The organism is Ferrovibrio terrae (assembly GCF_943371255.1).
In the GTDB taxonomy this organism is placed as follows: Bacteria; Pseudomonadota; Alphaproteobacteria; order Ferrovibrionales; family Ferrovibrionaceae; genus Ferrovibrio; species Ferrovibrio terrae_B.
Genome location: NZ_CALRUC010000002.1, coordinates 53,085 through 102,221, shown reverse-complemented (window position 1 = coordinate 102,221; position 49,137 = coordinate 53,085). Strand labels below are relative to the sequence as shown.

Here is a 49,137-nt window from a genome sequence, read left to right as displayed (position 1 = left end):
GGCGGCATCGTCGACAAGTTCATCGGCGATGCGGTGATGGCGGTCTGGGGTGCGATCAAGCGCGACGAGAATCATGCAGCCAATGCCTGCCGCGCCGTCGACGATATCTGCCGGGCCCTGGCCGCCGACAATGCCCGTCGCGCCATGCTCGGCAAGGTGATCTTGCGCATGCGGCTGGGCCTGCATTCGGGCCCGGTGGTGGTCGGCAATATCGGGGCGCCCGGCCGCATCAATTACACCGTCGTGGGTGATACCGTGAATACCGCCCAGCGCCTCGAACAGCTTGGCCACGACCATCAGCTGGCTGCCGAGCAGTTCATCGCGCTCGCCAGCGCCGAAACCGTGGCCGCAGCCGGCCTCGACCCGAAACCGCCGCGGATCGGCGATATTCCCGTGAAGGGCCGGGCCGGAACGGTAGAGGTGTATCGCCTCGACCGGCCGCAAAAGTCCGTTACTTTGTTGCCGGGTTAACCCGGCGTTTACTGAATCCCTGCTTGAGTCCGCTCCGGTCAGACGGGGCGATATGGTCAATATTCTGGGCATCGGCACGGCAACAACGCCTGTGGGCGGCCAGCCCGATTCCGTCTCCGAAACCGCCCAGCGCAAGCGTCAGACCACCCCCACCAACCGGTTCCGCACCGACGAAGGCGCCGACCAGGCCCCCACAAAGGGCGGCTTGCTGCAAAAAACCCGGCAGACCGGCCAGGCTGCCGGTGCGGCCATCAGCGAGCTGGTGCGCCGCCGGACCGACCGGGGCGAGCCGGCCGAAGCCGGCATCGAGATTCCCCCCCATCTGGAACGCCGCCGCGCCTGGCGCGAGGCTTTCGGCCTGAACACCTGGCATACTCAGCAGATCGCCCAGTCGGACGAGGTTCCGCTGAGCGACGAAGCCAGGGCGGGCGCCATCCAGGCCTACCGCAGCGGCGGCCGGCGCGGCCGCATCGACCTCGACCTTGCGCAGCAAGTCAGCGTGACCGTATAAAGGCCGCTTTCCTGCCTTCCAGCGGTTTTCTGCCGGGTTTTTCACATGTCTTCTGAACCTGCCGATCTGTTGATCATCGGCGGCGGCGTAAACGGGACCGGCATCGCCCGCGATGCCGCCGGCCGTGGCCTCAGCATCATTCTGGCCGAACGCGGCGACCTCGCCGGTGCCACCTCGTCTGCCGCCACCAAGCTCATCCATGGCGGCCTGCGCTATCTTGAGCATTACGAATTCCGTCTGGTGCGCGAAGCCCTGGGCGAGCGCGAAGTGCTGATGAAGATGGCGCCGCATATCATCTGGCCGCTGCGCTTCGTGCTGCCGCATCATCCGGGCCTGCGCCCGGCCTGGATGATCCGCATCGGCCTGTTTCTTTACGATCATCTCGCCGGCCGCCAGACCCTGCCCGGTTCGATCGGTGTGGATTTCACGCAGGGTGATCCGCGCGGCCGCCCACTGAAAGACGACTTCAAACGCGGCTTTGAATATTCCGATTGCTGGGTGGATGACTCGCGCTTTGTGGTGCTGAACGCCATGGATGCCCGGCGCATGGGCAGCCGGATCTACACCCGCACGGCCCTCACTGCCGCCCGCCGCGAGGGCAACCTGTGGCATGCCACGCTGACCGACCAGTTGAGCGGCGCATCCCGCGAGGTCACGGCACGCGGTATCATCAATGCCGGCGGCCCCTGGGTGCGCGACACGCTCACCGGCGCTTTCGGCCAGAACCCGAAAAACAGCGTGCGCCTGATCAAGGGCAGCCACATCGTTACCAGAAAGCTGTTCGACGGCGATCACTGCTACATCTTCCAGAATGCCGACAACCGCATCATCTTCGCGATCCCCTACGAGCGCGACTTCACGCTTGTTGGCACAACAGACATACAGCTGGACAAGCTGGATGGCCCGCCCCGCATCAGCGAGGAAGAAACCACCTACCTGCTGGAAGCCGCCAGCGAGTATTTCAGACAGCCGGTGACGCGCGATCAGATCGTCTGGTCCTATGCCGGCGTGCGACCGCTGTATGACGATGGCGACAGCGATCCGTCCGCCATCACGCGTGACTATGTGCTCGACCTGGAAGGCAAGCCCGGTGAGCCGCCGTTGCTGTCGGTCTATGGCGGCAAGCTGACCACCTCGCGCCGTCTGGCCGAGCAGGTGCTGGAAAAGCTGGCGCCGTTCTATCCGCAGATGGGCAAGCCCTGGTCGGGCAGCAAGCCGCTGCCGGGTGGCGATCTCGGCGCACCCGGCTTCGAGACCTTTCTGGCCGAGCTGAAGCACAAGTATCCCGGCCTTGATCCAGCCTGGCTGACGCGCCTGGCACGCCGGCATGGCAGTGCCGTGCATGAGATTCTGGGCGACGCGCAATGGGCCACCGATCTGGGTGAAAGCTTCGGCGGCGGGCTTTATGCGCGCGAGGTCGACTATCTGATGCGCCATGAATGGGCACGCGAGGCCGATGACGTGCTGTGGCGCCGCACCAAATGCGGCCTCTGGGTCAGCGCCACCGACCGCGAGCGGCTCGCCAACTGGATGGCGCAGCATCGCCCCAACATGGAACAGACATGAAAATCGCTATTGTCGGCGCCGGTGCCATCGGCGGCTATTTCGGCGGCCTGCTGGCCCGCGCCGGCCATGACGTGACGCTGATCGCCCGTGGCGCCCATCGCGATGCCATCCGCGCCAACGGCCTGACGGTGGAAAGCAAGGACGAACGTTTCACCACGCATCCGGCCTGCACCGAAAACCCCGCCGAGGCCGGTGCACAGGATCTGGTGATCCTCAGTCTGAAAGCGCCGGCGGTGCCCGATATGGCTGAAAAAATGCTGCCGCTGTTCGGGCCCGATACGGCGATGATCACGGCGATGAACGGCGTGCCCTACTGGTATTTCTACAAGCATGGCGGTCCGCTGGATGGCTATCGCATCGCCTCGGTCGATCCCGGCGACAAGCAGTGGACTCTGATCGGCCCGCAGCGCGCCATCGGCAGCGTGGTCTGGGTCGCCGGCGCGATCGCCGCGCCCGGCGTGATCCATCACAGCGGCGGCAATCGCCTGCCGCTCGGCGAACCCGATGGCAGCCGTTCGGAGCGTGTGCAGCGCTTCAGCGCGGCGCTGAGCGCAGCCGGCATCGATGCGCCGGTGCATGACAATATTCGCCAGGAAATCTGGACCAAGCTGTGGGGCAACCTCTCCTACAACCCGGTCAGCGTGCTGACCCATGGCACCCTGGAGGGCCTGTCGCGCGACCCCGATGCCCGCCGCGTGCTGGGTGCCATGATGGAAGAGTCGAAGCTGGTCGGTGAAAGACTGGGGATCGATTTCCCTGTCACATCGGAACAGCGCATGGCTATGGCTGAAAAGGTCGGGCCGCATAAGTCCTCGATGCTGCAGGATCTCGAAGGTGGTCGGCCGATGGAAATCGGCGGTCTGATCGGCGTGATCGCGGAATTGGCCCGCAAGCTGGACATCCCGACGCCAACCATCGATACCGTGCTGGCATTGCTGAAAACCCGCGCCCGTGTGGCCGGCACCTATAAGGATTGAAACACCGATGAGCTTCGACTGGCGCCGCCTTTCCCCGGACGATCTCGAAGCCCAGTTCAATCCGCGCATGGCGGTACCGGACTTCCAGCAGCATTTCGATGCCTATGTCGAGCGATCGGCCGCGGCCCGCATCGCCATCGGCGGTGATTACGATCTGCGTTACGGCCCTGGCCCGCTGCAGACCTACGACCTGCACAAGCCGAAGACTCCGCAGGCAGACGCGCCACTGGTGGTGCTGATCCATGGCGGCTACTGGCGCGGGCTCGACAAGAACACCATGACCTTCGCCATCCCGCCCTATATCGAGCGTGGCGCCGTGGTGGTGAACCTGAATTACGATCTCTGCCCGCAGGTATCGCTGGATGCCATCGTGCGCGAGATGCAGGAAGCCCTGGTGCATGTTGCCTCCAGGGCTGCTGACTGGGGCGCCGATCCAGCCAAAATTCATGTGATCGGTCATTCGGCCGGCGCGCATCTGGCCGCCATGATGGTGGCCGCGCCCTGGCCAGCCGATCTGGGCCTGCAGCCGGTGGTCGCATCGCTGGGCCTGATCAGCGGCGTGTATTCCCTGGAACCGGTGCTGCATATCAGCGTGAACGACAGCATCCGGCTCGATGGCGCCATGGCGGCGCGCAACAGCGTCACGAACTTTCCGCCGAAGCTGAAGGGCCCGGTGCTGGTGTCCTGCGGCGATGCCGAACCGGATGCCTGGCAGGCGCAGAGCGTGGAGTTCCATCAGGCCTGCCGCAATGCCGGAACCCGCACGGATTTCATCCGCATGGCCGGCGGCAATCATTTCACCATCAAGTTCGCCGCTGCCGATCCGACCCATCCGCTCGGCGCCGCCCTGCTGCGGCAATGCGGCTTGCGCTGAACGATCAGCGCGTCAGCTGCTCGTAGACCGCGCGCGCGACCGGCAACAGCGCCTCGCGGCCGCTTTCTCCGGTGAGCGCATAGCCGAAACCGCCATCGACCCAGTAAAAGGCCGCCGCATGGCCCTCGCCGGCAAAGCGGAAGGACGTATCGCTGCCGCCCTCGCCAGATCGCACATACAGTGTCAGCCGCTGGCCCTGGCGATTTTCGTACATGAATTGCGCGGCAGCATTGTTGCCGCTCGACGCCGGCAGCAGGCGACCGCCGACCAGGCCATAGCCCTGCGTCGCCAGGCTCGGCACCTTCAGCGCGGTACCGACGCGCTTGGACAGCCAGGCGACCAGATGCGGCTCTTCCTTGGCGGTCACCTCGACGGGATGCAGCACTTCCTTGCTGTAAACCAGATGCGCCCGCGTAGCTTCCTGCGGCAGCGCCGCCACCACGGGCGCCGGCATCATCGCGCCACGACCGAACCAGCCGGCCCCGGCGCTCACCACGACAATCGCCAGGACGGCGGCGATACGCAAGGCCGGCATCCAGACCGATGGGCGCTGTGCGGCAAACAGCGCCATCATCGCCGCCGGCACCGGTTCATCCAGGCCTGGTGCGAAATGGCTGCGCAGCGCCTCCGTCTGGGCCTGCCAGGCCGCCACCTTGGCCGCATCCTCGGGATGCAGGGCCAGATGCGCCTCGATATCGGCGCGCCGTTCGGGCGGCAGCCGATCATCGACATAAGCCAGAAGCTCGGCCTCGGTGACCATGGTCGCCGGACTGCCGCTCATTTTACCCTCCTCAAATGCGACCGCCCGCCTTCATTCACGGACGGTGGTTCGCCATCGGTCAACTGCCGCAGGCGCTCGCGTGCCCGTGCCAGCCGCGACATCACGGTGCCCAGCGGAATGGCCTGCACGCGCGCGGCCTCTTCGTAACTCAGCCCCTCGACCGCGACCAGCAGCAGCAGGGCGCGCTGCTCGTCGGGCAGCAGGGCAAGGGCCGCATCAAGGTCGCGCAGTTCCAGTTTTTCCCACTGTCCGCCGCTTTCGGACGGTCCCTCGCCCGCATCGTCCAGCGGGCGGTTATCCGGCCGCGCCCAGTCGCGCTGTTGCCGGCTGCGCCAGCGGTTATGCAGGATGGCAAACAGCCAGGGCCGCAGGGCGTCGGCATCGCCGCGCCGCGTTGCCCAGGCGCCAAGCGCGCGGGCGATGCAGTCCTGCACCAGATCATCGGCCGCATCGCGCTCGCGGGTCAGCGTCAGGGCAAAGCGCCGCAGCCGCGGAATCTCGGCTTCGATCGGATGCGGTTGGCGGCGGAACTGCATGGCGGCAATACAGGGCTGGCAGGCGGCAGCGACAGCCGCCGCCCGACCATACCCGCCCAATTACGGCTTGGCGACGTGCCAGGCCCCGTTCAGGAAGCCGTCACCGGTGGTATCGCCCGGCTTGGTGTCCTTGGCCCAGCCATAGAGCGGCTTGCCCTTGTAGGCCCACTGCTTCGAGCCATCGTCGCGGGTGATCACGCTCCAGTCGCCCTTCGCCATGTCGCCGGCGGTCGCCACCAGCGGCGGCCAGTTGGTGGCGCAGGGACCGTTACAGACCGATTTGCCCGGCATCGTATCGCGGTCGAAGGTATAGAGCGTCATACGCTTGGCATCGACCAGCACGGACCCCAGGGCGGTATTGCCGGGCACGGCCGGTGCGGTGGTCTGGGTGGCGCAGGCAGCGAGGCCTAGCGTCAGAACACCTGCAAGAAACAGGTTGCGCATCATCATGGAATTCCCTTTCCGGTCTGCGGGCGGCCCCGGCCGCACCTGACAGTGAGACCCATGGCAGGCGGTTTTATTCCCCCGTTCAGGAAATCGTGAACAAGAAATCCACGCTTGCCGGGGCTGCCGGCCGGACCTACCATCCAGCATATGCGGCTGTTGGCGACACTTGCGCTGCTCCCCCTGCTCCTGGCCCTCCCGGCCCAGGCGCAGACGGTGGTGGATACCCTGTTCGAGAAACTGCAGGAAACCCAGAATCCGATCGAAGCCAAGCAGCTCGAGCGCAAGATCTGGGAAGCCTGGGGCAAGTCCGAATCCGATACGCTGGATGCGCTGATGCAGGGCGGCATCGCCGTCATGGAAAAAGGCGACTATCCCCGCGCTGCACAGATTTTCACCAGCATGATCGAGCTGAAGCCCGATTTCGCCGAAGCCTACAACAAGCGCGCCACCGTGCGCTTCATGGCCGGCGACTATCCCGGCTCGGTGGCCGATATCGAGCGCACACTGAAACTGGAGCCGCGTCATTTCGGCGCGCTCTCGGGCCTGGGCCTCATCATGGAGCGGCTCGACAATCTCGACGAAGCGCTGCGCGCCTATCGCCGCGCGCTGGCCGCCAATCCGCATCTGGCCGATGCGCCGGACAAGCTGAAAGAGTTGCGGCGCCGCATCGACGCCAAGGAACTCTGAGCCTCTACTTCTGGAAGATGAAGAAGACGGCGCCGATCAGGCAGGCAAAGGCGGCGAAGTAGTTCCAGCGCAGCCCCTCACCTAGATAGAACACGGCAAACAGCGCGAAGACACCCAGCGTGATCACCTCCTGCACGACTTTCAGCTGGGCGGCATTAAAGGTGCCGCTGGCATAGCCGATGCGGTTCGCCGGCACCGCCAGGCAGTATTCGAAGAAGGCGATGCCCCAGGAGATCAGCACCACCTTCCACAGCACCTGTTCCGGGTATCTCAGGTGCCAGTACCAGGCAAAGGTCATCAGCACGTTGGAGCCGATCAGCATCAGGATCGTGGTCATGCGGCCTCGGTCGGGGAATAGAGGGAAACCGATCCCTATATCGCCTCGACCCGTGCGATGCGCAACACATTGGTGTTGCCCGGCGTCCCAAACGGCACGCCGGCGGTGACCACCAGGCTGTCGCCCGGCCGGGCCAGCTCGATGGTACGGGCAATCGTCGCGGCCTTGGCGATCATGTCGGAAAAGTTGATCGCATCCGGCGCCACCACGGCATTGACGCCCCAGGCGATGCTCAGGCGTCGCGCCGTCTCGATCAGCGGGGTCAGGCACAGGATCGGCGAGCGCGGCCGTTCGCGGGCGGCGCGCAGGGCGGTCGAGCCCGACATCGTATAGGTGACGATGGCGGCTGCACCGATGGTTTCCGCCACCTGCCGTGCCGCCGCGGTAATCGCATCGGAGGGCGTGTTTTCCGGGTTGTTGTGTTCGGCATCCATGATGCCGCGATAGAGCGGGTCGCGTTCCACCTGTTCGGCGATGCTGTTCATGGTGCGCACCGCCTCGATCGGATAATCGCCCGAGGCCGATTCCGCCGACAGCATGATCGCATCGGCGCCGTCATAGACTGCGGTGGCAACATCGGAAACTTCCGCCCGGGTCGGCACCGGCGCCTTGATCATGCTTTCCAGCATCTGGGTGGCGACCACGACGGGCTTGCCGGCGCGGCGCGCGGCACGCACGATCTTCTTCTGCAATCCCGGCACCGCCTGCAGCGGCATTTCGACGCCCAGATCACCGCGCGCGACCATAATGGCATCACTGAGCGCCACGATCTCGTCCAGCGTATCCACGGCGGAGGGCTTTTCGATCTTGGCCAGCAGCGCCGCGCGCCCGTTGATCAGCGCACGCGCTTCGCGCAGGTCGTCCGGGCGCTGCACGAAGCTCAGTCCGACCCAGTCGACGCCATGGGCGAGCGCAAAGGACAGGTCGGCGCGGTCTTTCGGCGTCAGCGCCGACAGCGGCACCACCGTATTCGGCAGGTTGACGCCCTTGCGGTCCGACAGCCGCCCGCCGACCAGCACTTCGGTCATCGCCCAGGCCGCATGCACCTCGGTGACGCGCAGGCGGATCTTGCCGTCGTCCAGCAGCAGCTCGGTGCCGGGCGTCAGGCTGCCGAGCACTTCCGGATGCGGCAGCTGCACGCCCGACACATCGCCGGCGGTGGCATTGAGGTCGAGGCGGAACCGGTTGCCCGGAATCAGGTCGATGGCGCCGTCCCGGAAGCTGCCGATGCGCAGTTTCGGGCCCTGGAGATCGGCCAGCAGGCCGATCGGGTGGTTGAGCTGCTGCTCGAGCGCGCGTACGGTGCGGATGCGCTCGAGATGGTCGTCATGGCTGCCATGGCTGAAATTGAGGCGGAACACATCGGCGCCGGCCTCGAACAGGGCCCGGATCCGGTCCGGCCCGCTGGAGGCCGGCCCCAGCGTGGCGACGATCTTGACGTTGCGTTCCCTATGCATACTCCCCCCGGGTGGCTGGTCCCATCTTAGTCACCGCGGGGGGCCGACTGCGACGAAAATATTAGGGATCAAGCGGTTGCGTTTTTTGCTGCATTTGCGAAAAAGGCGCCGCCTTTTGCAAATCTACGAGTCCGAAGGACCGCACCATGGATATCGCCCGCATCGGGGTGGGTAAAAGCCCGCCCTACGACATCAACGCCGTGATCGAGATCCCGGCCGGTGGCGTGCCGGTCAAATACGAGCTGGACAAGGATTCCGGCGCGCTGTTTGTCGACCGTTTCCTGCACACCGCGATGTTCTACCCGGCCAACTATGGCTTCATCCCGCATACGCTGGGCGGCGACGGCGACCCCTGCGACATCCTGGTGGTGAGCCATGTGCCGGTGGTGGCCGGGGCGGTGATCCGCTCACGCCCGATCGGCGCGCTGAAGATGGAAGACGAGGCCGGCGGCGACGAGAAGATCATCGCCGTGCCGGTCGACAAGCTGCACCCCTTCTACACCAACGTGGCGAGCTACACCGACCTGCCCGCCAGCCTGATCGAGCAGATCGAGCATTTCTTCGTCCACTACAAGGACCTGGAAAAGGGCAAGTTCGTCAAATCGGCCGGCTGGGTCGGTCCCGACGAGGCGGCCAAGATGATCACCGAAGGCATCGTGCGGGCGGCCGGGATCAAGTAACCCGATCCAAAATTAATCCGTAATCGGAGCGGCGACCGGGCAACGGTCGCCGTTTTCGTTTGGGTCCGTTCGGGTTCGTTGCGGTTCGTTCAGGTCCGTTCGGGTTCGTTCAGGTTCGTCTGGGTCCGTTCAGGTCCGTTCAGGTTCGTTCGGGTTCGTTGCGGTCCGTTCGGGTTCGCCGCCGCCCGCACGTTGCGCCCGCCAGCGCCGCTGCAACCGCACCGGATGTAGGGCCGCGCCGGCCCGGTTCAAGGGCCGGACATAACCAACCTTTAATGTCGCCTTCACGCAAAAAAGACTCTCCCCGCTGCGCAACTCAGCGCAGAATATCCCCACCTTCCGCCCGCCTCGATCAGCGTCCGTCCTTCCCACTTCGGGAGATTTCCATGGACCAGCTTGTGCGTCTTGCCCCCATCGGCCTCTGCGCCGATCCCTTCGCCCCCACCGATGCCGATGGCGTGCCCAAGGCGCTGCGGCCGGAGGTCGACAGCCTGAGCGATCCGCTGCTGCGCGAGGGCCTGGAGTGGTGGCGCGGGTTGAGCGGACCGGCCGACGACGACGGCCATCACAGCCTGCCCGACCGCAGCCGCATCGAGGCACCGGCGATCAAGACGCTGCTGCCCAACACCATGCTGTGGGATGTGAGCGAGGACCGCCATGGCGGGCTGCAGTTCCGCTGCCGGCTGGCCGGCACATTGCTGGTGGAGATGCTGGGCCAGGAGGTGACCGGGCGCTGGCTGCATGAGCTGTTCGGCGAGGAGACCGCCTGCATGCATCGCGAGCTGGGCGCCGTGGTGCGCATGCGGCGGCCGTATTATTCCGTGCACCAGATGAGCTGGGCGGGCAAACCCTATTACCGCTATTGCCGCCTGATGCTGCCGTTTACCCATCATGCCCGCCACCTGCCGGGCGACGACCCGCAGCGCGTGGCCCTGCTGTGCAACCTGGTGAGCTTCATCGGCGCATGACCGCGGCAGGAGACGAACTACAGCGCAGCCCCTTGCCCCGCGCACCAGCATCGCCGGATACCCGACCCGGCCTCGACCTGTCGCGGCTGCAGGATGCACGGCTGTTGCGCGCGCGCGCCTGGTGGCAGGGCCTGGCCGACGAGGCCGGCACCGCCCTGCCCGACCGCAGCCAGCTGGAACCGGCGACGATCCGCGACCTGCTGCCCTATGCCATCCTGTGGGACGTGGTGCCCCAGCCCGACGACAGCCATCGCTTCCGCTGCCGCCTGGCCGGCACCATGCTGGACGAGATGCGCGGCCGCCCGCCGCGCGGCCAGTGGCTGCATGAACGCTTCACCGCCGACACGCTGCCCGAGGCCCAGGCCGACCATGAGGCGGTGGTGCAGCTGGCGCAGCCGCTGCTGTTCGAGCGCAGCATGCGCTGGGTCGACAAGCCCTATTACAAATTCCGCCGCCTGATGCTGCCGTTTACCCATCGCGCGGCGGCGGAGCGCTGCGACGACCCGCTGCTGGCCGACCCCGCGCGCGTGGCCATGCTGTTCAGCGTGGTGAGCTTCATCGACGCCTGAGGGTGTGGCGCGAGAGTGCGGTGGAATAAGGCCTGCATCCGGATAGAAAAGCCGTCATCACCGGGCTTGTCCCGGTGATCCATCTGCGCGGTCCGATGCGCGGATGGCCGGGATGGACCCTTGGGACAAGCCCAAGGGTGACGATGGGAACAGACCGCAGGGCGCAGTGCGCAGACCTGCATCCGGATAGAAAAGTCGTCATCACCGGGCTTGTCCCGGTGATCCATCTGCGCGGTCCGATGCGCGGAAGCCTGGGATGGACCCTCGGGACAAGCCCAAGGGTGACGATGGGAACAGACCGCAGGGCGCAGTGCGGCATCCTGATAAAAAGCCGTCATCACCGGGCTTGTCCCGGTGATCCATCTGCGCGGTCCGATGCGCGGATGGTGGGGATGGACCCTCGGAACAAGTCCGAGGGTGACGGTGGAAACAAACGGCGGAACGCGCGTCAGCGCGCATCCTGCAGCAGCATCTCGGCGCCTTTTTCGGCGATCATCAGCGTCGGCGAGGCGGTGTTCCCCGAGGTGATCAGCGGCATGGCCGACGCATCGATCACGCGCAGGCCTTCAATGCCGCGCACGCGGAGCCGCCCATCCAGCACCGCCATCGGGTCGCTGTCGATGCCCATCTTCGCCGTGCTGACCGGATGGAAAATGGTGGCGCCGATCTGGCCCGCCGCCACGCGCATGTCGGCTTCGGTGCGCACCTCGGCGCCCGGCAGGTATTCCTCCGGCCGGTAGCGCGCCAGGGCCGGTGCCTGCGCCAGCCGGCGGGTCAGCTTCAAGCTGTCAATCGCCACCTGCATGTCGGCTTCGGTGCTGAGATAGTTCGGCTGGATCGCCGGCGCATCCTTGGCATTGGCCGATTTGATCCGCACAGAGCCACGCGATGTGGGGCGCAGGTTGCAGATGCTGGCGGTAAAGGCCGGGAAGGGATGCAGCGGATCGCCGAACTTGTCCAGCGACAGCGGCTGGATATGGAATTCGACATTCGGCGTGGCATGCTCATCCGAGGATCGCGTGAACATCCCGAAGGTGGAGGGCGCCATGGTGAGCGCGCCGCGCCGGCGCAGCATGTAATCCGCGCCCATCAGCGCGCGGCCGAACCAGCCGGCATCGTTGATGGTGCGCACGCCGTTGACCTTGTAGATCAGGCGCAGCTGCAGGTGATCCTGCAGGTTCTCGCCCACGCCGGGCAGGTCATGCACCAGAGCGATGCCATGGTCGCGCAGCAGCGCGGCGGGACCGATGCCGCTGAGCTGCAGAATCTGCGGCGAGCCGATGGCGCCGGCGGCGAGGATCACCTCGCCGCGCGCTTCGGCCAGGAATGTCTCGCCGCCCTGGCTGTAGACCACGCCGGTGGCCTTGCGGCCTTCGAGCGAGACCCGTTCAACATGAACCTGCGTGCGCAGCTCAAGATTGGGGCGATGCAGCACGGGCTTGAGGAAGCCGGTGGCGGCCGACCAGCGTTTGCCGCGCTTCTGGTTGACCTGGAAATAGCCCGAGCCTTCGTTGGTGCCGAGATTGAAATCGGCGACACGCGGAATGCCGATCTCGGCACCGGCAGCGGCGACCGCATCGATCAGGTCCCAGCGCACGCGGGCATTTTCCACCCGCCATTCGCCGCCGGCATTATGCAGCTCGGATTTGCCCTGCTCATGATCCTCGTGGCGCAGGAAATACGGCAGCACATCATCCCAGCCCCAGCCGGTGAGGCCCATCTGCGCCCAGGTGTCGTAATCCTGCACCTGGCCGCGCATGTAGACCATGGCGTTGATCGCGGTGCAGCCGCCGATCACCTTGCCGCGCGCATAGCCGATGCTGCGCCCGTTCAGCCCCGGCACCGGCTCGGTTTTGTAGCACCAGTCAGCGCGCGGATTGCCGATGGCGAACAGATAGCCGATGGGAATGTGAAACCAGATCCAGTCATCCTTGCCGCCGGCCTCCAGCAGCAGGACGCGGGTGGCGGGATTGGCCGAGAGCCGGTTGGCGAGCAGCGACCCGGCAGTGCCGCCGCCGACGATGATGTAGTCGAACTGGCCGGCAGGTTTAATATTGTTTATTGACTCAGGCATGCGCTTCCCCCGTAATTTGGGAACTTACGCTGCAAGTTAAAAATGGCAATAGCTACCAGCAAGCTTTTATAGCCAGGTCATTTTCAATGAAAAGAAACAAACAAAACAAACTAGAACGGTGGGAAGTTTCGATCATCAAGGCGATGATTGATGAGAACAACCTAAACGACCAAGACATACTTGCTTACTTTACACGCCCAACACGTTCTATCAATCACGGGCGGATAAAGGAAATTAGATCAGGCGAGAAGCACAAGAATGTGGCTGCCGCCAGCTCGGAAGAGCTGGAAAATTTCCGCGCATCTTGGCCTCAAATAGACTTTTCCACGGGATTACATATCCGGGGAGATGAACTCCTCATTAAATCACGAGAAGCGATGCTTCACGCAGTCCAGAGCTATAACAGTCCAAAAACATACTTCAAATCTGAAATCTTTATTGTCACCGCCGTAATTGCATGGACCTACTTACTTCACTGGCATTACAAGCAAATTGGTATTGACTATAGGCACATGAAGAAGGGCACCAATGAGCCCCTCAAGACAAAACACGGAGCAGACAAACATTGGGAATTAGAAGCCTGCTTGAGCTCTGACAAGTGCCCTTTAGATGAAGCTACAAGTTCAAATTTAAAGTTTATTATTGAAGTTAGGCATGAAATCGAACATCAAATGACTCAAAGGATTGATTCTTCAATTAGTGCAAAACTGCAAGCGTGCTGCTTGAACTTCAACACTTACTACAAGAATCTTGTTGGCGACCGATATGGATTAGAATCAGATTTCGGCGTCGCCTTACAGTTTTCCGCCATCGAGACAGAACAACGCAATCTCCTCCTAAAGGAAACTAACCTTCCAAAAAATTTCTTGGCGGCCCAACAGGCGTTTGAAGACAGAATTCAAGATTCTATTCTTAGTGATAGCAGATACTCATACAGAGTTGCCTTAATCCAGAAAACCGCGAATACAAGAGGTAAAGCCGATCAATTGGTAGAGTTTGTTAAAGCTGACACCACAGAGGGGCAGGACATTCAGAGAATTCTTCTTAAAGAAACCGAGAAGAAAAAATACAAACCCAAAGAGATAATAAAAATTATTCGAAGTGATGGTTACAAGAAATTCTCAATGCAAGACCACACCGAGCTCTGGCAAGAATTGGGCGCTCGCAATGCAAAACACGCATATGGCGTATTTTTGCGAGACAAAGACTGGTGGTGGTATGAAAACTGGCTTGAAAGAGTTCGCTTGTTCTGCAGTGAAAATGCTGATCGCTTTAAATAAGCTATAATTAATTATTCAGCGCGACTGCATACTCAGAACTCAGCGTCCACTAGAAATCGTATCCGTCGAGATGGCCAATAACGTCTAGTACATCGCTGTTCTCATCACATCTGTGTCAGCTTGCTGACGATTCTACCCAGTCATGCTAGCACTCTCGGGCCTCACACTCCTGGAGTTCGCCATGCCCTTCATCGTCTACGCCAAGGACAAACCCGGCAGCAGCCTGCGTGCCCAATGGCGCGCGGCGCATCTGGAGTTTGTCACCACCTGTCGCGAGGTTTTCAAATACGGCGGGCCGCTGATCGACGCGAGTGGCGCGGTGGTGGGCAGCATCATGGTGCTGGACCTGCCGGATCGTGGCGCGCTGGACGCGCATATGGCGCGCGATCCGTATTTCCGCGAAGCGATCTTTGCCAGCGTGGAGATTTTCGAGAGCCGGCAGATCGTGCCCGAACTGGTGCCCGGCAGCCTGGATGCCGAACTGGCGAAGCAAAAGGCGGCGACGGCTTAAGACTAGTCGTCTTCCCCTGCCGGGCCGTGGCGGGCTTCCCACCAGCGCTTGAGCAGATAGCCGCCGATCCCGGCAAGGACGCCACCAAGGCCGCCGAGAAACCATTTCCATTCCGCCCGCCACAGTTCGAGCAGGTCCCACCAGTAATTCACCTCGACGGTGATTTCCCGGCGCAGCACCGGCTGCGAGATCAGCTCTTCGCGCCCGGCTGTCTGCACGCGCACAAACACCTGCAGCCACAGCATCTGCTTCTCGCCGGCCTGTAGCGGCAAAACGCGGAACAGCCATTCACCCATACCGCCCGGCGGAATCGCGCGGTCCTGCGGCTCATCGGGCGTAATGCGGAAGGCCTCGCCACCATCGAGCTGCACGCGCATGAAATCGCCGACCTGGATCGTTTCGGTGATCGGCTGACCGCGCCCGGCCATGCGGTCGGCCAGATGCTGCGCCACCTCGTCGCGACCGATCCGGATGGTGATGGCTTCCTCCACGCCCACGCGCATTTTCGCCGGCGGATTGTAGGCGATGCGCCCCTCTGTCATGCGGCCAGCCTCGGCACGCAATGCCTGATAGGCGATCTCGGCCGGCGTGGCCGGCGGCGGCGCAGGCGCCGCCGCGCCCACCGGTGCCGGAGAGGCGCGCTCGAGTTTCAGCGCCAGCTGCGGCGCCAGCCAGACTGCCAGCAGCGCCAGCAGTGTCAGCAACCCAACGATGATGAGTGTTGTCCTCGACATGCCCTGCCCCCACATGGCCGCCACGGCTGGCAAGACTACGCCCATCGGCCCGGGCGCCACCAGTGCAATCTGGTGCCCTGCCCACGCACTGCATGCTTGTGTAATCGGGCGCAGTCGAAGAGCGCTACAGCGCCTGCCCCGCCGCGAAGCCTGAACTCCACGCCCACTGGAAATTGAAGCCGCCGAGATGGCCGGTGACATCCACCGCCTCGCCGATCACATGGAGCCTGGGCACGGCCTTGGCCTCCATGGTCTGCGACGACAGGCCCGCCGTGTCGATGCCGCCGAGCGTGACTTCGGCCTTGGCATAGCCTTCGCTGCCCATGGGCGTCAGCGCCCAGCGCTGCGCCAGATCGGCCACGTTGCGCAGCCGCGCATCGGGCAGGTCGGCCAGCCGGCCTTCGGCAAAGCCGATTTCACTGAGCCGTTTTGCCAGCCGCGTCGGCAGGTGCAGCGAGAGCTGCGTGGCGATGTCCTGCTTCGGATGCGCCGCCTTTGCCGCCTTGAGCGCCAGGAACAGATCGTCGAGGCCCGGGCAGAGGTTGAGCATGATGGGCTTCTCCCGCGCGCCCTGCTCCCAGTAGCTGGAGATCTGCAGGATCGCCGGGCCGCTGAGGCCGCGATGGGTGAACAGCACCGCCTCGCGGAAGCGCTGCTTGCCATAGCTCACGATGGCATCGGGCACCGCCACGCCGGCGAGATCGGCATAGCGCGCCGCATCCGATCCGGAAAAGGTGAGCGGCACCAGCGCCGGCTTGGGCGCGATCACGCTGAGGCCGAACTGCTGCGCCAGATCATAGGCAAAGCCGGTGGCGCCCATTTTCGGGATGCTGGGCCCGCCGGTGGCGAGCACCAGGCGGGCGGAGTCATACGCGCCCCGGTCGGTGCTGACGCGGAAGCCGCTGGCGGTTTTCTCCACCGCGGTGATTTTGGTGTCGAGCTGGATGGTGGCGTCTTTTGCCTCGTCCAGCAGCAGCTGCACGATCTGGCGCGACGAGCCGTCGCAGAACAGCTGGCCCAGCGTTTTCTCATGCCAGGCGATGCCGTGTTTCTCCACCAGGGTGATGAAATCGTGGCAAGTGTAGCGTTTCAGCGCCGATTTGGCGAAATGCGGGTTGGCCGAGAGGAAGTCGGCCGAGGTGACATGCAGGTTGGTGAAGTTGCAGCGCCCGCCGCCGGAGATGCGGATCTTCTCGCCGGGGTTTGCTGCGTGATCCAGCACCAGCACGCGCTTGCCGCGCCCTGCTGCGATGCCGGCGCAGAACAGCCCGGCGCCGCCGGCGCCCAGGATGATCGCGTCATAAGGGGGAGAGGTCATGGGGTGGTTATAACGGAGGCACTGGTTCTATTCATACCGTCATCCCCGGGCTTGTCCCGGGGATCCATCTGCGCGTTCCGATACACGGAGGGTTGGGATGGACCCTCGGGACAAGCCCGAGGGTGACGGTTTTTGGAGTGGCTAGGATGACGGTTTCTGAAGTGACGATGGTGGGGCGGTGAAATGTGGGCAAGCGGGCGGCGCTTAAAACTTCCGCGCCGCCACGATCAGCGCGTCGATGCTGGTCTCGCCCAGGGACCGCATCGCCTCCAGCCGGTGCAGGCCGGCGATCAGCACATAGCGCTTTTCCTTCTCGTCCTTGCGCACCTGGATCGGGATTTTCAGCCCGCCATCGCCGACGATCTCATCGGCCAGCGCCGCCACCTTGGCCGCATCCAGCGTGCCCTTGAATTTCGCCGGCACGTAAATCTCGGCCAGCTTGACCGGTATGGGTTTCATCATGGCGCGGCATCCTCGTCGCTGTAGCTGATCTCCAGCACTTCGATCTGTTCCGGCCCGTGCGGCGTGCGCAGCTCGACGATATCGCCCACGCGCGCCTTCATCAGCGCGCGCGCCACCGGCGCGATCCAGCTCACCTCGCCCTGCTCCAGCCGCGCCTCGTCGATGCCGACGATGCGCACGGTGCGCTCCTGGCCGTTATGCTCATAGGTCACCGTGGCGCCGAAAAACACCTGCGCGCGGTTTTTCTGCAATTTGGGATCGACCGGTTCGGCGATCTCCAGCCTTTTCAGCAGGAAGCGGACGCGGCGGTCGATCTCGCGCAGGCGCTTCTTGCCATAGAGATAGTCGCCATTCTCCGAGCGGTCGCCGTTGCCGGCCGCCCAGGACACGATCTCGACCACCTTGGGCCGCTCGACGGATTTGAGCTGGCGCAGCTCGTCCTGCAGGCGGCGCAGGCCGGCCGGCGTGATGTAGTTTTTCGCCCCGGCCGGAATCGGCGGCGCGGCGTCTTCCAGGTCGTCCTCGACCTCGGGGGCATCCGACTCTTTGGTGAAGGCCTTGCTCATGGCGTCCTTTTAGCATGCATGGCATAAAGCGGCCATGACGAGCGTTTACGTGGATGCCGATGCCTGTCCGGTCAAGGACGAGGTCTATCGCGTGGCCGAGCGCCATGGCGTGGCCGTGGTGGTGGTGGCCAACAGCTATATCCGCATCCCGCGCAGCGACCTGGTGCGGCTGGAGGTGGTGGCCGAGGGGCTGGACAAGGCCGATGACTGGATCGCCGAGCATGCCACGCCGGCCGATGTGGTGGTCACCGCCGATGTGCCGCTGGCGGCGCGCTGCGTGAAGGCCGGCGCGCTGGTGCTGGGGCCCAATGGCCGGGCGTTTTCCGCCGCCTCGATCGGCATGGACCTGGCGACGCGCAACCTGATGACCGAGCTGCGCGATGCCAATCCGACCGGGCGTGTTGGTGGCGGGCCGAAGCCGTTTTCACCGAAGGACCGCTCGGCCTTCCTGCAGGCGCTGCATGACGCCGTGCTCAGGCTGAAACGGGCTTAGCCGACGCGCTCCAGCGACTTGATCGGCCCGCGCGGGCGGCCCGACTTCTCGGCGATGTCGCGGTCCTGCGCCTCGATGAAGGCGCGGGCGACATCCTGCTCGTCATCGAACTGGCCGAACTTGTCGACCGGCACCTTGCGGTTCGAGGTCTGGGCGCCATCCTGGTAGGTGACGTTGAACATCGCGAAGGCGGAATTGGGATTGAATTTTTTCTTGGCCATGGGGAGGCACTCCGGGGCTTTTACGCGAAACCGACTCTAGCTCTGGTCCGGCTCGTCAACGATGTCGCCATCTTCCGGCGGCAGGCCGGCGGCCTTGCGGCGTTCGGATTCCTCCTGCCGGCGCTGCAGCTTTTCCTGCTTCTTCTGTTCCTTGGCGCGGGTGCGTTCGGCGCGCTGCTGGTTGTAATTCGGCTTGAACGCCATGGCGCCCTCCTGACCCCGATCTGAGGGGGTCTAGATAAAAACGAAGGGGCGCCCGTTGCCGGACGCCCCCCGATACCTTGCGGCCTGTTGGCTCAGAGAGCCTTCAGGTTCACCGCCGAGGTCTTGCCGCGCTTCGGGTCGCGCTGTTCCTCGAAGGAGACCTTCTGGCCTTCATTCAGGGTGCTCAGACCAGCGCGCTCGACAGCGGAGATGTGGACGAAAACGTCCGCGCCGCCAGCTTCCGGCTGGATGAAACCGTAACCCTTGGTGCCGTTAAACCACTTCACAGTGCCGTTGGCCATGTGTGTATTCCTCGTCTCAGATGGTAGCAGCGACGCACTCATGTGCGACGCATCAGACTATGTCCAGGGGCTTGTGGTCTGGACACCCATCGAAGACGAAGGGGTAACAGGCCGGCAGTCCGTAGTAGAATGACGCCCCTAACATAGGGAGTTTTGCCATTCCTGCAAGGCCGGCGGGTCGGAAAGACGCCGCAGCCCTGGCATAAGTCGACCAAGTATAACGCAAAACTGCCCTCCCGGTTCCCCGGCTGCGACCCTGACACAGACGGATTTCATCCCGATTGCGATTGATTCACACCGGACCCGGGGGTAATCAGGCGGCTCCGGAGCGGAAGACCAAGCAAAAATGACCGCCGACCTGCCCCAACCCGAGAGCGCCGCCCTGCGGCAGCTGCATACGATCCTGTTCGACCTCTGGCGCTTCGGCAGCAACGCGCTGGTCGGCTGGCGGCCGTCGCGGCTCGGCATCGAGATCATCACCCTGCCCAAGGTGCGGCTGTTCACCGATCATGGCCGGCATCTGCCGGTATTTGCCGAGGGCAGCCTGATGGAGGGCGGCAAGCTGGACGAGGCCGCCCGCCTGCTGGAGGTGCAGCCGGTCGAGCTGCGGCTGGAGACGCCGATCGGGTCCGGGCCCGGCGAGATCGCTCCGGCGCTGGTCGAGCGCATGTTCCGGCTGTTCACCGTGACCAAGACGCTGCATCGCGCCGTGCTGCTGCTGGATATCGTCGGCTTCTCCAAGGCGGGCCCGGAGGAGCAGGCCGCCCAGCTCACCACGCTGGAATTCTCGCTCAACCTGGCCGAGGAGATGGCGCGCGGCCATGGCCTGGGCGTCAGCTTCGGCCGCACCACCACCGGCGACGGCTTCTATGTCTGGAACGAGCGCTCAGGCCTGCGCGCCGATATCGACTTCTTCTGCGCAGTGGCGATTTTCCAGATCCTGTTCGCCGCGCTGCGGCGCACCGCCACCACGGCCGCCACCGTGCCGGTGCTGCGGCTGGTCCTGAGTATCGGCAGCCATTTCCTCTACCACCAGCCGCGCAAGGACGGCAGCGATGGCGGCGCCTTCATCGTCGGCGATGTCACCATCAAGGTGGCGCGCCTGATCGGCACCGCGGCACCGGATCAGATGCTGATCGGCGATTTCGAGCGCCCGCTGGGCCTGGGCCACAAGAGCTGCAACACCGAGACCTTCCTGAGCGCGGTGAGCGAGCGGCTGGCGAACCTGAAAGACCTGCGCGTGCTGGGCTATCGCATCGACCGCATCAGCTTCTACCTCACCGGTCCGCGCGAGAGCGATGGCCGCCATCTGCCGATGCTGATCCGCATCACCGACAAGCATGGCTTCGAGCATGGCTGCTACAATGCCAAGCTCAACGCCTTTGCCGAACAGGGCGAGCCCTATTACTGCGGGCTGCAGCACGCCGATCTGGACACCCGCTAGCGCCGGCAGGCGGCGAGGTCGAAGCCATCCAGCCGGGCGCCATCGAGCGCAGCGCCGGTGAAATCGGTGGCGAGATGCCGGCCGCTGAAATCGCCGTTGCCATGATAGATCGGCAGGCGGCCAGGATTGGCGCCGCGCAGATCGGCCCAGCGCAGATTGGCCTCGATGAAACGCAGGCCGGCGATACGGGCCTCGGCGAAGCTGGCGCCGGCAAGATTGGCGCGCAGGAAACTGGCGAGCAGCAGGCTGGCGCGGTCGAAGCGGCAGCCGCGCAGGTCGCAGTCGCTGAAATCGGCGCCATCCAGCTCCAGGCCGGAGAAGTCATGATAGGGGAAGCCCTGACCGGCCAGGCTGAGCTGGCGGCCGGAGGCACCATCGGACTGCATCCAGGCGCGATGCTGCGCAATCGCCGCCGCCAGATCCGGCGCGAAATCCAGCGTCGTGACCAGCCGTTCGGTGGTCTGGAAGCCAGCCGCATCGGTGCCGCGAATCACCGTATCGGTGAAATCGGCGCCGGCAGCACTCACCTGCTCCACCGTGGCATTGACGATCTGCGCGCCGCTCAGATTCGCGCCGGTCAGCCGCGTGCCGACCAGCTTGGAATCGCTTAAATTCGCGCCGCTCAGATTGGCGTAGGACAGATCCGCATCGCGCAGGTTACTGCCGAAGAAATTCGCGCCCGACAGATCGGCGCCGACCAGCGAGGCACCGCTGAGATCGACGCCGGAAAACTGGGCGCGCGAGGCGGTGGCATATTCCAGCAGGCAGTTGCTGAGATCGGACACATCGATGCCGGCGCGAATCTGGGAGCCGGCCTCTGCGCCGTCCCGATGCTGGCTGGGCCGCATCATCACGCCACCGCGGAAATCGGCCTCGACCAGCACGGTGTTGTTGAGATTGGCGCCGCGCAGCGTGGTGCCGCGCAGGATCGCGCGTGTCAGGTTGGCGCTCCGCAGGTCGGCCTGGGCCAGGTCGGCGCCGAACAGGTCGGCCTCGGCCAGATCGGCGCGCGACAGCCGGGCCGAACGCAGGTTGCTGCCGGCCAGCCTGGCGCGCTGCATGGCGCGGCCCTCGAAATTGGCGTTTTCGAGGTCGCGATGCGCCAGATCGAGAATACCGGCCGCAAGGCTGCCCGGATCCCATGTCAGAGGATCATGGGAGGCGAGCGGGATGCGATTATGGGTAGCGGTGTTCATGGCATTGCGATTTTTGCGGGCGCCTGTTTACCACATCCCGTTCGCATACAAAGGATTCTCTTTTATAGCGGTTCAAAAATGAAACCGGCCCGAATCGTGAGATCCGGGCCGGTTGGGATTGTCTGAATACAATTTTCGCAGGGCGCTACAGCGCTTTGGGGTCAGAGCCCCTTGACGATGTCCTCGACCATCTTCTTGGCGTCGGCCAATAACATCATCGTGTTGTCCTTGTAGAACAGCCCGTTGTCGATACCCGCGTAACCCGACGCCATCGAGCGCTTCACGAACAGCACGGTCTTGGCCTTGTCGACATCGAGAATCGGCATGCCGTAGATCGGGCTCTTGGGGTCGTCGCGCGCGGCGGGGTTGGTGACGTCGTTGGCGCCGATGACGAAAGCGACATCGGCGGTCTGGAATTCGGAGTTGATCTCCTCCAGCTCGAACACCTCGTCATAGGAGACATTGGCTTCGGCCAGCAGCACGTTCATATGGCCGGGCATACGGCCAGCCACCGGATGGATGGCGTATTTGACCTCGACGCCCTCTTCCTTCAGCCGGTCGCCCATTTCACGCAGCGCATGCTGGGCCTGCGACACCGCCATGCCGTAGCCCGGCACGATGATGACCTTGCCGGCATTCTTCATGATGAAGGCCGCGTCGTCGGCCGAGCCCTTCTTGTAGGGACGATCCACCTTTTCGCCACCGGCGGCAGCCGAGGTGTCGCCACCGAAGCCGCCGAGGATGACGTTGAACAGCGAGCGGTTCATGCCCTTGCACATGATGTAGGACAGGATCGCGCCGGACGAACCGACCAGCGCGCCGGTGACGATCAGTGCCGGGTTCTGCAGGGTGAAGCCGATGCCGGCCGCGGCCCAGCCGGAATAGCTGTTCAGCATCGACACGACGACGGGCATGTCGGCGCCGCCAATCGGGATGATGATGGTGAAGCCGACGATCAGCGCCAGCACGGTGACAGCCCAGAACAGTTCGCGGCTGGGCGCCATGCAGAAGGCGACGACCAGAGCGAGGATGGCGAGACCGATCAGGGCATTGAGGAAATGCTGGCCCTTGAAGATCACCGGGCTGCCCGAAACCAGGCCCTGCAGCTTGGCAAAGGCCACCAGCGAACCGGAGAAGGTGATGATACCGATCACCACGCCAAGCGACATTTCGATGCGCGCCGCCACCGTGAGCTGGCCGGCGGCATTGAGGATGCCGTAGGGCGCGGGATTGTAGAAGGCGGCCGCCGCCACCAGCACGGCGGCGAGGCCGACCAGGCTGTGCATGGCGGCAACCAGCTGCGGCATCGCCGTCATCTGGATGCGCCGCGCCAGCACGGTGCCGACGCCGCCACCGATCACGAGCGCGACCAGCACCCAGACGATGGAGCCCGACAGGTCGCCGAGATTGGCAATCGTGGTGACCACGGCGATGGCCATGCCGGTCATGCCGTAGAAGTTGCCCTTGCGGCTGGTCTCGGGCGAGGAAAGCCCGCGCAGCGCCAGGATGAACAGGATGGAGCTGACGAGATAGAGCAGCGCAGTCAGTTGGATCGGCATGGCGCGGCCCTCACTTCTTTTCTTTTTTCTTGTACATCGCCAGCATGCGCTGCGTGACGAGGAAGCCGCCGAAGATATTCACGGCGGCCAGCGCGATGGCAAGCAGGCCGAAAATCTTGGACGCATCGAAGGTGGCCGAGGCACCGGCGGCGATCAGCGCACCGACAATGATGACCGACGAGATCGCGTTGGTGACGCTCATCAGCGGCGTATGCAGGGCCGGCGTCACGCTCCAGACCACGTAATAGCCGACGAAGCAGGCCAGCGCGAAGACCGTGAGCAGCGAGAAGAAGGAATATACCTCACCCATGGTCAGTTCCCCTCTTTCAGCTGCGGATGGACAATCTGGCCGTCGCGCACCACGCAGGTGCCCGTCACGGTTTCGTCCTCGAGATTGAACTTGATGGTCTTGCTGTCCTTGTCCCAATGCGGGCTGAGGAAGTTCCACAGGTTCTTGGCATAGAGGTTGGAGGCATCGACCGGCACGCGGCTGGGATAGTTGCTGTAGCCGACAACCTTGACGCCGTTCACATCCACCACCTGGTCGGTCTTCGACAGCGGGCAATTGCCGCCGGACTCAACCGCCAGATCGATGATAACCGAACCCGGACGCATGGAGCGCACCATCTCCTCGGTCACCAGAACCGGCGCGGGACGGCCGGGGATCAGCGCGGTGGTGATGATGATGTCCTGCTTCTTCACCGTTTCGGCGATCAGGGTCGCCTGCTTGGCCTTGTACTCGGCCGACATTTCCTTGGCATAGCCGCCGGCGGTCTGCGAGCTGCGGGCTTCCTCGTCATCGACCCAGACGAACTTGCCGCCGAGGCTTTCGACCTGTTCCTTGGTGGCCGGGCGCACATCGGTGGCCGAGACCACGGCGCCGAGGCGCTTGGCGGTGGCAATCGCCTGCAGGCCGGCAACGCCGACGCCCATGATGAAAACGCGCGCCGGCGCGATGGTGCCGGCGGAGGTCATCATCATCGGGAAGGCGCGGCCGAAATGCCCTGCGGCATCGAGCACCGACTTGTAGCCGGCGAGATTGGACTGCGAGGAGAGAATATCCATCGACTGCGCACGGGTGATGCGCGGCATCAGTTCCATGGCATAGGCCGAGATGCCGGCAGCGGCATAAGCCTTGACCTGGTCGCGCTGCTGCAGCGGCTGCAGGGCCGCGACCAGCACGGCGCCTTTTTTCAGCAACGCCAGTTCGTCATTGCCCTCGGCCGCCGTCATCGGGCGCTGCACCTTCAGCACCAGATCGGCATCGCCGAGCGTGGTCTTCGCATCAGCGCCGATCTGCGCGCCCATGGCGGTGTATTGATCGTCGGGGATATCGGCCGCCATGCCGGCACCGGTCTCGACAACGACCGTGCAGCCCAGGCCAACGAATTTCTTCACCGTTTCAGGCGAGGCCGCGACGCGCTTTTCGCCGGCGCGACGTTCCTTCGGTATTCCGATTTTCATGACAGCTCCCCCCGCCGTACTTACCAAGATGGCGCAAAAACGGCGGCACCTGCCAGGGCGCCGCCGGATGGATCAGACCACGAAGATCGCCAGCAGAACCAGAAGGATGATGACAGCGATGCTGCCCCATTTGGTCATCGCCATGAAGCCATCCCAGGATGCCTTGTGATGGCTGATGTCCATGCTGCCCATCTTGTGCTCTTCGGCCATAGTATCCTCTTGATCGGTCGGTTTAGGGATTGACGTCGCTAGACGCTTGAATCGGACGGGATATTACGCTGGCGTCCGAAGGCCGCACAACCCTTCACCCGCATGGGAGCGGGCCGGTCCGGGGCCGGTTTCACCCGTCATTTCAGGCAATCAGCCCGACCAGCTGGCCGATCCGGCGGTTGGCAGCCGTGATGCGCGCCTGTCCGGCGGGATCGGCCGGGGCCGCAGAGCCCGCCTGCCCGGCGGTTTCGGCTGCGGCTGCGTCCGCCTCGGCCTCCTGCTGCTCCTGTTCGGCCCGCTTTTCCTCGCGGATCTGGGCCAGCGCCTGCAGCCGCAGTTGCGCGGCGGCGGCAGCCACTGCGCGATCCTGGCCCGAAGGATCGGCCGGGGCCAGCGCGGCAGCCGCGATCTGGGTGGCCTTTTGCAGCGTGGCTTCGGGGTCGTTCTCGGGGCCGATATCGATGGCGACCTCGCCGGACGTGGCATACATCTGGCCATCCGGTCCACGGGTGTAGCTGTAGCTCGGCGCCCCGGCATGGGCGCCGCCGGCCGCGGCATGGGCGCGCTCATGGGCGCGCACCTTGGCATCGATCTGCTTGAGCTTGGCGACCTGCGCCTGTTCCTCTTCGCTCAACTCGCCGGATGAGGCAGCATCACCGCCACCGGATTGCCCGGCCTCCTGCGCGGTCAGCAGGGTGGTGCCGGCCAGACGCCCGCCGCCGGTGGCGACAGCACCGCCGGATACAGAGGCAGAGCCAGAACCGCGGCGCGGCGCGAAACCGGTCTGCTGCTGGCTCTGTTGTTGCTGGCCCTGTTGTTGCTGGCTCTGTTGTTGCTGGCCCTGTTGCTGCTGGGCAGCGCTGGCGGCAGACAGGGACAGGCCGGGGAACTGGGCCTGCAGATTGGCGCGATTGAGCGCGCCATGCTCGCCGCAATCCAGCGACGCGCAGACAGCGCTGCCGTCACTGGCCAGGCTCTGCGGCGTGGTCGTCGCACTGCCGTAGCCCTGAATTGCGCCCGGCGAGAAAAGCGACAGGCTGCCGATCATGCGCGCTGCCGTGAAATGTTGTTACGAGGCTTTATTTTCGGCGCAAAAGCCGGCCGCGGCAACCCGGATTTCAGTGCCGGCGGCGCTGCTTAATGCCTGCGGCGCTGGCCCACCCGGGTCAGCCTGGTGGCAGCGCCCGGCGGAACCGGTGTGTCGCCCGTATCGGGCTGCACGCCATGGGCGCCATAGACCTCGTCGTCGCTGGCGCGATGGCGCTCGAGATCGCTTTCAAAGGCCTGCGGCTCATGGCCGGTGAGCGGCGACGCAGGCGGCATCGGTTTCTGCGGCGGCATGGGCACGGCTCCCTGTCGATTGCACCCCGATCGCTGGTAACAGGTCCGGGCGAACAAAGTTCCCTGGCAAACGGCAACTTTTACAACCGTCATGCCTGGCCTCCGTATTCTGTCATCCGGTCAGGGCATCAGGCCACCCGTAATTTCATTGCGCCTGCAAAGATACAGGGTGGCTGGTCACGAATTGCAGTTCTCAAGGGCGCGGAAAAGCCGGAGAATGTTTCCGCGAGACTGAAACAATGGCGCCGTCGGCGCCCGCAACGGAATTCCGCACCGAAGCACATCACTGAACAACGGCCAAACCGGGAACCAGCTGATGGCATTTGAACCGCGCAGCATCGATGCCGCGATCAACCAGCGTATTTTCGACACCTCGGTCGACCTGATTCTGGTGGTCGACCGCACTGGCAACCTGATCCGCGTCAGCCCCAGCTCGCTCGTCATCCTCGGCTATCCTTGCGAGGAGATGAACGGCCGCAGCGCCATCGACTTCCTGTATCCCGAGGATCTGGAAAACACCCGCAATGAAATGCGCCTGGCCCGCAAGGGCCGGCAGACCCGCAATTTCAAGTGCCGCTATGTGCATCGCGACGGCCGTGTGGTGCCGCTGGTCTGGACCGGCGTGTGGTCGGAACCCGAGCAGCAGCATTTCTTCATCGGTCGCGACATGACCGAGCACAATGCGCAGGAAGAGCGCCTGAACCGGTCGCAGCGGCTTGAGGCGATTGGCCAGCTGACCGGCGGCATTGCCCATGACTTCAACAATCTGCTGTCAGTGGTGATCGGCAATCTGGACCTGCTGTCGACCCAACCGACATTGGACAAGCAGGCCCATGAATACCTCGAAAATGCCCTGCAGGCCTCGCTGCGTGGCGCCGAGCTGACCCAACAGCTGCTGGCCTTCGCACGGCGCCAGTCGTTGATTGCACAACGCTTCGATCTCAATGAACGCATTGCCGGCACCATCGCGCTCCTGCGCCGGACCCTCGGCGAGAATATCGAGATCGTCACCGTGTTCGACGATGCACTGCATCCGGTCCTGGCCGATCCGGCGCAATTCGAGGCGGCCCTGGTCAACCTGACGATCAATGCACGCGATGCAATGCTCAGCGGTGGTCGCCTGACCATCGAAACACACGATGTCACGCTTGATGAGGATTACTGCCGCGCCAATACCGAGGTGCAGCCTGGCGATTACGTGATGACGGCGGTTTCCGATACCGGCACCGGCATGACAGCCGACATTATGGCGCGGGTTTTCGAGCCGTTCTTCACCACCAAGCCGGTCGGCAAGGGCACCGGTCTGGGCCTCAGCATGGTCTACGGCTTCGCACGCCAGTCCCGCGGCCATATCAAGGTTTACAGCGAGCTGGATCATGGCACCACGGTGCGCCTGTACCTGCCGCGCGCGACCGAAAGCGGCGCCGCGCTGCCGCAAGCCGGCGTGACGACACAGCCGGAACCGCGCGGTGGCGAATGCATTCTGGTGGTGGAAGACAATGTCCAGGTGCGCAAGATGGCGGTGGCACAGCTGAACCAGCTCGGCTACCAGGTCATCGAAGCCGAGAATGGCCAGATGGCCTTCAATATCCTGAAGCACAACGACACGATCGACCTGGTGTTCAGCGACATGGTGATGCCCGGTGGCATCAGCGGCGCCAAGCTGGCGATGCTGGCCCGGGGGCTACGCCCCGGCATCAAGCTGCTGTTGACATCGGGCTTCGCCAAGGGCGTGGTGCAGAATAGCGATGATTTTCCGGCGGCGGTCGACTTCCTCAACAAGCCCTATCGTCGGGCCGAGCTGGCCGCGAAACTGCGCAGCCTGTTCGATACGGTCCCGCGCTAGCAAGGCCCGCGCCAGCCTCAAGCCGGGGCGTCGAGCCCGGCCGTCTTCAGTGCCGCCTTCTGGCGCTGTTCCAGCGCCTTCACATCGAAACCGGCGATCAGGTCGTGGAACATGCGGTGCCAGTTGATCTCGGCCTTCAGGTGCAGGAACACTCCGCCCAGGCCAATCGCGGCACGATCCATGAAGACGAATTCGCGCGGCGGCGTGACACCGCCGAGGGACTTGAGCTGGTGGTGCACCTTCTCGGCCACCTCGCGGCCATAGACGCCGCTGGCCTCCATTTCCTGGATGCGGCGCGGACGGTCTTCCAGCAGCGGCGCATAGACGAATTCGGCCCAGAGATTGAGCGTGTCGATCACCTCGTTGCTCAAACCGGTGAAGCCCCAGGTTTCGTAGGCATGCACGGCGAGCGCGCGGTCGCCGGTGGAGATGGCGCGATAGAGATCGATCACGCCGCCGACGAATTTCGACGGGAAGATGCGCACACAGCCGAAATCGAGCAGGTTGATGCCGAGATCGTCGCGCACCGTGTAATTGCCCAGATGCGGGTCGCCATGGATCACGCCGCAGCGGTAGAACGGCACATACCAGGCGCGGAACAGGTTGAAGGCGATGCTGTTGCGCGTTTCCTGCGGCGCGTCCTTGAACTCCATCAGCCGCCGGCCCTCGAGCCAGCCCATCGCCAGCAGGCGTTTGGTGGTCAGCTCGGGCACCACGGCGGGCACATGCACGCCGGTTTCATCAGCCAGCATGGCGCTGTAGAGCCGCATATGGCGGCTTTCCAGCTCGTAATCCAGTTCCTCGCGTAAGCGCGCGGCGATCTCGTCATGGATATGCGTGGTGTCGATGGCGGCATCATAGCGGCGGTAGATGCCGAAAATCAGGCTGAGCTGGCGCAGGTCGGCCTCCACCGCGGAAGCCATGTCAGGGTATTGCAGCTTCACGGCAAGATCGCGGCCATCCAGCGCGGTGGCGCGATGCACCTGGCCGAGGCTGGCGGCAGCCGCAGCGGTGAGATCGAAGCTCTTGAACTTGGTCTGCCATTGCGGCCCAAGCTCGGCCTGCATGCGGCGCTTGACGAAAGCCTGGCCCATGGCCGGCGCGTTGGCCTGCAGCTGCGCCAGTTCCTGCACATATTCTTTCGGCAGCGCATCGGGGATGGTGGACATGATCTGCGCCACCTTCATCAGCGGGCCTTTCAGCCCGCCGAGCGCATTGCGCAGATCGACCGCATGCTGGGCGCGGTCCATCTTGACGCCGAGCACGCGTTCGGCACCCAGCCGTGCCGCCAGGCCGCCGACGGAGGCGCCGACCCTGGCGTAGCGGCGGACGCGGCCCAGCGTGCTGTCGCGCTCTGTCATTTAGGAGAGCTGCTCAAGCTCGTCGATGAAGCCGGAGATCACGCCAAGCCCCTTCGACCAGAAGGCGGGGTCGGAGGCATCGAGACCGAAGGGCTTGAGCAGCTCCTGGTGCCGCAGGGTGCCGCCGGCCTTGAGCATGGCGAAGTATTTGTCCTGGAAGCCGGCCTCGGCATCCTGGTAGCGCGCATAGAGCGCATTCACCAGGCAGTCGCCGAAGGCATAGGCGTAGACATAAAACGGCGAATGCACGAAATGCGGGATGTAGCACCAGAAGGTGCTGTAATCCTGGTCCAGCTTCAGCGCCGGCCCAAGGCTTTCCTTCTGCACGCCCATCCAGATTTCACCGATGCGGTCCGGCGTCAGCTCGCCCTCGCGCCGCGCCGCATGCAGGTTACGCTCGAATTTGAAGAAGGCGGTCTGGCGCACCACGGTGTTGATCATGTCCTCGACCTTGGAGGCCAGCATGATCTTGCGCCGCTCCGGCCCGGCGGCATCGAGCAGCGCGCGGAAGGTGAGCTGTTCGCCGAACACCGATGCGGTTTCCGCCAGGGTCAGCGGCGTGTCCGACATGAGCGGGCCCTGCTCGGCGGCGAGCAGCTGGTGCACGCCATGGCCCAACTCATGCGCCAGCGTCATCACGTCGCGCGTGCGGCCCTGATAGTTCAGCAGCAGATAGGGATGCGCGCTCGGCACGGTGGGATGCGCGAAGGCACCGGATGCCTTGCCCGGCCGGGCGGGGGCATCGATCCAGGCATTGTCGAAGAATTTCCGGCCCAGATCGGCCAGCTCCGGCGAAAAGCAGCCATAGGCCTTGAGCACGATATCGCGCGCCTCGTCCCAGGCGATCACGCGGTCATTGTCTTCGGGCAGCGGCGCGTTGCGGTCCCACCAGTTGAGCTTGCTGGCGCCCATCCACTTCGCTTTCAGCTTGTAATAGCGGTGCGAGAGTTTCGGATAGGCCGCCGTCACCGCATCGGTCAGCGCATTGACCACTTCCGGCTCGACGCAGTTGGACAAATGGCGATAGGCCTCCGGCGTCGGATACTTGCGCCAGCGGTCCTCGACCTCCTTGTCCTTGATCAGCGTGTTGGTGATCAGCGCGAACAGTCGCACATTCTGCTTGAACACCTTGGCCAGCGTCTTGCCGGCCAACTTGCGCGTCTTGGCATCCTTGTCCGACAGCTTGTGCAGCACCTGCTCGGCGGTGAGCTGCTCCTTGCCATAGGGGAAGCGCAGGCCGGCCATGGTTTCGTCGAACAGGCGGTTCCAGGCTGCGCGGCCAGCCACTGCTTTTTCATGCAGCAGCCGTTCCAGCTCGTCATCCAGCTGATGCTCGCGGAACAGCCGCAGGTCGCGCAGCCAGGGGCCGTAATGCGCCAGCTTCGGCGATTCCAGATACTTCTTCTCCAGCGCCGCTTCCTCGATGCGGTTCAGCTCCAGAGTCAGGAACAGCAGCTTGGTGGTGATGTCGTTCAGCTTCTCCTGCATGTCCTGGTAGAAGCCGGCGACCTTGGGGTCGGCCATATCGCCGGCATAGGCCAGCGAGGCGTAGGAATACATGCGACCGATCAGATCCTGCAGGGATTCATACTCGGCGATCACGCCAGCCAGATCATCGCCCGAAGCGGTGGCGATCCTGCCCTTCCAGTCCTGCTCCAGCTTGGCGCAGCGCGCGGCAACGGCGGCCAGGTCACGCTTCAGCTCGGCGGATTCCAGGCCGGGATAGAGATCGTTCAGATCCCAGACCGGCAGGGCGCCGAGATCATTGGCCGGCGTGGCGGGGGCAGCGGAAACGGCGGGAGAAGCCATGGGAAGACCCTTTGTTTTATAATCGCTCCAGTATATGGGCATCGCCGGCCGGTTTGACCAGCCCGTCCGTCATAACAGACCTGTAATCAGGCCAGCAGGAAATGCGCGTGGGCGGCGGCGACCGGGCGGGCCGGGTCGTCCTGCCAGGCCTCGGCGCGCACATTGGCGACACGACGGCCATGCTTGGTGATGATGGCGCGGGCAAAGGTTTCCACCGGCCGCGCCGAACGCAGGTAATCCACCTGCAGGTCGATGATTTTCGGAATCCGATCGGTCTCGGCCGACCAGATCAGCTGCACGATGGCGACCGATTCCAGCAGCGCCCCAACCACGCCGCCATGCAGGGCCGGCAGGCGCGCATTGCCGATCAGCTTGGGATCGGCCGGCAGCACGCAGATCAGCTCGCCCTCGCTCTCGCCCGCTTTCACAGTGAGGCCGAGGAAGCGGAAATACGGCACGGCAGCAAGGAACGGCGCGAAGTCGCGCTTGGTCCGGGCTTCGGCGATCAGGGTGGCGAAATCACTCATGCCTGCACCCCGGGAATTTTGGTGCCTTTGGGCAACGGCGGCTTGTCGGACGAACCGATCATGAAGGTGGCGACGCAATTGGCCACCAGATCGTCCGGCGTATCGGGGTGATAGGCACGGGCGCGCACAAAGGCAATCGAACGGGTCAGTTTGTAGCATTCCGCCGTGGCATAGACCGCCTTGTGCGCCAGTGCCGGCTTCAGATAGTCGATGCGCAGATCGAGCGTGGCGACCGCCTGCAGCTTCTGCATCGCGGCGAACACCGCCATGCCGGCGACGCTATCGACCAGCGAGGTGATGGCGCCGCCATGCAGGATGCCATTGGCCGGATCGCCGACCAGATCGGAATTGTAGGGCAGCGACAGCGTGACATGGCTGCGCTTGACCTCGATCACTTCGACGCCCAGCGCGGCGCAATAGGGAATCCCCTGACGGATCATGGCCTCGACCATCTTGGGGTCGATGCCATCGGCGCTCAGCTGGGGGATTTCACTCATCAGATCATGTTGTGGTAGCGGCGATACCAGTCGACGAAGCGCGGGATGCCGACATCGATCGGCGTGGTGGGCGCAAAGCCGGTGTCGCGCTGGATAGCCGAGATATCGGCGTAGGTGGCCGGCACATCGCCTTCCTGCATCGGCAGCAGCTGCTTCTCGGCCTTGCGGCCGGTGGCCTGCTCGATCAGTTCGATCATGCGCAGCAGCGGCTCGGACTTACTGTTGCCGATATTGTAGACGCGATAGGGCCGGCCCTGTTCGTTGGGCGGCGGCGGATGATCCAGCGTCTTGATGATGCCGCTGACGATATCATCGATATAGGTGAAATCGCGCTGCATGTTGCCGTGATTGAACACCTGGATCGGGCGGCCCTCGAAGATCGCCTTGGTGAAGATGAACATCGCCATGTCGGGCCGGCCCCAGGGACCATAGACGGTGAAGAAACGCAGCCCGGTCTGCGGGAAGCCGAACAGATGCGCATAGGCATGGCTGATCAGTTCGTCGGCCTTCTTGGTGGCGGCATAGAGCGAGATCGGCGAATCGACGCGGTCTTCCACAGCGAAAGGCAGCTTGGTATTGCCGCCATACACCGACGAAGAGGAGGCGTAGACCATATGCTCGCAGTTTTTCAGGCTGCGGCAGAATTCCAGCATCACGGTATGGCCGAGCACATTGGCGCGGATATACGCGTATGGATTGACCAGCGAATAGCGCACACCGGCCTGGGCGGCGAGATGGATCACTTTCGTGATATCAGCGCCTTTGGCCGCATCCCGCACTGCATCAGGTTCGGCGATATCGACCTGGAAAAATTTGAAGCCTTTTTTGCCCTGCAACTGCTCGAGTCGTGCGTGCTTGAGGCGCGGATCGTAATAATCGTTCAGATTATCGAGACCGATCACTTCTTCGCCGCGCTGCAGCAAAACCTGCGCGACATGAAAGCCGATAAAACCAGCGGCGCCGGTGAGCAGAATGGCCATAAAACGTCCGATACGGGCTGCGGTGTGATTGACTACCTCGGGCTATCTACCAGAATCACTTGAAAGAGCAACCGGCCCCGGATGCGGCGCATGGCAGCGGTTTTCCCTCGACCGAGCGGATGGACCGTCCTATAATTAGGTAAGTAATGCTGACCTAATTGGCAGCGGCCGAACCGGATCGGCGACTACGGTAGCGGGAGGAGCACCGGATGCTGGCGAATGTAACGCTGGACGACAAGTACACCCTCGAGCGCGGCCGGGTTTTCCTGACCGGCACCCAGGCGCTCGTGCGCCTGCCGATGCTGCAGCGAAAGCGCGATCTGGCCGCCGGGCTCAACACCGCCTCCTTCATCTCCGGCTATCGCGGCTCGCCGCTCGGCCTGTTCGACCAGCAGCTCTGGAAAGCCCGCAAGTTCCTTAAAGCGAACCATATCGAGTTCCAGCCCGGCGTGAACGAGGATCTGGCCGCCACCGCCGTCTGGGGCAGCCAGCAGCTCAACCTGTTCCCCAAGGCGAAATACGACGGCATCTTCTCGATCTGGTATGGCAAGGGCCCCGGCGTCGACCGCTCGATGGACGTGTTCAAGCATGCCAATGCCGCCGGCACCTCGCCGCATGGCGGTGTGCTGGCGCTGTGCGGCGACGATCATGGCGCCGCCTCCTCCACCGTGGCGCATCAGTCCGAACATATGATGATGGCCGCGATGATGCCGATGCTGCATCCGGCCAATGTGCAGGAATTCATCGATTACGGCCTGCTGGGCTGGGCGATGTCGCGCTATGCCGGCGTCTGGGTCGGTTTCAAGTGCCAGACCGAGACGGTGGAAAGCTCGGCCAGCGTGTCGATCGATCCTGACCGCCTGCAGATCGCCTATCCCACCGATTTCCAGATGCCGCCCGGCGGGCTGAACATCCGCTGGCCCGATGCCATCCTGGAACAGGAAGATCGCGTGCAGCGGCACAAGGCCTATGCCGCTCTGGCCTTTGCCCGCGCCAACAAGATCGACCGCGTGGTGATCGACAGCCCGCGCCCGCGGCTGGGCATCATCACCACCGGCAAGTCGTATCTCGATGTGCGCCAGGCGATGGAAGACCTCGGCATCAGCGAGGAAATGGCCGCCGATATGGGCATCCGCCTCTACAAGGTGGGCATGGTGTGGCCGCTGGAGCGCGAAGGCGCGCGGCATTTCGCCGAAGGCCTTGAAGAAGTGATCGTCGTCGAGGAAAAGCGTGCGATCATCGAGAACCAGCTGAAAGAGCAGCTGTATAACTGGCGCGAGGATGTGCGGCCGCGCGTGATCGGCAAGTTCGATGCGCAAGGCAACTGGCTGCTGCCGTCGGCGGGGGAAATCTCGCCCGCCATCGTCGCCAAGGCGCTGTATACTTGGCTCAAGCGCTATGGCACCAATGCCCGCATCGAGGAGCGCATTGCCTTCATCGAGCAGAAGGAGCGCGAGTCGGCTGCCAGCAGCATCGGCAAGACCCAGCGCACGCCGTATTTCTGCTCGGGCTGCCCGCACAACACCTCGACCCGCGTGCCCGAAGGCAGCCGCGCAGTGGCCGGCATCGGCTGCCACTTCATGTCGCTGTGGATGGACCGGTCGACCGCAACGTTTACGCAGATGGGCGGCGAAGGCACGCCGTGGATCGGCCAGGCGCCGTTCACCGAGGAAAACCATATCTTCGCCAATCTGGGCGATGGCACCTATTTCCATTCCGGTCTGCTGGCGCTGCGCGCCAGTGTCGCCGCCAAGGTGAACATCACCTACAAGATCCTGTTCAACGACGCGGTGGCGATGACCGGCGGCCAGCCGCATGACGGCCAGCTGACCCCGCCGCAGATTACGCTCCAGGTTTATGGCGAGGGCGTGCGCCGCATCGCCGTGGTGACCGACGAGCCTGACAAATATCCGGTCGGCACCGAATGGGCGCCGGGCACCACGATCCACAATCGCGACGAACTGGATGCCGTGCAGAAGGAACTGCGCGACATCGCCGGCTGCACCGTGCTGGTCTATGACCAGACCTGCGCCGCCGAAAAGCGCCGCCGCCGCAAGCGCGGCACCTTCCCCGATCCGGATCGCCGCGTCTTCATCAACGAGGCGGTCTGCGAGGGCTGCGGCGACTGTTCGGTGAAATCCAACTGCGTCTCGGTCGAGCCGCAGGAAACCGAACTGGGCCGCAAGCGCAAGATCAACCAGTCGTCCTGCAACAAGGACTTCTCCTGCGTGAAGGGCTTCTGCCCCAGCTTCGTCACCGTGCATGGCGGCAAGGTGAAGCGTGCCAAGGTGCAGGTGAAGAAGAATCCCGATGGCCTGGCGGATGACCTGTTCGGCAACCTGAAGACGCCGGAAGTGGCGCCGCTGGACCAGCCCTACAACATCCTGATCACCGGCATCGGCGGCACCGGCGTGGTGACGATTGGCCAGATTCTCGGCATGGCCGCGCATATCCAGGGCTATGGCACCAGCGTGCTGGATTTCACCGGCCTGGCGCAGAAGAACGGCGCCGTGCTGAGCCATGTTCGCATCGCCAAGACGCCGGAGGACATCCATGCCGTGCGCGTGGCGGCCGGCGGCGCCAACCTGGTGCTGGGCTGCGACATGGTGGTGGCCGCAGGAGACGCTGCACTGGAAAAGATGCAGCGCGGCGCCACACGGGCGCTGATCAACACGCATCTGACGCCCACGGCGGCCTTCCAGCTCAATCCGAACCTGGTGCTGGACGACCAGCAGATGGCGCAGGCGATCCGCAATGCCGCCGGCGAGAACCTGTCGGAATTCGTCGAGGCCACCCGCATCGCCACGGCGCTGATGGGCGATGCCATCGCCACCAACATGTTCATGCTGGGCTATGCCGTGCAGCGCGGCCTGCTGCCGGTGTCGCTCGATGCCCTGCTGCAGGCCATCGAGCTGAACGGTACGGCGATCGACGCCAACAAGCGGGCGCTGAACTGGGGCCGGCTCTATGCCCAGGATGCCAAGGTGGTGGATGACATCGCCCGCCCCACCGTGATGGCGATGGAACCCAAGGCGTTTGCCCGGACGGTGGACGAACTGCTGGCCGACCGCATGCCGCGCCTTGTCGCTTACCAGAACGAGGCTTACGCGCAGCGCTACAAGGCGCTGGTGGACAAGGCCCGCATTGCCGAGGCCGCCAAGGCCAAGGGCATGACCGGCTTTGCCGAAGCGGTGGCACGCTATGGCTACAAGCTGATGGCCTACAAGGACGAATACGAGGTCGCCCGACTCTACACCGATGGCGAATTCCTCAAGAAGCTGAATGCGCAGTTCGAGGGCGACTTCTCGCTCTCCTTCCATCTGTCGCCGCCGCTGCTCAACCCGCCCGATCCGGAAACCGGCATCGCGCAGAAGCAGCAGTTCGGCCCCTGGATGATGCGCGCCTTCAAGCTGCTCGCCAGGCTGAAGGGCCTGCGCGGTACGAAACTGGATGTGTTCGGCTATAGCCATGAGCGGCAGACCGAACGCCAGCTGATCGCCGATTACGTCACCCTGATCGAGGAACTCTGCGCCAAGATGACGCCGGACAATCATGGCCTTGCCGTGCAGCTGGCGAAGATCCCGGAAGACATCCGCGGCTATGGCCATGTGAAGGTGAAGCACCTGAAGGATGCCAAGGCCAAGGAAGCCAAGCTGCTGGCCAGCTTCCGCAGCCCGACACCGCTGGCGACGGCGGCGGAGTAAAGGAGCGCGTGTCATGGCCGGGCTTGTCCCGGCCATCCACGTCTTACTTCCGCAACGGCATGCCGCGACGTTACGACCTGATTGGTAATTGCAGGGCGGCGCGTGTCGTGGCTTGATCGCGCCATGACGACGCCAGAAACAATCCGTTTACAGCGCAGTGAAGGCACCAGCTTCGCGCTGCATCTCTACCCCGCTGCCGATCCCGCCGCACCGGCGATCCTGATCCAGCCGGCGATGGGGGTGAAAGCGGGCTATTACACGCCGCTCGCCACGGCTTTGTGCGAAGCCGGGCATAACGTGGCCGTCGCCGAGCTGCGCGGCCATGAAGAGAGCGGCGGCCGGCGGCCGGGACGCGATTACGATTTCGGCTATCACGACATGCTGACCGAGGACTGGCCGCAGGCGATTGCCGCCGTGAAGGCGCGTTTCCCCGGCACGCCCTTCTATCTCTACGGCCATTCGCTCGGCGGCCAGGTCAGCGCCATCTATGCCGCGCATCATCCCGATCAGCTGGACGGCCTGATCCTCACCGCTGTCAGTTCGGTACACTGGAAACTCTGGCCGCTGCCCTTCTGGCCCTACAGCCAGGCGGCGGTGCTGGCCGCCAGACTGCTGGGGCATTTCCCGGGTGCGACATTCAAATTCGCCGGCCGCGAGGCGCGCAGCGTGATCGCCGACTGGGGCCGGCAGGCGCGCACCGGGCGCTTCTATTTCGGCAAGCCACACAAGGTGGATCACGATGCCGTGCTGGCGACCATGACCCTGCCGGTGCTGGCGATCTCGCTGCAGGGCGATTTCTTCGCACCCAAGCATGCGCTGAACGATATCGTGCGGCGCTTCCCCAAGGCGGAAGTCTCCCGCCATCATCTCGACCCGAAAGCACTGGGCTTCGAGGGCATCGACCATTTCCGCTGGGTGCGCAAGCCGCAGGTGGTGCTGCCCACCGTGCTGGACTGGCTGAAACGCCGATGAAGGCTTGCGGGGCGGGCGCGGATCAGCCAGAACCGCATTCATGCTGACGCTGAAACCGCTCTACACGCCGTATCTGGAAAGCCTGTCCGCCAATCCGGCGGCGGTCCTGGCCGAGCATCCGAACCATGCCGCGGTGGCGGACCTCGCCGCCGAGGTGGCGACGGCCACGCTCGATCTCTATGAGCAGACCGGTGCCACCGATCCCTGGCTGAGCTATTTCGCGCTCCGCGAGGCCGACAATGCCCTGCTCGGCATCTGCAGCTTCAAATCGCCGCCGGTGCAGGGTCTGATCGAGATCGCCTATTTCACCTTTCCGGGGAACGAAGGCCAGGGCGTTGCCAGCGTGATGGCGCGCGAGCTGCTGAAGATCGCCTTCAACGAATACGAGATCCAGGCCGTGCTGGCGCATACCCTTCCGGAGGAAAACGCCTCGACGACGATCCTGCGCAAGCGTGGCTTCGATCTGGTGGAAGCGGTGGACGACCCTGACGACGGCCCGATCTGGCGCTGGGCGCTGCTGCGCCCGTGAGCTGCGGGGCTAGCGCCCCTCGTAGCATTTCACGCGGGTGACTTCGCCACTGTCGGTCTCGGTGCTTTTCTCGCGGTAGATTTCCATGGTGCCGCGATTCTTCAGACGGCATTCGCCGACCGGAAACCAGCTGGATTTCACCTGCACGATGATGAACTCGTTCGGCCCGAGCCGGTCGGGCGCGCAATAGCGGTTCACCTCGCGCGGCTTGGCGATCAGGGTCGAGTTGACCCGGCCCTCGCGGCGGACGCCGATCGGCCAGTTGTATTCGGTGAGATTGGCAACCGTGACACAGGCCTGGCTGTCATCGGTGACGGGGCGTTGCGGCTGCGCAACCGCCGTACTGATGGCTGCCACACCACAGAGCAGCAATGCGGCCAGGCCTGCGATACCGCCGGCAGGGCCGCTGCGCATGCTTACTCCGCCGCCGCTTCGTCGGCGCCGCGGCTGTCGGTCATGCCCAATGCATCCATATAGACCTGCAGCAGCGTCTCCTGCTCGTCCAGCTCGGCCTTGTCCATCTTGCGCAGACGGATCACCTGGCGAAGGATCTTCACGTCGAAGCCATGCGCCTTGGCCTCGGCATAGACTTCCTTGATGTCGTCGGCCAGCGCCTTCTTCTCTTCTTCCAGACGCTCGATGCGCGCAACCAGCTGGTTGAGCTGATCGGTCGAGAAGTTGCCGGACTTGAGTTTGGCCATGGGAGGCGACCTTTGCAAAACAGAATGAGAGACTGGGGTTGGCGCGGATTATAGCCAGCACGGCCGGCGCGCCTATGCCCGAAGCTCCCCTCGCCCACAGTTATCCACAGGAATGCGCCTGCTGTGGAAATCTAGTGTTTGTGGGTTTTCTGCGACTCGGCAAAGGCCTTCTGCTGCTCCGGCGAGGCTTCCTTCTGGTATTTCGCCTGCCAGTCGGCATAGGGCATGCCATAGACGATCTCGCGCGCCGCCATCTTCTCGATGGCGATTCCCTTGTCCTTCGCCGCATCCTGATACCAGTTCGACAGGCAGTTGCGGCAGAAGCCGGCCAGATTCATCAGGTCGATATTCTGCACATCGGTGCGGCTGCGCAGATGCTCGAGCAACCGGCGGAAAGCGGCGGCCTCGAGTTCGGTCTGCGTCTTGTCGTCGATTGGGTCGGCCATCTCTGCCTCCTAGTCGGGGATCTGGAAATTCACGGTCTCTGCGATCAGCCAGTCGACCACGGCGCGCAATGCCGCCGCTTTGTCCATGCCAGCATGTAGCGCATCGCGGTAGACTTGCAACTGCCGCTGGGCCGATGTGCCGCGGCGGAGAATGCCGCGCGCCCGCTCCACCTCGGCCAGACAGCCGAGCGCGACGGCCTCCTCGCGCACCAGGTCGATCAGTTCGTCCAGCAGTGCGCCATAGGGCATCGCCTGCCCCTTGCCGAAATCGACCAGATTGCCGGCGACACCATAGCGCTGGGCCAGCCAGCGGTTCTCGTCGATCAGGGTGTTGGCATAGATGCGCCAGCGCTGGTTCTTCTGTTTCAGCCGCAGGAGTGCCGCGAGCAGGCAGCGGAACAGGGCGGCGATGCTGATGCCGTCATCCAGCCGGGTGCAGACATCGGTGATGCGCAGCTCCAGCGTGGGATAGCGCGCCGAGGGGCGGATATCCCACCACAGCTTGGTCGCATCCTCGATCAGCCCGGCCTGCATCAGGCGGTTCACCAGCCGCTGGTATTCGCCCCAGGTTTCCAGGCGCTCGGGCAATCCGGTGCGCGGCAGACTGTCGAACACCGACAGCCGATAGGATTGCAGGCCGGTTTCCTCGCCCTGCCAGAAAGGCGAGGAGGCCGACAACGCCAGCAGATGCGGCAGGAAATAGCTGACCTGGTTCATCAGATCGATGCGCAGGTCTTCATCGGCAATGCCGACATGCACATGCAGGCCGCAGATGATCAGCCGCCGCGCCACGCCGGCCAGGTCATGCGCCAGGCGATCGTAACGGGCGCGGTCGGTATGCTTCTGCTCGCTCCATTTGGCAAACGGATGCGTGGATGCCGCAATCGGCGCGAGATTGTGCTTGGCCGCGACCCCGGCAATGGCGGAACGCAGGCGCACCAGGTCGGCACGCGCCTCGCCCATGTCGCGACAGACCTTGGTGACGATCTCGATCTGGCATTTGAGGAATTCGGGATTGATCTGGCCGCCGGCCAGCGCCTCGCATTCCTCCAGCAAAGCCGCCGGCGGTTCGACCGCCAGCACGCCGCTGCCGCGCTCGACCAGCAGATGCTCTTCCTCGATACCGATGGTGAAATCTTCAGCCATGCATCACGCGGCGCTGACGCTGGGGGCCAGAATGCCGGCCTCGGTGAGCATGCGGCGGAAGCAGCGTTCCAGCCGTCCGGCCCATTCCGCGATCCCGGCCTCGCTGGCGACCAGATCCTGTCGCACCTCGATCATCACATGATGCAGGCCGCGGTTCTGGCCGTGCTCGAAGATCGAATAGCCGGAATGGTCGCGACCGCTATAGGGCAGGTTATCGCCCACCAGCAGGTCGCCTTCGTCGCGCAGGGCCTGCAGCAGCGGCTGGGCCAGCCGGCCGTCGCGGTCCCAGACCACGCCGATATGCCAGGGCCGCGGCTCCTCGCGGGCGCGCAACGCCGGCGTGAAGCTGTGGATGGAGAGCAAGGCCGGCTGCGCGCTGCGCTGGCGCGCAGTGTCCAGCGTGTCGGCGATGGCGGCATGATAGGGGCGGAAATAGCGCGCCATGCGGCGTTCGCGCTCCGCCTCGCCCAGGTCGCGGTTGCCGGGCACCACCGTGCCGTCGCTGACCTCGCAGATCAGGGTCGGATCATCGGGCCGGCGATTGCAGTCGATCACCAGCCGCGACACACCCGACAGCACTGCCGGCGCATCCAGCGCGCGCGCCAGCTGCTCGGTGATCGCCGCGGTGCCGGGGTCCCAGCCGATATGCCGCAGCAGTTCGTCGTCAGGCAGGCCGAGATTGCGCAAGGCCGGCGGCACGATGCGGCTGGCATGGTCGCAGATCAGCACCGCGGGTGCGCGGCCCAGCGGATTGAGGACACGGAAACTCGGGGGTTCGGCGGCTTCGGTCATGAATCGGCGGGTTCGGATATGAAACAGCCGGCGAAACCGGTGCGGAAATCGGGGTGGCGGGTTTGCATAACCAAGGCAGGCTGCACTAAGGTTGCGGCGACATTTTGACCAATCATAACCGAAACGAAGCCGTGCTGCACCATATCGCCATTGTTGGCAGCGGTCCTTCCGGACTGTTCTGCGCCGATGCCCTGCTCCGCCAGAAGCCGGAGCTGAAAATCGATGTCTTCGATCGCCTGCCGACGCCCTACGGGCTGGTGCGGTTCGGCGTCGCCCCCGACCACCAGGGCACCAAGGCGGTGACCCGGCAGTTCGACCGCCTGTTCGCCGGTGGCAATGTGCGCTTCCTCGGCCATGTCCAGGTCGGCACCGACCTGCCGCTGGCCGACCTGCGCAGCCATTACGATGCCGTGGTGCTGGCGCTGGGTGCCCATGCCGACCGGCCGCTGGGCATTCCCGGCGAGGATCTGCCCGGCCGCTATGGCTCGATGGCCTTTGTCGGCTGGTATAACGGCCATCCCGATTTCCGCGCGCTCGAACCGCTGCTGGACAAACCCGGCGCGGCCGTGATCGGCATGGGCAATGTCGCCATCGACATCGTGCGCGTGCTGGGCAAGACCAAAGCAGAGATGGCAAGCAGCGACCTGACCGCCCATGCCGCAGACATGATCGCGGCGGCACCGCTGACCGATCTTTACATCCTCGGCCGGCGCGGCCCGGTGGAGGCCAGTTTCACCAGTGCCGAACTGGCGGAACTCGGCCGGCTGGAACGCCTGCGCCCGATCGTTCAGAAGAGCGATCTGCCTGCGGCACTGCCGGCCGGCCTCGATCCGAACGAGGCCCGGGTGAAGGAAAAGAATCTGTCGATCCTGCATGAATTCGCCGCGCGCGAGGACGACAAGCCGATCAGGCTGCATTTCCTGTTTAACGCCATCCCTGAAGCCATCACCGGCAGCAGCCGCGTCGAGGGCCTGCAGATCAAGAACGGTCCGACGCTCGATGTCGGCACCGTCATCAGCGCGATTGGCTATCGCACGGCAGCCGACGGCGACCTGCCGCAGAGCGATGAGCGCGGCGTGATCGCCAATACCGATGGCCGCATCGCGCCGGGCCTTTATGTGGTGGGCTGGGCCAAGCGCGGGCCTTCGGGCACCATCCCGACCAACCGCGCTGAGGCAAAGACCGTGGCCGATCTGCTGCTCGCCGATTACGCCACCGACTCTACACCGGCCAAGGAAGGTTCGGCGGCACTGGATGCCTGGCTGCAAAGCCGTGGCGTGCCTGTGATGGACTGGACCTGCTGGAAGCGCATCGAGGCGGCGGAAACCACCGCCGCGACACCGGGCAGCCCGCGTGCCAAACTGGCCGCCTGGGAAGACCTGCGGAAGCACCGCTAGCATGAAGCTCTACAATAACGATGGCTCGCCTTTCGCTGCCCGTGTGCGCATGCTGTTGCGCGCCAAAGGCGGTGCGCAGATCGAACTGGTGAAGCCCGGTGCCGATTTCCGCAGCATGGCTCCCATCGGCAAGATTCCCGCGTTGCTGCTGGATGACGGCACATTGCTGCCGGAATCGGAAGTGATCTGCGGCTATCTCGATGCCGTCCTGGGCGGCCCGTCGCTGTATCTCGACACGCCGGAAGCGCGCGCCCGCGTCACACTGATGGTGCGGCTGTCCGACCTTTATCTGGCACCGCCGCTGCATGATTTCTTCGTGCTGCTGTTCACCGACCCGGGCAATCGTGAGGCGCTCGAGGCCCTGACCCCGGCTTTCGCGCGCGGGCTGAAATTCCTCGACATCTACGTGGCAAAGGATGGCTGCGCCGCCGAGGCACGGTTCAGCCAGGCCGATTGCGCGCTAAGCCCCATGCTGTTCTATGTCGATGAAGTGCTGCCCGGCCTGATCGGTCAGAACCTGCTGGAAAAGCGACCGATGCTCAGCGCCTACTGGCAACGCATCAAGGCGCATCCGACTGCAGCCCCGGTGCTGGATGAAGTCCGCGCCAGTTGGCGGTCCTATCAGCAGAAGTTTCAGGCGACGCAGTGAGCGATCCGGCCAGCCCGCCGACCCTGCCGGTCTGGCCGGTGCTGGCAGCCACCACCGGTACGCAGTCGATCACCACATTATGCGCACTGGCATTATCAGCCGTGGCGCCGAAAGCCGCTGCCGAACTGGGCACCGGCCCCGGCCTGGCCGGCTATCAGGTCAGCCTGGTCTATGCCGGTGCCGTGGTGACATCGCTGATCGGCGGCGGTTTTGTGCGTCGCCTCGGCGCCGGGCGCACCAGCCAGATGGCACTGTGGCTCGCCGCTTTCGGCTGCCTGATCTCGGCCTGGGGCACCCTGCAGGCCCTGGTGCTGGGCGCCCTGGTGATCGGCCTGGGCTATGGCTGCACCAATCCGGCCGCCTCGCATCTGCTGTCGCGCACACGCAGCGGCGCGCATATGAACCTGATCTTTTCGATCAAGCAATGCGGCGTGCCGATTGGCGGCATGCTGGCCGGCCTGCTGATTCCACCGATCACGCTGGCACTCAACTGGCAGATCGGACTGGCCTTCTGTGCCCTGCTCGGCTTTGGCCTCAGCCTGCTGCTGCAGCGGGCACGGCGGTCATGGGATATCGACCGGCTGCCTGATGCGCCGCTGCTGCTCTCGCCGCTGGCAGGCCTGCGCGTGGTGTGGCGGCATCCGATCCTGCGCTGGCTGGCCCTGTGTTCGTTTGCCTATTCCGCCGTGCAGCTCAGCCTGACCGGCCTGCTGGTCACCTATCTGGTCACCGAAGTCGGACTGCATCTGGTGCTGGCCGGCACGATGCTGGCGCTGGCACAGACCGCCGGCGCGTTCGGCCGTCTCGCCTGGGGCTGGCTCGCCGACCGCCTGAAATCGGGATCGAAGGTGCTGATCCTGAACGGCGTGGTGGCGATGCTGGCCGCCATTCTCACGGCATTGATCGATACCAACTGGCCACTCAGCCTGACCGGTGCCACCGTGATGCTGTTCGGATTCTGCGCCATTGGCTGGAACGGTGTGTTCATGGCGGTGATCGCGCGCCAGGCACCGCCGCAAAGCATCGGCCTGGCCACCGGCGCCACGCTGAGCATCACCTTTGCCGGCGTGGTGATCGGCCCATCCAGCTTCGCCTTGATGCATGACGAGCTGGGCCTGAGCTATGCCGACGGCTATCTGCTGATGGCCTTCGTCACCCTGATCGGCGCGCTGTGCATGGTGATCGCGCGTCGTGGCATTCCGGCGCGCTGACGCTTACAGATCGCCAATACGGAAATTCAGTTCCAGCACCTTGGGGTAGCCTTCCGGATTGGGCGGCATGCGCATCGGCTGCGCCAGCCGCATGGCACGCAGGAAAGTTTCGATTGCCGTGCGGAAGGCAGCGGCCTGCGGCCGGCGGTCAACGGCGATCTGGTCCCAGTTCTCCACCATCGCCCGCATGTCCCACGGATCGTTCTTGCCAAATGGCGGCGCCAGCATGCCATTGGGCAGCACGCGATAGCGGCCGAAAATCCGGATATCGGCAAACTGCGGCGCGTCGAAATCGATCACCCAGGCGCTGACCACCTGGCTGAGGAAGTAATCGCTTTCCGACTGCGTCATGGTTTCGCCGGTCGCACCCGCAGCACCCGGCGCGCCAGCGTCGCGGTTGCCGGTGGGACGCGGCGGTGACTGCTGCTGGCGCTGCGCCGGCGGCGCAGTCACGGTCGAGGGGCCGGCGCGATCGGGTACCGGTGCCGGCTGCGGCTTTTCGGCGGCCTGCGGCCGGGCACGTTCGCCGGCGCTGGGCGGTGCCTTCGATGGTGCCTCGGTAACCGGCGCGCGCTGCAATTGCGGGATGCTGGGCGGCGGTACCGGGCGGGATGGCTCAGGCGTCATCGTCTGCTGCTGTGCCGGCGGGGCCTGCGCCTGGGTCGGAGCCGGCTGCGGTGCCGGGGGTGGTGCCGGGGTCGGGGTCGGTTTGGGCGGCTCCGGCATCACGAATTCGGCCAGGATCGGCGGCGGCTCGGGCTGGATTCGCCAGGTCCAGGGTTCGACCAGCAGCAGCAGCACGATCAGGCCATGCAGCAGCAGCGACATCGCAACGCCCAGCCAAAGGCGGCGATTATCCCAGTCCTGCGCGCGATATTCCAAAAAGGTGGCCATCACAAACACTTAGCGCTGACGTAGCGGCAGGCCAAGGCTTTTGCCCGGGCTGAATGCCTCGGCTATAACCGATTGTCCGACAATCGAGAAGACACCGGAGAGAAACGTGACCGAACCCGTTGCCTATGCCGTCAAAGACGGCATCGCCATCCTCACTATCGAGAATCCCCCCGTCAACGCGCTGAGCCAGGGTGTACGGGCCGGTATCATTGCCGGGCTGGACAAGGCCGACGCCGATGCCGGCGTCAGTGCCGCGGTGATCATTGGCGGTGGCCGCACCTTCATTGCCGGTGCCGATATCAAGGAATTCGGCAAGACCCCGCTGCAGCCCTATCTGCCGGATGTGCTGAAGCGCATCGAGGCGATGACCAAGCCGGTGGTGGCTGCCCTGCATGGCACGGCGCTGGGCGGCGGTTTCGAAGTGGCGCTGACCTGCCACTGGCGTGTAGCGCTGGAGAGCGGCCAGGTCGGCCTGCCGGAGGTGAAGCTTGGCCTGCTGCCCGGGTCCGGCGGCACCCAGCGCCTGCCGCGCCTGATTGGCCCGAAGCTGGCGCTCGACATGATTGTTTCCGGCAATCCGATCCCGGCGAAGAAGGCCGCCGAGCTTGGCGCGATTGACGAAATCGTGACCGGCGATCTGCTGGAGGGCGCACTCGCCTATGCCAGACGGGTGGTGGCCGAGCAGCGCCCGCTGCGGCTGGTGCGCGACATGAACGACAAGGTCAGCAATGTCGACCCTGCCGTGTTCAGCGACTACCGCAAGAGTATCGAGCGCAAGGCCAGGGGCTTCCTCGGCCCGTGGCGCTGCATCGATGCAGTAGAGGTCGCCACCAAGCTGCCGATGGATGAAGGCCTACTGAAAGAGCGCGAATACTTCTTCGAATGCATGGGCAGTCCGCAGCGCGCGGCGCAGATCCATGCCTTCTTCGCCGAACGCGAGGCGGCCAAGATTCCCGGCCTGCCCGAGGATGTGCAGGCCAAGCCGATCAAATCGGCTGCCGTGCTGGGCGCCGGCACCATGGGTGGCGGCATCGCGATGAATTTCGCCAATGCCGGTATCGCGGTGAAGCTGCTGGACGTGTCGCAGGAAGCCCTCAGCCGCGGCCTTGGCGTGATCGAGAAGAACTATGCCACATCCGTGGCACGCGGCAGCATGAAGCAGGAGGCGATGGACCGGGCGATGAAGCTGATCACCGGCACCCAGCGCTTTGAGGATATCGGCGACGCCGATATCGTGGTGGAAGCCGTGTTCGAGGAGATGGGTGTCAAGAAAGAGGTGTTCGGCAAGCTCGACAAGGTGATGAAACAGGGTGCCATCCTCGCCACCAACACCTCGACGCTGGATATCGACGAGATCGCGGCCAGCACCAAGCGGCCGCAGGATGTGATCGGCACGCATTTCTTCAGCCCGGCGAATGTGATGAAGCTGCTGGAAAACGTGCGCGGCGCCAAATCCTCACCCGAGACCATCGCTACCGTGATGGCGATGGGCAAGACGCTGAAGAAGGTGGCGGTGCTGGCCGGAAACTGCGATGGCTTCATCGGCAACCGCATGCTGCATGGGTACTTACGCGAGGCGAATTTCCTGCTCGAAGAAGGCTGCAGCCCTGAGCAGATCGACCGCGCGCTGGAAGACTTCGGCCTCGCCATGGGGCCGTTCAGGATGAGCGATCTCGCCGGCCTGGATGTCGGCTGGCGCATCCGCAAGGGCAAGGCGCATCTGCGCCCCAAGGACGAGCGCTATTCCAAGGTGGCCGACCAGCTGTGCGAACTGGGCCGCTTCGGCCAGAAGACTGGTGCCGGTTTCTACAAGTATGAGGGCCGCGATGCGGTGCCCGATCCGGTGGTCAAGGACATCATCCTGGCCGCATCCAGGGAGCAAGGTATTGAACGGCGGGAGATTTCCGACGAGGAAATCGTCCAGCGCTGCATGTATCCGCTGGTCAACGAGGGCGCCAAGATCCTGGAGGAAGGCATCGCCATCCGGTCGGGCGATATCGACATCACCTACCTTTTCGGCTATGGCTTCCCCGTTTATCGGGGCGGGCCGATGTTCTGGGCCGAACAGATCGGCCTCGACAAGGTGCTCGCCACGATCCGCGGCTTCCACAAGATCCACGGCAAGTTCTGGGAACCGGCCAAGCTGCTGGTCGAACGGGCCGAGGCCGGCAAGGGGTGGAGCGGCCGCTGAAGGCCCGAATTCCTTTTCAGAGGGTGCGTTAGAGTACGATGTCCGAACCCGCTGCCGTTTCCATTCCGGGCGCCGACCCCATCGGCGCCCGGCGCACCTTTGCCATCATCGCGCATCCTGACGCGGGCAAGACGACCCTGACCGAAAAGCTGCTGCTGTTCGGCGGCGCCATCCATCTGGCCGGCGCCGTGAAGGCACGTGGCGAGAACCGCCGCGCGCGGTCTGACTTCCTGAAGATCGAACAGCAGCGCGGCATTTCGGTCTCCACCTCGGTGATGAATTTCGAATACCAGGGCTGGACCTTCAACCTGCTGGACACGCCGGGCCATGAAGACTTCAGCGAGGATACCTACCGCACGCTGACCGCCGTCGACAGCGCGGTCATGGTGCTCGATGCCGCCAAGGGCATCGAAACCCAGACGCGCAAGCTGTTCGAGGTCTGCCGCCTGCGCGACGTGCCGATCGCCACTTTTGTGAACAAGATCGATCGCGAGTCGCAGGACCCGTTCGCGCTGCTGGACGAAGTCGCCTCCACGCTGGCGCTGGAATGCGTGCCGGCGAACTGGCCGATCGGTATGGGCCATGATTTCCGTGGCTGCTACGACCTGTTCGGCAAGCGCCTGCTGCTGGTCGGCAAGGAAAACAAGAATCTCGAACCCGAGGTCATCATCCTCGACAGCCTGGACGATCCGCGCGTGGCCGAATACGTGCCCGAGGCACAGCGCGCCAAGCTTCTGGAAGATATCGCGCTGATCGAGGGCGCCTGCCCGCCCTTCGATCCCGAAGCCTATCGCCAGGGCCATATGACGCCGGTGTATTTCGGCTCGGCGCTGAAGAATTTCGGCGTCGACGAACTGCTGAAGGGCCTGGGCGAATTCGCGCCCTCGCCGCGCCCGCAGCCGACCGATAAGCGCGTGATCCAGCCGACCGAAAAGGCCGTCACCGGTTTCGTGTTCAAGGTCCAGGCCAACATGGACAAGAACCATCGCGATCGCATTGCCTTCCTGCGGCTGTGCTCGGGCCATTTCAAGCGCGGCATGAAGCTGAAGCAGGTCAGCACCGGCAAGCCGATTACGGTGAGCAACCCGACGCTGTTCTTTGCCCGCGACCGCTCGCTGGCCGACGAAGCCTGGCCCGGCGACATCATCGGCATTCCCAATCACGGCGTGCTGCGCGTCGGCGATACGCTGACCGAGAGCGAAGACCTGCGCTTCACCGGCATTCCCAACTTCGCGCCGGAAATCC

The 49,137-nt window shown here is 64.2% G+C and carries 52 protein-coding genes and 1 pseudogene (1 of these 53 cut by a window edge); 22 read left to right on the top strand and 31 right to left on the bottom strand.

All coding sequences use genetic code 11. The features are described from left to right. The 5 genes from AAG799_RS01250 to AAG799_RS01230 all read left to right on the top strand — a co-directional run. The coding region (locus tag AAG799_RS01250; RefSeq protein ID WP_341893966.1) for an adenylate/guanylate cyclase domain-containing protein at positions 1 to 471 on the top strand (471 nt) is incomplete at its 5' end. Positions 472 to 523: 52 nt separating this feature from the next. After that, the gene (locus AAG799_RS01245) at positions 524 to 982 is read left to right on the top strand and encodes a hypothetical protein (protein ID WP_341893965.1); all 459 of its coding nucleotides are present in this window, start codon (positions 524 to 526) and stop codon (positions 980 to 982) included. 45 nt (positions 983 to 1,027) lie between these two features. Continuing rightward, on the top strand, positions 1,028 to 2,548 hold the full coding sequence (gene glpD / locus AAG799_RS01240; protein ID WP_341893964.1) for a glycerol-3-phosphate dehydrogenase: 1,521 nt from the start codon (positions 1,028 to 1,030) through the stop codon (positions 2,546 to 2,548). Further along, on the top strand, positions 2,545 to 3,525 hold the full coding sequence (locus AAG799_RS01235) for a 2-dehydropantoate 2-reductase (RefSeq protein WP_341893963.1): 981 nt from the start codon (positions 2,545 to 2,547) through the stop codon (positions 3,523 to 3,525). Before glpD ends, AAG799_RS01235 begins: the two co-directional genes overlap by 4 nt. A 7-nt stretch (positions 3,526 to 3,532) precedes the next feature. Beyond that, complete coding sequence (locus AAG799_RS01230) at positions 3,533 to 4,399, top strand: alpha/beta hydrolase (RefSeq protein WP_341893962.1); 867 nt, start codon at positions 3,533 to 3,535, stop codon at positions 4,397 to 4,399. A gap of 4 nt (positions 4,400 to 4,403) precedes the next feature. Here the strand turns inward: AAG799_RS01230 and AAG799_RS01225 are convergent, their stop codons facing one another. From AAG799_RS01225 to AAG799_RS01215, 3 genes are read right to left on the bottom strand one after another with little or no spacing between them, the layout of a single operon-like run. Beyond that, on the bottom strand, positions 4,404 to 5,180 hold the full coding sequence (locus tag AAG799_RS01225; RefSeq protein ID WP_341893961.1) for an anti-sigma factor: 777 nt from the start codon (positions 5,178 to 5,180) through the stop codon (positions 4,404 to 4,406). Further along, complete coding sequence (locus AAG799_RS01220) at positions 5,177 to 5,716, bottom strand: sigma-70 family RNA polymerase sigma factor (RefSeq protein WP_341893960.1); 540 nt, start codon at positions 5,714 to 5,716, stop codon at positions 5,177 to 5,179. The genes AAG799_RS01225 and AAG799_RS01220 overlap by 4 nt, the downstream gene beginning before the upstream one ends. Positions 5,717 to 5,776: 60 nt before the next feature. Continuing rightward, positions 5,777 to 6,166, bottom strand: a complete 390-nt coding sequence (locus tag AAG799_RS01215) for a hypothetical protein (RefSeq protein ID WP_341893959.1) — start codon at positions 6,164 to 6,166, stop codon at positions 5,777 to 5,779. 153 nt (positions 6,167 to 6,319) lie between these two features. Here AAG799_RS01215 and AAG799_RS01210 point away from each other — a divergent pair, with 153 nt between their 5' ends. Further along, entirely contained in the window at positions 6,320 to 6,850 is a 531-nt protein-coding gene (locus tag AAG799_RS01210) for a tetratricopeptide repeat protein (RefSeq protein ID WP_341893958.1), read from the top strand. Between the two features lie 4 nt (positions 6,851 to 6,854). Here AAG799_RS01210 and AAG799_RS01205 read toward each other — a convergent pair whose 3' ends face one another. Together AAG799_RS01205 and pyk are read right to left on the bottom strand one after the other, a co-directional pair. Continuing rightward, positions 6,855 to 7,187, bottom strand: a complete 333-nt coding sequence (locus AAG799_RS01205) for a DMT family protein (RefSeq protein WP_341893957.1) — start codon at positions 7,185 to 7,187, stop codon at positions 6,855 to 6,857. Between the two features lie 35 nt (positions 7,188 to 7,222). Continuing rightward, positions 7,223 to 8,644, bottom strand: coding sequence for a pyruvate kinase (gene pyk / locus AAG799_RS01200; RefSeq protein WP_341893956.1), 1,422 nt, complete (start codon positions 8,642 to 8,644; stop codon positions 7,223 to 7,225). Positions 8,645 to 8,790: 146 nt separating this feature from the next. Here pyk and ppa point away from each other — a divergent pair, with 146 nt between their 5' ends. The 3 genes from ppa (at position 8,791) to AAG799_RS01185 (ending at position 10,861) form a co-directional block, all read left to right on the top strand. Then, on the top strand, positions 8,791 to 9,324 hold the full coding sequence (gene ppa / locus AAG799_RS01195; RefSeq protein WP_341893955.1) for an inorganic diphosphatase: 534 nt from the start codon (positions 8,791 to 8,793) through the stop codon (positions 9,322 to 9,324). Positions 9,325 to 9,710: 386 nt separating this feature from the next. After that, on the top strand, positions 9,711 to 10,292 hold the full coding sequence (locus AAG799_RS01190) for a PAS domain-containing protein (RefSeq protein ID WP_341893954.1): 582 nt from the start codon (positions 9,711 to 9,713) through the stop codon (positions 10,290 to 10,292). Beyond that, positions 10,289 to 10,861, top strand: a complete 573-nt coding sequence (locus AAG799_RS01185) for a PAS domain-containing protein (RefSeq protein ID WP_341893953.1) — start codon at positions 10,289 to 10,291, stop codon at positions 10,859 to 10,861. Before AAG799_RS01190 ends, AAG799_RS01185 begins: the two co-directional genes overlap by 4 nt. Before the next feature lie 448 nt (positions 10,862 to 11,309). Here the strand turns inward: AAG799_RS01185 and AAG799_RS01180 are convergent, their stop codons facing one another. Beyond that, positions 11,310 to 12,935 (bottom strand): GMC family oxidoreductase N-terminal domain-containing protein, encoded by a 1,626-nt coding sequence (locus tag AAG799_RS01180; RefSeq protein WP_341893952.1) that lies wholly within the window; start codon positions 12,933 to 12,935, stop codon positions 11,310 to 11,312. 86 nt (positions 12,936 to 13,021) lie between these two features. Between AAG799_RS01180 and AAG799_RS01175 the strand changes: the two genes are divergently transcribed. Together AAG799_RS01175 and AAG799_RS01170 are read left to right on the top strand one after the other, a co-directional pair. After that, positions 13,022 to 14,215, top strand: coding sequence for a DUF3644 domain-containing protein (locus AAG799_RS01175; protein ID WP_341893951.1), 1,194 nt, complete (start codon positions 13,022 to 13,024; stop codon positions 14,213 to 14,215). A gap of 181 nt (positions 14,216 to 14,396) precedes the next feature. Continuing rightward, positions 14,397 to 14,726 (top strand): YciI family protein, encoded by a 330-nt coding sequence (locus AAG799_RS01170; protein WP_341893950.1) that lies wholly within the window; start codon positions 14,397 to 14,399, stop codon positions 14,724 to 14,726. A 2-nt stretch (positions 14,727 to 14,728) separates the two neighbouring features. Here the strand turns inward: AAG799_RS01170 and AAG799_RS01165 are convergent, their stop codons facing one another. The 4 genes from AAG799_RS01165 to greB form a co-directional block, all read right to left on the bottom strand. Continuing rightward, positions 14,729 to 15,460, bottom strand: coding sequence for a hypothetical protein (locus tag AAG799_RS01165; RefSeq protein WP_341893949.1), 732 nt, complete (start codon positions 15,458 to 15,460; stop codon positions 14,729 to 14,731). Between the two features lie 124 nt (positions 15,461 to 15,584). Beyond that, entirely contained in the window at positions 15,585 to 16,778 is a 1,194-nt protein-coding gene (locus tag AAG799_RS01160) for an NAD(P)/FAD-dependent oxidoreductase (protein ID WP_341893948.1), read from the bottom strand. A 204-nt stretch (positions 16,779 to 16,982) separates the two neighbouring features. Further along, a complete protein-coding gene (locus AAG799_RS01155; protein WP_341893947.1) occupies positions 16,983 to 17,240 on the bottom strand; it encodes a ParB N-terminal domain-containing protein in 258 nt (85 codons plus the stop codon). Continuing rightward, on the bottom strand, positions 17,237 to 17,806 hold the full coding sequence (gene greB / locus AAG799_RS01150; RefSeq protein ID WP_341893946.1) for a transcription elongation factor GreB: 570 nt from the start codon (positions 17,804 to 17,806) through the stop codon (positions 17,237 to 17,239). The genes AAG799_RS01155 and greB overlap by 4 nt, the downstream gene beginning before the upstream one ends. A gap of 34 nt (positions 17,807 to 17,840) precedes the next feature. Here greB and AAG799_RS01145 point away from each other — a divergent pair, with 34 nt between their 5' ends. After that, positions 17,841 to 18,299, top strand: a complete 459-nt coding sequence (locus AAG799_RS01145) for a YaiI/YqxD family protein (RefSeq protein WP_341893945.1) — start codon at positions 17,841 to 17,843, stop codon at positions 18,297 to 18,299. Here the strand turns inward: AAG799_RS01145 and AAG799_RS01140 are convergent. The 3 genes from AAG799_RS01140 to AAG799_RS01130 all read right to left on the bottom strand — a co-directional run bounded on the left by AAG799_RS01140 (position 18,296) and on the right by AAG799_RS01130 (position 19,026). After that, the gene (locus AAG799_RS01140) at positions 18,296 to 18,520 is read right to left on the bottom strand and encodes a hypothetical protein (RefSeq protein ID WP_341893944.1); all 225 of its coding nucleotides are present in this window, start codon (positions 18,518 to 18,520) and stop codon (positions 18,296 to 18,298) included. The genes AAG799_RS01145 and AAG799_RS01140 overlap by 4 nt on opposite strands. Before the next feature lie 36 nt (positions 18,521 to 18,556). Beyond that, complete coding sequence (locus AAG799_RS01135) at positions 18,557 to 18,724, bottom strand: hypothetical protein (protein WP_341893943.1); 168 nt, start codon at positions 18,722 to 18,724, stop codon at positions 18,557 to 18,559. 92 nt (positions 18,725 to 18,816) lie between these two features. Further along, positions 18,817 to 19,026: a cold-shock protein gene (locus tag AAG799_RS01130; RefSeq protein WP_341893942.1), complete on the bottom strand. Its 210-nt coding sequence runs from the start codon at positions 19,024 to 19,026 to the stop codon at positions 18,817 to 18,819. 346 nt (positions 19,027 to 19,372) lie between these two features. Here AAG799_RS01130 and AAG799_RS01125 point away from each other — a divergent pair, with 346 nt between their 5' ends. Continuing rightward, positions 19,373 to 20,470, top strand: coding sequence for a hypothetical protein (locus tag AAG799_RS01125; protein WP_341893941.1), 1,098 nt, complete (start codon positions 19,373 to 19,375; stop codon positions 20,468 to 20,470). Here the strand turns inward: AAG799_RS01125 and AAG799_RS01120 are convergent. The 7 genes and pseudogenes from AAG799_RS01120 to AAG799_RS01090 form a co-directional block, all read right to left on the bottom strand. After that, on the bottom strand, positions 20,467 to 21,666 hold the full coding sequence (locus AAG799_RS01120) for a pentapeptide repeat-containing protein (RefSeq protein ID WP_341893940.1): 1,200 nt from the start codon (positions 21,664 to 21,666) through the stop codon (positions 20,467 to 20,469). The two genes, AAG799_RS01125 and AAG799_RS01120, sit on opposite strands and share 4 nt — an antisense overlap. Before the next feature lie 161 nt (positions 21,667 to 21,827). Next, the gene (locus tag AAG799_RS01115) at positions 21,828 to 23,225 is read right to left on the bottom strand and encodes an NAD(P)(+) transhydrogenase (Re/Si-specific) subunit beta (RefSeq protein WP_341893939.1); all 1,398 of its coding nucleotides are present in this window, start codon (positions 23,223 to 23,225) and stop codon (positions 21,828 to 21,830) included. A 10-nt stretch (positions 23,226 to 23,235) separates the two neighbouring features. Next, positions 23,236 to 23,517 (bottom strand): annotated as a pseudogene (locus AAG799_RS01110) (proton-translocating transhydrogenase family protein); the annotation flags it as partial. Between the two features lie 20 nt (positions 23,518 to 23,537). Then, on the bottom strand, positions 23,538 to 24,689 hold the full coding sequence (locus AAG799_RS01105) for a Re/Si-specific NAD(P)(+) transhydrogenase subunit alpha (protein WP_341893938.1): 1,152 nt from the start codon (positions 24,687 to 24,689) through the stop codon (positions 23,538 to 23,540). Between the two features lie 72 nt (positions 24,690 to 24,761). Beyond that, complete coding sequence (locus AAG799_RS01100) at positions 24,762 to 24,899, bottom strand: aa3-type cytochrome c oxidase subunit IV (RefSeq protein WP_341893937.1); 138 nt, start codon at positions 24,897 to 24,899, stop codon at positions 24,762 to 24,764. A gap of 142 nt (positions 24,900 to 25,041) precedes the next feature. After that, on the bottom strand, positions 25,042 to 25,947 hold the full coding sequence (locus AAG799_RS01095; protein ID WP_341893936.1) for a putative metalloprotease CJM1_0395 family protein: 906 nt from the start codon (positions 25,945 to 25,947) through the stop codon (positions 25,042 to 25,044). 89 nt (positions 25,948 to 26,036) lie between these two features. Beyond that, positions 26,037 to 26,240, bottom strand: a complete 204-nt coding sequence (locus AAG799_RS01090; RefSeq protein WP_341893935.1) for a hypothetical protein — start codon at positions 26,238 to 26,240, stop codon at positions 26,037 to 26,039. Positions 26,241 to 26,556: 316 nt separating this feature from the next. Here AAG799_RS01090 and AAG799_RS01085 point away from each other — a divergent pair, with 316 nt between their 5' ends. Continuing rightward, positions 26,557 to 28,086: an ATP-binding protein gene (locus tag AAG799_RS01085; protein WP_341893934.1), complete on the top strand. Its 1,530-nt coding sequence runs from the start codon at positions 26,557 to 26,559 to the stop codon at positions 28,084 to 28,086. A 17-nt stretch (positions 28,087 to 28,103) separates the two neighbouring features. Here the strand turns inward: AAG799_RS01085 and AAG799_RS01080 are convergent, their stop codons facing one another. The 5 genes from AAG799_RS01080 to AAG799_RS01060 all read right to left on the bottom strand — a co-directional run bounded on the left by AAG799_RS01080 (position 28,104) and on the right by AAG799_RS01060 (position 33,260). Then, positions 28,104 to 29,447, bottom strand: a complete 1,344-nt coding sequence (locus AAG799_RS01080; protein ID WP_341893933.1) for an AarF/ABC1/UbiB kinase family protein — start codon at positions 29,445 to 29,447, stop codon at positions 28,104 to 28,106. After that, positions 29,448 to 31,256, bottom strand: coding sequence for a M3 family oligoendopeptidase (locus tag AAG799_RS01075; protein ID WP_341893931.1), 1,809 nt, complete (start codon positions 31,254 to 31,256; stop codon positions 29,448 to 29,450). Positions 31,257 to 31,342: 86 nt separating this feature from the next. After that, complete coding sequence (locus AAG799_RS01070; protein WP_341893930.1) at positions 31,343 to 31,783, bottom strand: PaaI family thioesterase; 441 nt, start codon at positions 31,781 to 31,783, stop codon at positions 31,343 to 31,345. Then, positions 31,780 to 32,280, bottom strand: a complete 501-nt coding sequence (locus AAG799_RS01065; protein ID WP_341893929.1) for a PaaI family thioesterase — start codon at positions 32,278 to 32,280, stop codon at positions 31,780 to 31,782. Before AAG799_RS01065 ends, AAG799_RS01070 begins: the two co-directional genes overlap by 4 nt. After that, positions 32,280 to 33,260: an NAD-dependent epimerase/dehydratase family protein gene (locus tag AAG799_RS01060; protein WP_341893928.1), complete on the bottom strand. Its 981-nt coding sequence runs from the start codon at positions 33,258 to 33,260 to the stop codon at positions 32,280 to 32,282. Before AAG799_RS01060 ends, AAG799_RS01065 begins: the two co-directional genes overlap by 1 nt. A 209-nt stretch (positions 33,261 to 33,469) precedes the next feature. On the opposite strand from AAG799_RS01060, the gene AAG799_RS01055 reads away from it, so the two are divergent. The 3 genes from AAG799_RS01055 (at position 33,470) to AAG799_RS01045 (ending at position 38,465) form a co-directional block, all read left to right on the top strand. Continuing rightward, positions 33,470 to 36,964, top strand: coding sequence for an indolepyruvate ferredoxin oxidoreductase family protein (locus AAG799_RS01055; protein WP_341893927.1), 3,495 nt, complete (start codon positions 33,470 to 33,472; stop codon positions 36,962 to 36,964). 123 nt (positions 36,965 to 37,087) lie between these two features. After that, positions 37,088 to 37,936, top strand: a complete 849-nt coding sequence (locus AAG799_RS01050) for an alpha/beta fold hydrolase (RefSeq protein WP_341893926.1) — start codon at positions 37,088 to 37,090, stop codon at positions 37,934 to 37,936. A gap of 40 nt (positions 37,937 to 37,976) precedes the next feature. Next, the gene (locus tag AAG799_RS01045; RefSeq protein WP_341893925.1) at positions 37,977 to 38,465 is read left to right on the top strand and encodes a GNAT family N-acetyltransferase; all 489 of its coding nucleotides are present in this window, start codon (positions 37,977 to 37,979) and stop codon (positions 38,463 to 38,465) included. 9 nt (positions 38,466 to 38,474) lie between these two features. On the opposite strand, the gene AAG799_RS01040 is transcribed toward AAG799_RS01045, so the two are convergent. From AAG799_RS01040 to AAG799_RS01020, 5 genes are all read right to left on the bottom strand, one after another. Continuing rightward, the gene (locus AAG799_RS01040) at positions 38,475 to 38,879 is read right to left on the bottom strand and encodes a hypothetical protein (RefSeq protein WP_341893924.1); all 405 of its coding nucleotides are present in this window, start codon (positions 38,877 to 38,879) and stop codon (positions 38,475 to 38,477) included. Positions 38,880 to 38,881: 2 nt separating this feature from the next. Further along, positions 38,882 to 39,166: a DUF2312 domain-containing protein gene (locus AAG799_RS01035; RefSeq protein WP_341893923.1), complete on the bottom strand. Its 285-nt coding sequence runs from the start codon at positions 39,164 to 39,166 to the stop codon at positions 38,882 to 38,884. Between the two features lie 131 nt (positions 39,167 to 39,297). Beyond that, positions 39,298 to 39,612, bottom strand: a complete 315-nt coding sequence (locus tag AAG799_RS01030; protein ID WP_341893922.1) for a DUF1244 domain-containing protein — start codon at positions 39,610 to 39,612, stop codon at positions 39,298 to 39,300. 9 nt (positions 39,613 to 39,621) lie between these two features. Next, positions 39,622 to 40,758 (bottom strand): carboxylate-amine ligase, encoded by a 1,137-nt coding sequence (locus AAG799_RS01025; protein WP_341893921.1) that lies wholly within the window; start codon positions 40,756 to 40,758, stop codon positions 39,622 to 39,624. Positions 40,759 to 40,761: 3 nt separating this feature from the next. Then, a complete protein-coding gene (locus AAG799_RS01020) occupies positions 40,762 to 41,550 on the bottom strand; it encodes an N-formylglutamate amidohydrolase (RefSeq protein WP_341893920.1) in 789 nt (262 codons plus the stop codon). A gap of 104 nt (positions 41,551 to 41,654) precedes the next feature. Here AAG799_RS01020 and AAG799_RS01015 point away from each other — a divergent pair, with 104 nt between their 5' ends. From AAG799_RS01015 to AAG799_RS01005, 3 genes are read left to right on the top strand one after another with little or no spacing between them, the layout of a single operon-like run. Continuing rightward, positions 41,655 to 42,947: a ferredoxin-NADP reductase gene (locus tag AAG799_RS01015; protein WP_341893919.1), complete on the top strand. Its 1,293-nt coding sequence runs from the start codon at positions 41,655 to 41,657 to the stop codon at positions 42,945 to 42,947. A 1-nt stretch (position 42,948) separates the two neighbouring features. Further along, complete coding sequence (locus tag AAG799_RS01010; RefSeq protein WP_341893918.1) at positions 42,949 to 43,596, top strand: glutathione S-transferase family protein; 648 nt, start codon at positions 42,949 to 42,951, stop codon at positions 43,594 to 43,596. After that, a complete protein-coding gene (locus tag AAG799_RS01005; RefSeq protein ID WP_341893917.1) occupies positions 43,593 to 44,807 on the top strand; it encodes an MFS transporter in 1,215 nt (404 codons plus the stop codon). The genes AAG799_RS01010 and AAG799_RS01005 overlap by 4 nt, the downstream gene beginning before the upstream one ends. A gap of 3 nt (positions 44,808 to 44,810) precedes the next feature. On the opposite strand, the gene AAG799_RS01000 is transcribed toward AAG799_RS01005, so the two are convergent. Then, positions 44,811 to 45,701 carry a hypothetical protein gene (locus tag AAG799_RS01000; RefSeq protein ID WP_341893916.1) on the bottom strand — a complete coding sequence of 297 codons (891 nt, stop codon included), beginning with the start codon at positions 45,699 to 45,701 and terminating at the stop codon, positions 44,811 to 44,813. A 106-nt stretch (positions 45,702 to 45,807) separates the two neighbouring features. Between AAG799_RS01000 and AAG799_RS00995 the strand changes: the two genes are divergently transcribed. Further along, positions 45,808 to 47,892, top strand: coding sequence for a 3-hydroxyacyl-CoA dehydrogenase NAD-binding domain-containing protein (locus AAG799_RS00995; RefSeq protein WP_341893915.1), 2,085 nt, complete (start codon positions 45,808 to 45,810; stop codon positions 47,890 to 47,892). A 38-nt stretch (positions 47,893 to 47,930) separates the two neighbouring features. Next, positions 47,931 to 49,137, top strand: the 5' portion of a protein-coding gene (locus AAG799_RS00990; protein ID WP_341893914.1) for a peptide chain release factor 3. The gene runs 401 nt beyond the window's last position; 1,207 of the gene's 1,608 nt are visible here — the first part of the coding sequence; its start codon is at positions 47,931 to 47,933; its stop codon lies off the right edge, out of view.

What these genes read in the sequence shown, in the direction of transcription:
- AAG799_RS01100 (WP_341893937.1), bottom strand. Translation starts at nt 24,899, where the DNA reads ATGGCCGAAGAGCACAAGATGGGCAGCATGGACATCAGCCATCACAAG.
- AAG799_RS01090 (WP_341893935.1), bottom strand. Translation starts at nt 26,240, where the DNA reads ATGCCGCCGCAGAAACCGATGCCGCCTGCGTCGCCGCTCACCGGCCAT.
- AAG799_RS01025 (WP_341893921.1), bottom strand. Translation starts at nt 40,758, where the DNA reads ATGGCTGAAGATTTCACCATCGGTATCGAGGAAGAGCATCTGCTGGTC.
- AAG799_RS01010 (WP_341893918.1), top strand. Translation starts at nt 42,949, where the DNA reads ATGAAGCTCTACAATAACGATGGCTCGCCTTTCGCTGCCCGTGTGCGC.
- AAG799_RS01030 (WP_341893922.1), bottom strand. Translation starts at nt 39,612, where the DNA reads ATGGCCGACCCAATCGACGACAAGACGCAGACCGAACTCGAGGCCGCC.
- glpD (WP_341893964.1), top strand. Translation starts at nt 1,028, where the DNA reads ATGTCTTCTGAACCTGCCGATCTGTTGATCATCGGCGGCGGCGTAAAC.
- AAG799_RS01125 (WP_341893941.1), top strand. Translation starts at nt 19,373, where the DNA reads ATGACCGCCGACCTGCCCCAACCCGAGAGCGCCGCCCTGCGGCAGCTG.
- AAG799_RS01185 (WP_341893953.1), top strand. Translation starts at nt 10,289, where the DNA reads ATGACCGCGGCAGGAGACGAACTACAGCGCAGCCCCTTGCCCCGCGCA.
- AAG799_RS01120 (WP_341893940.1), bottom strand. Translation starts at nt 21,666, where the DNA reads ATGAACACCGCTACCCATAATCGCATCCCGCTCGCCTCCCATGATCCT.
- AAG799_RS01080 (WP_341893933.1), bottom strand. Translation starts at nt 29,447, where the DNA reads ATGACAGAGCGCGACAGCACGCTGGGCCGCGTCCGCCGCTACGCCAGG.
- pyk (WP_341893956.1), bottom strand. Translation starts at nt 8,644, where the DNA reads ATGCATAGGGAACGCAACGTCAAGATCGTCGCCACGCTGGGGCCGGCC.
- AAG799_RS01190 (WP_341893954.1), top strand. Translation starts at nt 9,711, where the DNA reads ATGGACCAGCTTGTGCGTCTTGCCCCCATCGGCCTCTGCGCCGATCCC.
- AAG799_RS01075 (WP_341893931.1), bottom strand. Translation starts at nt 31,256, where the DNA reads ATGGCTTCTCCCGCCGTTTCCGCTGCCCCCGCCACGCCGGCCAATGAT.
- AAG799_RS01175 (WP_341893951.1), top strand. Translation starts at nt 13,022, where the DNA reads ATGAAAAGAAACAAACAAAACAAACTAGAACGGTGGGAAGTTTCGATC.
- AAG799_RS01220 (WP_341893960.1), bottom strand. Translation starts at nt 5,716, where the DNA reads ATGCAGTTCCGCCGCCAACCGCATCCGATCGAAGCCGAGATTCCGCGG.
- AAG799_RS01170 (WP_341893950.1), top strand. Translation starts at nt 14,397, where the DNA reads ATGCCCTTCATCGTCTACGCCAAGGACAAACCCGGCAGCAGCCTGCGT.
- AAG799_RS01225 (WP_341893961.1), bottom strand. Translation starts at nt 5,180, where the DNA reads ATGAGCGGCAGTCCGGCGACCATGGTCACCGAGGCCGAGCTTCTGGCT.
- AAG799_RS01130 (WP_341893942.1), bottom strand. Translation starts at nt 19,026, where the DNA reads ATGGCCAACGGCACTGTGAAGTGGTTTAACGGCACCAAGGGTTACGGT.
- AAG799_RS01055 (WP_341893927.1), top strand. Translation starts at nt 33,470, where the DNA reads ATGCTGGCGAATGTAACGCTGGACGACAAGTACACCCTCGAGCGCGGC.
- AAG799_RS01115 (WP_341893939.1), bottom strand. Translation starts at nt 23,225, where the DNA reads ATGCCGATCCAACTGACTGCGCTGCTCTATCTCGTCAGCTCCATCCTG.
- AAG799_RS01040 (WP_341893924.1), bottom strand. Translation starts at nt 38,879, where the DNA reads ATGCGCAGCGGCCCTGCCGGCGGTATCGCAGGCCTGGCCGCATTGCTG.
- AAG799_RS01245 (WP_341893965.1), top strand. Translation starts at nt 524, where the DNA reads ATGGTCAATATTCTGGGCATCGGCACGGCAACAACGCCTGTGGGCGGC.
- AAG799_RS01050 (WP_341893926.1), top strand. Translation starts at nt 37,088, where the DNA reads ATGACGACGCCAGAAACAATCCGTTTACAGCGCAGTGAAGGCACCAGC.
- AAG799_RS01160 (WP_341893948.1), bottom strand. Translation starts at nt 16,778, where the DNA reads ATGACCTCTCCCCCTTATGACGCGATCATCCTGGGCGCCGGCGGCGCC.
- AAG799_RS01065 (WP_341893929.1), bottom strand. Translation starts at nt 32,280, where the DNA reads ATGAGTGAAATCCCCCAGCTGAGCGCCGATGGCATCGACCCCAAGATG.
- AAG799_RS01070 (WP_341893930.1), bottom strand. Translation starts at nt 31,783, where the DNA reads ATGAGTGATTTCGCCACCCTGATCGCCGAAGCCCGGACCAAGCGCGAC.
- AAG799_RS01020 (WP_341893920.1), bottom strand. Translation starts at nt 41,550, where the DNA reads ATGACCGAAGCCGCCGAACCCCCGAGTTTCCGTGTCCTCAATCCGCTG.
- AAG799_RS01085 (WP_341893934.1), top strand. Translation starts at nt 26,557, where the DNA reads ATGGCATTTGAACCGCGCAGCATCGATGCCGCGATCAACCAGCGTATT.
- AAG799_RS01035 (WP_341893923.1), bottom strand. Translation starts at nt 39,166, where the DNA reads ATGGCCAAACTCAAGTCCGGCAACTTCTCGACCGATCAGCTCAACCAG.
- AAG799_RS01165 (WP_341893949.1), bottom strand. Translation starts at nt 15,460, where the DNA reads ATGTCGAGGACAACACTCATCATCGTTGGGTTGCTGACACTGCTGGCG.
- AAG799_RS01135 (WP_341893943.1), bottom strand. Translation starts at nt 18,724, where the DNA reads ATGGCGTTCAAGCCGAATTACAACCAGCAGCGCGCCGAACGCACCCGC.
- AAG799_RS01205 (WP_341893957.1), bottom strand. Translation starts at nt 7,187, where the DNA reads ATGACCACGATCCTGATGCTGATCGGCTCCAACGTGCTGATGACCTTT.
- ppa (WP_341893955.1), top strand. Translation starts at nt 8,791, where the DNA reads ATGGATATCGCCCGCATCGGGGTGGGTAAAAGCCCGCCCTACGACATC.
- greB (WP_341893946.1), bottom strand. Translation starts at nt 17,806, where the DNA reads ATGAGCAAGGCCTTCACCAAAGAGTCGGATGCCCCCGAGGTCGAGGAC.
- AAG799_RS01230 (WP_341893962.1), top strand. Translation starts at nt 3,533, where the DNA reads ATGAGCTTCGACTGGCGCCGCCTTTCCCCGGACGATCTCGAAGCCCAG.
- AAG799_RS01045 (WP_341893925.1), top strand. Translation starts at nt 37,977, where the DNA reads ATGCTGACGCTGAAACCGCTCTACACGCCGTATCTGGAAAGCCTGTCC.
- AAG799_RS01095 (WP_341893936.1), bottom strand. Translation starts at nt 25,947, where the DNA reads ATGATCGGCAGCCTGTCGCTTTTCTCGCCGGGCGCAATTCAGGGCTAC.
- AAG799_RS01145 (WP_341893945.1), top strand. Translation starts at nt 17,841, where the DNA reads ATGACGAGCGTTTACGTGGATGCCGATGCCTGTCCGGTCAAGGACGAG.
- AAG799_RS01215 (WP_341893959.1), bottom strand. Translation starts at nt 6,166, where the DNA reads ATGATGATGCGCAACCTGTTTCTTGCAGGTGTTCTGACGCTAGGCCTC.
- AAG799_RS01180 (WP_341893952.1), bottom strand. Translation starts at nt 12,935, where the DNA reads ATGCCTGAGTCAATAAACAATATTAAACCTGCCGGCCAGTTCGACTAC.
- AAG799_RS01235 (WP_341893963.1), top strand. Translation starts at nt 2,545, where the DNA reads ATGAAAATCGCTATTGTCGGCGCCGGTGCCATCGGCGGCTATTTCGGC.
- AAG799_RS01140 (WP_341893944.1), bottom strand. Translation starts at nt 18,520, where the DNA reads ATGGCCAAGAAAAAATTCAATCCCAATTCCGCCTTCGCGATGTTCAAC.
- AAG799_RS01105 (WP_341893938.1), bottom strand. Translation starts at nt 24,689, where the DNA reads ATGAAAATCGGAATACCGAAGGAACGTCGCGCCGGCGAAAAGCGCGTC.
- AAG799_RS01000 (WP_341893916.1), bottom strand. Translation starts at nt 45,701, where the DNA reads ATGGCCACCTTTTTGGAATATCGCGCGCAGGACTGGGATAATCGCCGC.
- AAG799_RS01060 (WP_341893928.1), bottom strand. Translation starts at nt 33,260, where the DNA reads ATGGCCATTCTGCTCACCGGCGCCGCTGGTTTTATCGGCTTTCATGTC.
- AAG799_RS01155 (WP_341893947.1), bottom strand. Translation starts at nt 17,240, where the DNA reads ATGATGAAACCCATACCGGTCAAGCTGGCCGAGATTTACGTGCCGGCG.